This is a genomic window from Gemmobacter megaterium (assembly GCF_900156815.1).
GTDB lineage: Bacteria > Pseudomonadota > Alphaproteobacteria > Rhodobacterales > Rhodobacteraceae > Wagnerdoeblera > Wagnerdoeblera megaterium.
This window is the reverse complement of sequence record NZ_FTOT01000010.1, coordinates 1-56068: the sequence shown is the minus strand read 5'-3', so window position 1 is coordinate 56068 and position 56068 is coordinate 1. Positions and strand designations below refer to the sequence as shown.

At 67.6% G+C, this 56068-nt stretch carries 52 protein-coding genes (1 of these 52 cut by a window edge); 29 read left to right on the top strand and 23 right to left on the bottom strand.

The features are described from left to right. On the top strand, positions 1–63 hold the 3' portion of the coding sequence (locus tag BW970_RS17485; protein WP_076533853.1) for an SDR family NAD(P)-dependent oxidoreductase. The gene continues 738 nt to the left of window position 1, outside the view; 63 of the gene's 801 nt are visible here — the last part of the coding sequence; its start codon lies off the left edge, out of view; its stop codon occupies positions 61–63. Beyond that, positions 57–1007: a Gfo/Idh/MocA family protein gene (locus BW970_RS20620; RefSeq protein WP_076533851.1), complete on the top strand. Its 951-nt coding sequence runs from the start codon at positions 57–59 to the stop codon at positions 1005–1007. Before BW970_RS17485 ends, BW970_RS20620 begins: the two co-directional genes overlap by 7 nt. Here BW970_RS20620 and BW970_RS17475 read toward each other — a convergent pair. The 6 genes from BW970_RS17475 to BW970_RS17450 are packed head-to-tail and all read right to left on the bottom strand — an operon-like array spanning position 976 to position 7573. After that, the gene (locus BW970_RS17475; protein ID WP_076533849.1) at positions 976–2316 is read right to left on the bottom strand and encodes a 3-deoxy-D-manno-octulosonic acid transferase; all 1341 of its coding nucleotides are present in this window, start codon (positions 2314–2316) and stop codon (positions 976–978) included. The genes BW970_RS20620 and BW970_RS17475 overlap by 32 nt on opposite strands. Next, positions 2313–3572, bottom strand: coding sequence for a 3-deoxy-D-manno-octulosonic acid transferase (locus tag BW970_RS21260; RefSeq protein WP_268235107.1), 1260 nt, complete (start codon positions 3570–3572; stop codon positions 2313–2315). Before BW970_RS21260 ends, BW970_RS17475 begins: the two co-directional genes overlap by 4 nt. After that, positions 3565–4686 (bottom strand): UDP-N-acetylglucosamine 2-epimerase, encoded by a 1122-nt coding sequence (gene neuC / locus BW970_RS17465; RefSeq protein WP_076533846.1) that lies wholly within the window; start codon positions 4684–4686, stop codon positions 3565–3567. Before neuC ends, BW970_RS21260 begins: the two co-directional genes overlap by 8 nt. Next, positions 4683–5399: a class I SAM-dependent methyltransferase gene (locus BW970_RS17460; RefSeq protein WP_076533844.1), complete on the bottom strand. Its 717-nt coding sequence runs from the start codon at positions 5397–5399 to the stop codon at positions 4683–4685. Before BW970_RS17460 ends, neuC begins: the two co-directional genes overlap by 4 nt. A gap of 57 nt (positions 5400–5456) precedes the next feature. Further along, positions 5457–6536 carry a hypothetical protein gene (locus BW970_RS17455; RefSeq protein WP_144039007.1) on the bottom strand — a complete coding sequence of 360 codons (1080 nt, stop codon included), beginning with the start codon at positions 6534–6536 and terminating at the stop codon, positions 5457–5459. Beyond that, entirely contained in the window at positions 6533–7573 is a 1041-nt protein-coding gene (locus tag BW970_RS17450) for an N-acetylneuraminate synthase family protein (RefSeq protein WP_308469331.1), read from the bottom strand. Before BW970_RS17450 ends, BW970_RS17455 begins: the two co-directional genes overlap by 4 nt. A 408-nt stretch (positions 7574–7981) precedes the next feature. Here BW970_RS17450 and BW970_RS17445 point away from each other — a divergent pair, with 408 nt between their 5' ends. Then, positions 7982–8647, top strand: coding sequence for a VPLPA-CTERM sorting domain-containing protein (locus BW970_RS17445; RefSeq protein ID WP_083701352.1), 666 nt, complete (start codon positions 7982–7984; stop codon positions 8645–8647). A 249-nt stretch (positions 8648–8896) separates the two neighbouring features. Here BW970_RS17445 and BW970_RS17440 read toward each other — a convergent pair whose 3' ends face one another. Together BW970_RS17440 and BW970_RS17435 are read right to left on the bottom strand one after the other, a co-directional pair. Beyond that, positions 8897–9136 carry a hypothetical protein gene (locus tag BW970_RS17440; protein WP_076533837.1) on the bottom strand — a complete coding sequence of 80 codons (240 nt, stop codon included), beginning with the start codon at positions 9134–9136 and terminating at the stop codon, positions 8897–8899. A gap of 642 nt (positions 9137–9778) precedes the next feature. Continuing rightward, a complete protein-coding gene (locus BW970_RS17435) occupies positions 9779–10753 on the bottom strand; it encodes a LysR family transcriptional regulator (protein WP_076533835.1) in 975 nt (324 codons plus the stop codon). 105 nt (positions 10754–10858) lie between these two features. Between BW970_RS17435 and BW970_RS17430 the strand changes: the two genes are divergently transcribed. Genes BW970_RS17430 through BW970_RS17415 form a run of 4 tightly spaced genes read left to right on the top strand, consistent with a single transcriptional unit; the run spans position 10859 to position 14555 of the window. Continuing rightward, on the top strand, positions 10859–11869 hold the full coding sequence (locus tag BW970_RS17430; RefSeq protein WP_144039006.1) for a dipeptidase: 1011 nt from the start codon (positions 10859–10861) through the stop codon (positions 11867–11869). Beyond that, positions 11866–12834, top strand: coding sequence for an ABC transporter substrate-binding protein (locus BW970_RS17425; protein ID WP_076533831.1), 969 nt, complete (start codon positions 11866–11868; stop codon positions 12832–12834). Before BW970_RS17430 ends, BW970_RS17425 begins: the two co-directional genes overlap by 4 nt. Continuing rightward, complete coding sequence (locus BW970_RS17420; protein ID WP_200799312.1) at positions 12819–13646, top strand: ABC transporter ATP-binding protein; 828 nt, start codon at positions 12819–12821, stop codon at positions 13644–13646. Before BW970_RS17425 ends, BW970_RS17420 begins: the two co-directional genes overlap by 16 nt. Positions 13647–13649: 3 nt before the next feature. Next, positions 13650–14555 carry an ABC transporter permease gene (locus BW970_RS17415; RefSeq protein ID WP_076533830.1) on the top strand — a complete coding sequence of 302 codons (906 nt, stop codon included), beginning with the start codon at positions 13650–13652 and terminating at the stop codon, positions 14553–14555. A gap of 308 nt (positions 14556–14863) precedes the next feature. On the opposite strand, the gene BW970_RS17410 is transcribed toward BW970_RS17415, so the two are convergent. Further along, a complete protein-coding gene (locus tag BW970_RS17410) occupies positions 14864–15943 on the bottom strand; it encodes an NAD/NADP octopine/nopaline dehydrogenase family protein (protein WP_076533827.1) in 1080 nt (359 codons plus the stop codon). 234 nt (positions 15944–16177) lie between these two features. Between BW970_RS17410 and BW970_RS17405 the strand changes: the two genes are divergently transcribed. After that, complete coding sequence (locus tag BW970_RS17405) at positions 16178–17740, top strand: ABC transporter substrate-binding protein (protein ID WP_076533825.1); 1563 nt, start codon at positions 16178–16180, stop codon at positions 17738–17740. Here the strand turns inward: BW970_RS17405 and BW970_RS17400 are convergent. Beyond that, positions 17709–18659 (bottom strand): LysR substrate-binding domain-containing protein, encoded by a 951-nt coding sequence (locus BW970_RS17400; protein WP_076533824.1) that lies wholly within the window; start codon positions 18657–18659, stop codon positions 17709–17711. The genes BW970_RS17405 and BW970_RS17400 overlap by 32 nt on opposite strands. A 108-nt stretch (positions 18660–18767) precedes the next feature. Between BW970_RS17400 and BW970_RS17395 the strand changes: the two genes are divergently transcribed. The 10 genes from BW970_RS17395 to BW970_RS17350 all read left to right on the top strand — a co-directional run bounded on the left by BW970_RS17395 (position 18768) and on the right by BW970_RS17350 (position 29793). Next, a complete protein-coding gene (locus tag BW970_RS17395; protein ID WP_200799311.1) occupies positions 18768–19907 on the top strand; it encodes an NAD(P)/FAD-dependent oxidoreductase in 1140 nt (379 codons plus the stop codon). Next, positions 19888–20184, top strand: coding sequence for a (2Fe-2S)-binding protein (locus BW970_RS17390; RefSeq protein WP_076533820.1), 297 nt, complete (start codon positions 19888–19890; stop codon positions 20182–20184). Before BW970_RS17395 ends, BW970_RS17390 begins: the two co-directional genes overlap by 20 nt. After that, positions 20181–21566, top strand: a complete 1386-nt coding sequence (locus BW970_RS17385; protein ID WP_076533818.1) for an FAD/NAD(P)-dependent oxidoreductase — start codon at positions 20181–20183, stop codon at positions 21564–21566. Before BW970_RS17390 ends, BW970_RS17385 begins: the two co-directional genes overlap by 4 nt. Further along, positions 21563–22687 (top strand): NAD(P)/FAD-dependent oxidoreductase, encoded by a 1125-nt coding sequence (locus BW970_RS17380; RefSeq protein ID WP_076533816.1) that lies wholly within the window; start codon positions 21563–21565, stop codon positions 22685–22687. Before BW970_RS17385 ends, BW970_RS17380 begins: the two co-directional genes overlap by 4 nt. Next, the gene (locus BW970_RS17375; protein ID WP_076533814.1) at positions 22684–23622 is read left to right on the top strand and encodes an ABC transporter permease; all 939 of its coding nucleotides are present in this window, start codon (positions 22684–22686) and stop codon (positions 23620–23622) included. Before BW970_RS17380 ends, BW970_RS17375 begins: the two co-directional genes overlap by 4 nt. Next, positions 23622–24485: an ABC transporter permease gene (locus tag BW970_RS17370; RefSeq protein ID WP_076533812.1), complete on the top strand. Its 864-nt coding sequence runs from the start codon at positions 23622–23624 to the stop codon at positions 24483–24485. The genes BW970_RS17375 and BW970_RS17370 overlap by 1 nt, the downstream gene beginning before the upstream one ends. Before the next feature lie 11 nt (positions 24486–24496). Then, the gene (locus tag BW970_RS17365; RefSeq protein ID WP_076533810.1) at positions 24497–26335 is read left to right on the top strand and encodes an ABC transporter ATP-binding protein; all 1839 of its coding nucleotides are present in this window, start codon (positions 24497–24499) and stop codon (positions 26333–26335) included. Positions 26336–26555: 220 nt separating this feature from the next. Next, entirely contained in the window at positions 26556–28118 is a 1563-nt protein-coding gene (locus BW970_RS17360; RefSeq protein WP_076533807.1) for a coiled-coil domain-containing protein, read from the top strand. A gap of 204 nt (positions 28119–28322) precedes the next feature. Beyond that, on the top strand, positions 28323–28979 hold the full coding sequence (locus BW970_RS17355; protein ID WP_159441462.1) for a rhomboid family intramembrane serine protease: 657 nt from the start codon (positions 28323–28325) through the stop codon (positions 28977–28979). A gap of 253 nt (positions 28980–29232) precedes the next feature. After that, on the top strand, positions 29233–29793 hold the full coding sequence (locus BW970_RS17350) for a VPLPA-CTERM sorting domain-containing protein (protein WP_076533805.1): 561 nt from the start codon (positions 29233–29235) through the stop codon (positions 29791–29793). A 79-nt stretch (positions 29794–29872) separates the two neighbouring features. Here BW970_RS17350 and BW970_RS17345 read toward each other — a convergent pair whose 3' ends face one another. After that, a complete protein-coding gene (locus BW970_RS17345) occupies positions 29873–31078 on the bottom strand; it encodes a glycosyltransferase family 4 protein (RefSeq protein WP_076533803.1) in 1206 nt (401 codons plus the stop codon). Between the two features lie 399 nt (positions 31079–31477). Here BW970_RS17345 and BW970_RS17340 point away from each other — a divergent pair, with 399 nt between their 5' ends. Then, a complete protein-coding gene (locus tag BW970_RS17340; RefSeq protein ID WP_076533800.1) occupies positions 31478–32242 on the top strand; it encodes a VPLPA-CTERM sorting domain-containing protein in 765 nt (254 codons plus the stop codon). A gap of 282 nt (positions 32243–32524) precedes the next feature. Beyond that, positions 32525–33193 (top strand): VPLPA-CTERM sorting domain-containing protein, encoded by a 669-nt coding sequence (locus BW970_RS21150; protein WP_229740547.1) that lies wholly within the window; start codon positions 32525–32527, stop codon positions 33191–33193. Between the two features lie 136 nt (positions 33194–33329). Here BW970_RS21150 and BW970_RS21145 read toward each other — a convergent pair whose 3' ends face one another. Then, the gene (locus tag BW970_RS21145; RefSeq protein WP_083701350.1) at positions 33330–33968 is read right to left on the bottom strand and encodes a VPLPA-CTERM sorting domain-containing protein; all 639 of its coding nucleotides are present in this window, start codon (positions 33966–33968) and stop codon (positions 33330–33332) included. 174 nt (positions 33969–34142) lie between these two features. Further along, complete coding sequence (xrtD, locus tag BW970_RS17325; RefSeq protein WP_076533883.1) at positions 34143–35744, bottom strand: VPLPA-CTERM-specific exosortase XrtD; 1602 nt, start codon at positions 35742–35744, stop codon at positions 34143–34145. 219 nt (positions 35745–35963) lie between these two features. On the opposite strand from xrtD, the gene BW970_RS17320 reads away from it, so the two are divergent. Continuing rightward, entirely contained in the window at positions 35964–36362 is a 399-nt protein-coding gene (locus tag BW970_RS17320; RefSeq protein WP_076533795.1) for a hypothetical protein, read from the top strand. 24 nt (positions 36363–36386) lie between these two features. On the opposite strand, the gene BW970_RS17315 is transcribed toward BW970_RS17320, so the two are convergent. The 4 genes from BW970_RS17315 to BW970_RS17300 form a co-directional block, all read right to left on the bottom strand. After that, complete coding sequence (locus BW970_RS17315) at positions 36387–37658, bottom strand: porin family protein (RefSeq protein WP_076533792.1); 1272 nt, start codon at positions 37656–37658, stop codon at positions 36387–36389. Positions 37659–37757: 99 nt separating this feature from the next. Further along, positions 37758–38375 (bottom strand): polysaccharide biosynthesis/export family protein, encoded by a 618-nt coding sequence (locus BW970_RS17310; RefSeq protein WP_076533789.1) that lies wholly within the window; start codon positions 38373–38375, stop codon positions 37758–37760. 172 nt (positions 38376–38547) lie between these two features. After that, positions 38548–41013, bottom strand: a complete 2466-nt coding sequence (locus tag BW970_RS17305) for a tetratricopeptide repeat protein (RefSeq protein ID WP_083701349.1) — start codon at positions 41011–41013, stop codon at positions 38548–38550. Between the two features lie 107 nt (positions 41014–41120). Continuing rightward, entirely contained in the window at positions 41121–41822 is a 702-nt protein-coding gene (locus BW970_RS17300) for a sugar transferase (RefSeq protein ID WP_076533787.1), read from the bottom strand. Between the two features lie 445 nt (positions 41823–42267). On the opposite strand from BW970_RS17300, the gene BW970_RS17295 reads away from it, so the two are divergent. From BW970_RS17295 to BW970_RS17270, 6 genes are all read left to right on the top strand, one after another. After that, a complete protein-coding gene (locus tag BW970_RS17295; RefSeq protein ID WP_083701348.1) occupies positions 42268–43176 on the top strand; it encodes an ExeA family protein in 909 nt (302 codons plus the stop codon). Beyond that, the gene (locus BW970_RS17290) at positions 43173–44717 is read left to right on the top strand and encodes a GumC family protein (protein WP_076533785.1); all 1545 of its coding nucleotides are present in this window, start codon (positions 43173–43175) and stop codon (positions 44715–44717) included. The genes BW970_RS17295 and BW970_RS17290 overlap by 4 nt, the downstream gene beginning before the upstream one ends. Before the next feature lie 21 nt (positions 44718–44738). Continuing rightward, entirely contained in the window at positions 44739–45614 is an 876-nt protein-coding gene (locus tag BW970_RS17285) for a CpsD/CapB family tyrosine-protein kinase (protein ID WP_076533783.1), read from the top strand. 129 nt (positions 45615–45743) lie between these two features. Further along, complete coding sequence (locus tag BW970_RS17280; protein WP_076533781.1) at positions 45744–46004, top strand: spike base protein, RCAP_Rcc01079 family; 261 nt, start codon at positions 45744–45746, stop codon at positions 46002–46004. Positions 46005–46100: 96 nt separating this feature from the next. Then, the gene (locus BW970_RS17275) at positions 46101–47030 is read left to right on the top strand and encodes a glycosyltransferase family 2 protein (RefSeq protein WP_200799310.1); all 930 of its coding nucleotides are present in this window, start codon (positions 46101–46103) and stop codon (positions 47028–47030) included. Positions 47031–47058: 28 nt separating this feature from the next. Beyond that, the gene (locus tag BW970_RS17270) at positions 47059–48075 is read left to right on the top strand and encodes a polysaccharide pyruvyl transferase family protein (RefSeq protein WP_076533779.1); all 1017 of its coding nucleotides are present in this window, start codon (positions 47059–47061) and stop codon (positions 48073–48075) included. 3 nt (positions 48076–48078) lie between these two features. Here BW970_RS17270 and BW970_RS17265 read toward each other — a convergent pair whose 3' ends face one another. From BW970_RS17265 to BW970_RS17255, 3 genes are read right to left on the bottom strand one after another with little or no spacing between them, the layout of a single operon-like run. After that, the gene (locus tag BW970_RS17265) at positions 48079–48813 is read right to left on the bottom strand and encodes a PHP domain-containing protein (protein ID WP_144039005.1); all 735 of its coding nucleotides are present in this window, start codon (positions 48811–48813) and stop codon (positions 48079–48081) included. Continuing rightward, complete coding sequence (locus tag BW970_RS17260) at positions 48810–49988, bottom strand: hypothetical protein (RefSeq protein WP_076533775.1); 1179 nt, start codon at positions 49986–49988, stop codon at positions 48810–48812. Before BW970_RS17260 ends, BW970_RS17265 begins: the two co-directional genes overlap by 4 nt. A gap of 3 nt (positions 49989–49991) precedes the next feature. After that, positions 49992–50660 (bottom strand): polysaccharide deacetylase family protein, encoded by a 669-nt coding sequence (locus BW970_RS17255; protein ID WP_076533773.1) that lies wholly within the window; start codon positions 50658–50660, stop codon positions 49992–49994. Positions 50661–50812: 152 nt separating this feature from the next. Here BW970_RS17255 and BW970_RS17250 point away from each other — a divergent pair, with 152 nt between their 5' ends. Then, on the top strand, positions 50813–51862 hold the full coding sequence (locus BW970_RS17250) for a glycosyltransferase family 2 protein (RefSeq protein ID WP_159441461.1): 1050 nt from the start codon (positions 50813–50815) through the stop codon (positions 51860–51862). Here the strand turns inward: BW970_RS17250 and BW970_RS17245 are convergent. Further along, positions 51859–53046 carry a polysaccharide pyruvyl transferase family protein gene (locus BW970_RS17245; protein ID WP_076533770.1) on the bottom strand — a complete coding sequence of 396 codons (1188 nt, stop codon included), beginning with the start codon at positions 53044–53046 and terminating at the stop codon, positions 51859–51861. The two genes, BW970_RS17250 and BW970_RS17245, sit on opposite strands and share 4 nt — an antisense overlap. A gap of 15 nt (positions 53047–53061) precedes the next feature. Beyond that, complete coding sequence (locus tag BW970_RS17240) at positions 53062–54318, bottom strand: Coenzyme F420 hydrogenase/dehydrogenase, beta subunit C-terminal domain (protein ID WP_229740548.1); 1257 nt, start codon at positions 54316–54318, stop codon at positions 53062–53064. Between the two features lie 156 nt (positions 54319–54474). Here BW970_RS17240 and BW970_RS17235 point away from each other — a divergent pair, with 156 nt between their 5' ends. Next, positions 54475–55890, top strand: a complete 1416-nt coding sequence (locus BW970_RS17235; RefSeq protein ID WP_076533768.1) for an oligosaccharide flippase family protein — start codon at positions 54475–54477, stop codon at positions 55888–55890. On the opposite strand, the gene BW970_RS20795 is transcribed toward BW970_RS17235, so the two are convergent. Then, a partial coding sequence (locus tag BW970_RS20795) for a hypothetical protein (RefSeq protein WP_159441460.1) occupies positions 55875–56068 on the bottom strand: 194 nt, incomplete at its 5' end. The genes BW970_RS17235 and BW970_RS20795 overlap by 16 nt on opposite strands.

Genomic DNA, 56068 nt, shown 5'->3' with positions numbered 1-56068 from the left:
CCGGCCGCGGGCTACATGACCGGCCAGATGATCAATGTGGATGGCGGGTTCTCGGCATGGTGATCCCTGCGGGGGTGATCGCCGTTATCGGCGCCGGATCCATCGGGCGGCGCCATGCGGCGAACCTGGCCACCCTGGGCGCGCGGGTGGAACTGCTGCCCTGGCGCGGCCTGGACACGGCGGCGCTGGCCGCGCGGGACGATATTGCCGGCGTGGTCATTGCCACCGAAACCCCGATCCGGCTGGAGCTGATACGGCTCTGTTCGGCCAGAAACTGGCCCTTCTATGCCGAAAAGCCGCTGGCCTGGCAGGAGGATCAGGCCCGCGCGATCCACGCGGCGGCGGCCCCGGTGGCCGCGCGGTCGATGGTGGGGTTCATGATGCGCTGGCATCCGGTGGTGCGGGCGCTGGCGGCGATGGATCTGTCCGACACTTTCCGCATCCATGCCGAGATCGGCCATGACGTGCGGCAATGGCGCCCCGACTGGAGCTTTGCCGCCAGCTATGCCGCCCGGCCCGCAGGGGGCGGTGTGCTGCTGGATCTGTGCCACGAGGTCGATCTGGTGCTGGCGCTGTTCCCAGGAGTGCAGGTGCAGGATGTGCAAAGCCTGGGCCATGCCGAGTTTCCGGCGGTGGATTTCGCCACCAGCCTGCATCTGACCACGCCGGGCGGGGCGGCGGTGCGGATTGCGATGGATTACCTCTCGCCGGTCTTTGTGCGCCGTCTGGTGATCTCGGGCCTGTCCCGGCGGATCGAGGCCGATCTGCTGGCATCGCGGCTGACGATCCTGACCGATGCGGGCGCCGAGACGCGCGATTTCCCGTTCGAGCGCAACGACATGTTCCTGGCCGCCATGACCGAGTTTCTGGCGCTGGCGGCAGGCGGTGCGCTGCCCGACGATCCCTTGCGCCCGCGTTTTGATGTGATGGAACCCTCGTCGATGCTGATCGCCCGCGCCTGGGAGGCGCGGCAGTTCAGCGGTGCGCTGACCCTGCCGATGGGCTGATGGTGGCCATCAGCCCCGGCAGCGCGTCCAGCGTGCGCGCGGCCCCGCCGGAATGGGCGGTGAAAAAGCCGGTGATGGCGGCTGGATCAGGCTCAAAACCGCCGATCAGAGCCTGTTCCAGCCCTTTTGCATCGGGGACCGACCGGGCGACGCCCGCCGCCTCGGCCTCGACAAAGGGGTATTCGATCGTGCCGGTGGCGGGGCCGGTCAGTACGGGTTTGCCCAAGGCCAGCGGCTCGATGATGTTATGCGCGCCATGCGGGGTGAAGCCGCCGCCCACCACCACCAGATCGGCCATGGCCAGATAGCCGTACATCTCGCCCAGGGTATCGCCCAGCAGCACATCCGGCAGGGCGGGCGCCGCGCCCCAGCCCACCGGATCGAACCCCGCCCCCAGGCTTGAGCGGCGCAGCACCGACAGCCCGGCCCCGCGCAGGGTGGCCGCCACCGCATCGAACCGTTCGGGGCGGCGCGGGACATAGACCACCAGCGGCAAGGGCAGCCCCCGCGCCGCATGATGGGCGCGCAGGGCATGGATGGCCTGCAGATAGGTGTCATCCTCGCCTTCGACCGCGCTGGCGATGGTGATCACCCGTGCGGGGGCCCCGATCCAGCGCCGCGCCGCCACCCCGCCCGCCACCAGCGCCTGCGGCACCGGCTGGTCAAAGCGCAATTCGCCCGTCACCGCGATGTTGCCCACCCCGACGCCGGCAAAGCGTGCCGCCTGCAGGTCGGATTTCACCAGCGCCCCGGCAAAGCCGCGCATCACCTGATGGCGCAGCCGCAGCCCGCGTGCATCCCGCGCCATCGAGGCCCGCGGATATTGTGCATTGCACATGAACAGCGGCACCCCCGCCGCACGGGCGGCAAAGATCATGCGGGGCCAGATCTCGATTTCCATCACCAGCCCGTAGACAGGGCGAAAGGCGCGAAAGAACCCGGCATAGGCCCAGCCGGTTTCCAGCGGCACCCAGACCGCCTGCAGCCGCCCGGCGGCGATCTCGGGGGCAAAGACCCGCTCGGCCTCGCCGCGTCCGGCAGGGGTGAAATGGGTGACGACCACCCGGTCCCCGCGCGCCAGCAGCGCCCGGATCAGCGGCACGGCCGAGCGCAGTTCCCCCAGGCTGACCGCATGGATCCAGACCGCGCCGGGCATGGGCCGGGGATAGCGGCCGAACCGTTCGGCCAGATGCGCGCCATAGGCCGGATCCTTGCGGGCACGGCGGTAGAGATAGATCAGGATCAGCGGCAGGCCCAGCGTCCAGAGCGCCGACCACAGCCCCAGAAACAGGCGCAGCGTCACGCTCATGGCAGATCCGCCAGTGCCAGAAGATCGCGGGCCAGCGGATGCAGGCTGCCTCGGGCGGCCTCGACCAGCGCGCGCGCCCGCGTCGCCATGGCACAAAGGCCGGGGTCGCGCAGGGCCGTGGCCAGTTCGCCGGGCGCCAGCGCGCGGGCCGCCTCTGCCTGTGACAGCCGCGCATAATCGGTGGCGAAATTGCGCACATCCGGGCCATGCAGGATGGCCGCCCCCAGCGCTGCGGGTTCCCAGGGGTTGTGCCCGCCGATGGCATCGAACCCGCCGCCCACCAGCGCCGCCGTTGCCAGCCGGTACCATAGCCCCAGCTCGCCATAGCTGTCGGCCAGCCAGACGCGGGTGTCGGGCCCCGGCAGCGCGCCTTTGCTGCGCCGGACATGGGGCAGGCCCCGCGCGGCCAGATCGGCGGCCAGGGCATCGGCCCGGCCAATGTCCCGCGGGATCAGGATCAGCAGCCGGTCCGGCAAGGCGGCGGCGGCTGCCAGCGCCTCGGCCTCGTCGCCCGGATGGGTCGAGGCGGCGGCCCAGACCGCGCGCCCGGCCAGCGCGGCCTGCACCATGGCCAGATCCGCCGCCTCTACCGCCAGCGGGGGGGCGGCGGGTTTCAGCGACCCGCCCACCACCACCTGGCGCGCGCCCAGATCGCCCAGCCGCTCTGCCGTGCCCGGATCCTGCGCTGACACCAGCGCGAACCGCGCCAGCAGATCGGCATAGACCCGGCGCACGCGGGCGCGGCGGGCATGGCTTTCGGCGGTGATGCGCGCATTGATCAGCGCCAGAGGAATGCCCCGCGCATGGGCCGCGACCACCGCCGCTGGCCAGATCTCCTGTTCGGCCCAGACCGACAGGCAGGGGCGCCAATGGTCGAGGAACCGCGCGACATATTGCGGCGCATCCAGCGGCAGGAACTGGTGCCGGGTGCGCGGCGGCAGGTTCGCGGCCATCACCCTGGCCGAGGAGCGCGCGGTCGAGGTGACAAGGAAGGCCGCCTCTGGCGCCTGGGCGGCCATTTCGCCGATCAACCCGCGCAGGGCCAGCACCTCGCCCAGGCCCACGGCATGAAGCCAGATCAGCGGACCATCGGGGCGCGGGGCCGTGGCCGCGCCCAGCTTTTCGCGCCAGCGGGCGGGGTCTTCCTTGCCGCGCGCCAGACGGCGGCGCATCAGGGCGGGCGCCAGCAGCGGCAGGGCCTGCGCCGCCGCCAGATAGCCACGCAGCGCCACCCCCATGGGTGCGGCGCTAGCCAATGTCCTGAAAGGCCTTTTGCAGCCCCCGCCCCCAGAATTCCGGATCGGCCAGAACGGCGGCAAAGCGGTCGGCGGCCCGCCCTTCGCCAAAGCCCTTGTGCGGCGGGTGGCGGTGGCCCCATTCGGTGGCCAGAAACCGCGCGATCGCCGCAGCATCCCCGGCCGCGCAGGCGCTGACCGATGCGGCCTGCGCCCGGTTGGTCTGCCGCGTGCCGATGTCCAGCGAGGCCAGCCCCAGGAACGGCGCCTCGCGCACCCCGGCGCTGGAATTGCCCACAAGACAGGCCGCATGTTTCATCAGTTCGGAAAAATGCGCGAACCGCATCGAGGGCAGCACGCGGAACCTGTCCTTGGGCAGGGCGTCGATCACGGCAAAGATCCCCTCGGACCCCGGATCGTTGTTCGGCGCGATCACCACGAAGCTGCGCCCCGACGCCTCCAGCGCGCCGAACAGCGCCGCAGCCTGGGCGCCCATGCTGGCCTGTTCCGAGGTGACCGGGTGAAAGGTGACGATGCCGTAATCGGCAAAGGGAATGCCATAGCGCGCGCGCACCTGATCCAGTGTCACGCCTGACGGGCCGGCGTGGAAATCCAGTTCCGGCGAGCCGATGACATGGATCGAGCTTTCGGGTTCCCCCAAGGCCATCACCCGCCGTTTCGCCTTGTCCGACGACACGAAATGATGCGTGCACAGCTTGGTGTTGCAGTGGCGGAACACCTCGTCGATGGTGCCCGAGACCTCGCCGCCCTCGATATGGGCCGAGCGGATGTAATTCGTCGCCGCCACCAGCGACCCGGCCAGCGCCTCGATCCGGTCGCCATGGATGACCAGCAGGTCGGGGCGATTCTCGGCCAGGTAATCCGACAGGCCGGTCACGGTTTTCGCCAGCACGATGTCCTGGCTGTCGCCCATGCGCTGGTTGAGAAATTCATGCGTCTGCGTGCCCGGCATCCGGCGCACCTCGTTCACGGTCAGGCCATAGCGGGCCATCATGTGCATCCCGGTGACAAAAAAGGTCACGCCATGCCCGGCCTCGCGGGCCGCCGCTGCCAGCGGCTCCAGCTTGCCGAAATCGGCACGGGTGCCTGTAAGAAACAGCAATTGTCGGGTCATGACGCATCGACCCGTTCAAAGGCGACCACGGTTTCAAAGGACTGCTCCACCACCGGCACCAGCCCGGCCCCCAGAAAGGCGCCGAAGATCCGCGCCATTCCGGCCCGGCTGACGATATGGGGGTGCAGTTCGATCACGGCGGCGCGCAGCCCCGCCAGGGGCAGCACCGGGATCAGTTCTTCCTCTGCGCCTTCGATGTCGCAGACCAGCAGGTCGGGGCGCACCTCGGCAAAGACGGCGGCGGGGTCATGGACCGGCACCTCCACCGCCTCCAGATCGGCGGCGCCCGCCACCAGCGAGCTTTCGGTGAAATGCCGGTGCAGGCGAAAGCTGCGCGTGGCGCCCTGGTCCAGCGGAGCGACCACCGCCGAGCGCACCTCGACATTGGTGATCCCGTTGGTGCGGTGCAGCCGGGCGATTGCTTCGGGCAAGGCCGGGTTGGCCTCGTAGCTGGTAAAGCGGGCACCAGGATGGCGCCTGGCCATCACGCCCGAGACCAGCCCCATGCCCAGCCCCAGTTCCAGCACCCGGTCTTCGGGGCGCATCAGGGCCGACAGGGCGCGCAGTTCGGGCCATTCGTAATCGCCGCGCCAGATGTGTTTCCACACCGGCTTGCTGACATGGGCCCCCTGCACCGGCACCTGCAGACCGTGAAAGTGCAGCGTCTTCCAGAACCGCCGGAAGGGAAAGCTCAGGCTGGCGGTCTGCTTCATGCCTGGCACCGATGGCCGGGTGCCCGGTGGGCGGCGTCTTGTGTCATGTCCGGCATCTCAGGCCTCTGTTGCAACCCGCGCGTCCAGTTCGGCCAGGATGACAGGATCGGGGGCCGGGATCTGCCCGGCCCGTACGGCGGCCAGAAAGGCCTGTCGCCAGATCCTTGCCACCCGGTCGCCGGATCGCTTCAGGAAAGGATAGCCCGACAGCCCGCAGGAGGCGACGGGGAAAAGGCTGTAGAACTGTCCCTGGGCCAGTGCGCGGTCGACCAGCGCCAGCGCGTCCGCGCGCCAGCCGGGCGTTTCGCACCGCGCCAGCAGATCCCGCGCCGCCGCCCCCCCCTCGGGGCCGGGCCAGGCGGCAAAGCGCAACACCTGCGCCAGCCGGTCGTCCCCGGCGCGGTCCAGATCGGCGCGAAACCCTGCCGTGTCAAAGGCGGGCACCAGCCGCAAGCCGCCCGCGATCAGCGCGGCGCTGTGGCCACGTTCGCCCCGGCGGATCACCTTGTATTTGTTCGAGGTCAGCCGCAGCCCTTGCCAGAAGGACCGGAAGGCCGGATGCCGCACCGCGCTGGCCTGCATCAGATAGCAGTAGGATTCCAGAAACCGCTCGCCCCCGCGGTCGCGCAGGATGCTGCCCGCCACATCGCCCCCCGCCGCCTGCAACCGCGCCACCAGCGCCCCGGCGTCATTGTCCAGCAGCCAGACACTGTCGTTCAGGATCAGCAGCCGGTCCGGGGTGACGCCCCGGTGCCACAGCAGGCGGATGCCGTCGCGGTAGCCGCCGAAATCATGGCCCAGATTGGGGCGCTGCACCAGCAGCCAGACATGGGGCGCCAGCCGGGCGACCATCGCGGCATCCAGCGGCGCGTTCGACACCACCAGCGGGGCAAAGCCTGCCGCAACCAGGCTGTGGCACAGGGCCACCGTGCTCTCGGGCAGCCGGGGTTGCGGATAGATCAGCACCAGCGCGATATCGCCTGTCAGCGCCGCCTGCCCGGCATGGATCGTCAGCTGGTCGGGGAACCGGCGGTCGTAGCGGGCATTGGCCAGGGGTTCCCAGACCGCCTCGGGGATCGCGCGCATCTGCTGGCCCAGCCGGGCCAGTTCGCGCCGGACCTTCCAGCCGGGGATCACGCCAGATCGCTCCATTTCAACTGGGTGTTGCGGGTGACGGCGCGGGTCAGGCGTTTGCCCAGCAGCTTGTCGAAGTCATAGGCCGGGATTTCCCCCGATCCGGGGCGGCGGGCCCAGATGTCCTGTTCGCGGATCACATGGCCTGCGGGCAGATCGGCATCGGCCACCACCGAGCCGCGGGCGAAACGGTAGACATCTTCTTCGGGGGCGGTCCGTTGCTTGGGGTTGTTGGCGGCAATCCAGATCTCGCGGCTGCGGTCGATCAGGTGGCGCAACTCGGCCGGGTCCATCGAATTGATGATGTCGGGCCCCTTGCGATAGCGGGTGTCGGTATAATGCCGCTCCAGGATACATGCCCCCAGCGCGACCGAGGCCAGTGCCATTTCCGGCCCGATGGAATGGTCGGAAAAGCCGACGACGGCGTTCGGGAAGGCCGCCTTCAGATCGGTCACGCCGCGCAGGGACACAATCTCCGGCGGGCTGGGATAGAGGTTGGTGCATTCCAGCAGCGCATAGGGCACGCCTGCCGCGTCCAGAATGTGCACAGAGGCGCGGATCGTTTCGATGGTCTGCATGCCCGTGGACAGGATCACGGGTTTTCCCTTGCGCGCGATATGGCGGATCAGCGGCAGGTTGTCGGCCTCTCCCGACCCGATTTTGTAGGCGGGCACGTCGAGGGTTTCCAGATAATCGGCGGCCGCGCGGGAAAACGGGGTGGAGATCCAGATCATCCCCAGGCTTTCGGTATAGCGCTTCAGCTCGGCTTCCTCGTCCAGGCTCAGCGCGCAGGCGGCCATCACATCCCAGATCGAGACATCGGCATTGGGCGGAAAGATCGCCTTAGCCTCGTCGGTCATCTCGTCGTCCAGGATATGGGTCTGGTGCTTGACCATTTCGCAGCCCGACAGGGCGGCAAGCCGCACCATGTCCTTGGCGACAGCCAGATCGCCGCCATGGTTGATGCCGATTTCGGCAATGACCAGCGGGGGGTGATCAGGCCCGATCTTGCGACCGGCAATCGTGATGGAAGTCTGCACGGAGGTCTCGCTTTGGCCAGGGGTCGGTTTCCCTGACCTACACGCATCGCCTGTGTCCGGGCAATGTGAAAGCGGGGGCCGGGGCGATGCGCCGGCGCCCCTGTGCGCGGCCCTCCGCTCGGGGATCGACCCGATACCAGCCGGCCCTTGCCCTCAAAGGTTGCGGCAGGCCACCAGAACGGGAATCACCCGGCACGAGGCTGGCACATGCCCAGGCGCCCCGGATTTCCGGGGCTCGCATGATTGTTGAGGAGGTATCGACAATCTTTGCCCCGGTCCCGGATCGCGGAGGATCTGCATCGCAATGCCGGTCGCAGGCACGGAAATTTGATCTTTTCGGGGGTTTTTCTTGGACCATGGCGAAAATGTGGCCTAAAAAAGGCGCGTCGCGCCAAGTGGCGTCCGGCCATGATGTTCACGACAGGAGCCTTGAACCTTCCCATGATCCAGCAATATCTTTCCCTCCCCGCCATTGCCCTTTCCGCTGTCATCGGCCTTGGAGCTGCGGCCGATGCCGCCACGGTGACATTCACCCAGAACTACGGCACGGATTTCGGCGCAGCCGGTACCGCAACCCAAGGGGCGGCCCCGCGCGTCACCTATGGCAGCAACTATGCCCGCCTGAACGACGGATCCGGCACGCCGTTTTACCAGCAGTTCTCGCTGGCCAGCATCGGCAACCAGATCAACGCCATCAGCGTGACGGTGAACTACGCCAATGCAGGCAACGGTTTCTTCCTGTCCGAGCAGTGGCAGACCTTTACCGCAGGCGCGCTGACCGGCGGCGGCAATCTCGATACCTCGTCGGCCACGCGCATCTCGCTGGGAACGCTGGTCGGCAGCGGTTCGGTGACCTATCAGCTGACCGGCACGGCGCTGACCACGGCGCTGGCCGCGGATGCCGTCGGCGTCTGGTTCGGTGAATTCGCGCCCTGGTCGAACAACTTCGACCTGTCCTCGATCTCGGTGCAGGTGTCGGCGGTTCCGCTGCCAGCCGGCGGCGTGCTGCTGCTGGGCGCCCTGGGCGGCCTGGCCGTCCTGCGCCGCCGCAAGGCAAGCCAGCCCGCGGCCTGATCCGGCCCATCGCATCGCCGGAACACGCGACGGGCCCCGGAAATGGGGCCCGTCGTTTTCGTGATGCGCCCGCTGTCTCTGGCTGGCATGTCGAAGGCGAGTGCTGCGAGATCGCGGATCTCGCAATGGCTGTCGGTCGTGTAGGGTAGCCTCTCTCTTGAGCTTTGCCCCCGTTCAGGCGTTGCGCAACCTGGGTGGCCTTGTTCCCGACCCGGTTCAATGCGGCGCTCAAGCTCTGCAGTTCTTTTGTCATGTCCTCATCTGGACGCAGAATGTCGTCGCAGACAGGATCGAGCGGCGCAGGGCGTCCGGGCGGTGCGCGATACCGCAATGCGAAAATGCAGCCTCGAAGCCGCGAAGGTCACGCTCGGTGACCTTCACCGGCAGTTCCCTGGTCTGGCTGTCACTGGCCGAAACGGCGAACCGGCCATGGCCCAGCAGGTTGAAGACCGTGTTGGAGGAGACCTTCGGGCGATGCCCAGACCGCACACAGCGGCGCCTTTCGCCCGTTCCCGGACGATCTGCTGGTGTCCCTGATCGGTCGGTCTGCGACTGCCGCCCATGTGAAGTATACGTTCCTATTTCTTGCCAGCTTCGTACAAGACCGCCTTCTCCCAGCACAAGCGGAGAAGGCACCAAGGGCTTGTACTCAATGTGGAAAATCTGCCCCGAGGGCCGATTTGACGTCTTTTGTCAGATGCAGTGCGCATCGCGCGCAATGCCATGCGCCCCGCGTTTCCTGTCCCGAGCATCGCGCTCTTTGGACCGCGTTTTGTGCGTCCCGCAGCACGTCTTCTGGCGGATGTGGGGTGTCAGGTGCAGCCCGCACCGCGCATCCCGCACGATGTGTCCCGCCCTGCGCCTTGTGCATCCTGCGCCGCGCCGCGCGCGCCGTGGCAAATGTCGAATGCAGCCCGCCTTCTGGGCTTTGCATCGCGCATTCTGGACGCCGCCATCTGTCCTCTGCACGACGTTTTCCGCCCCAGGCGCGATGCGCCGTGCCGTGTTCAGTTCGCAGATTCGCGTCTGCCCGTGCTGGCCGCACTGCGCGCTGTCGTGGCCGCGTTTCAGCCTGACACCCTTGCCCGAAGGGGCATGACCTGTGGGTGGCGGCCACGGCTGGCCGTCTGCCTAGAGCAGCCCGTTGCGCTGGGGGCCGCCGGTCATCAGGCTGTAGGCCGCGATCAAGGCCGGATCCGCAGGGCGTCCGGGGCGGAGGTGGTGCAGCAGGGCATCCAGGAACACCCTGGTCTTTTGCGGCATCAGCCGACGGCTTGGAAACACCGCCCGCACCGTCACCGGCTTCAGCGCCCAGTGCGGCAACAGCCGCACCAGCGCGCCCTGGTGTTCCGGCTCCTGGGCAAACAACACCGGCAATACGGCAATGCCTGCGCCCATCAGCGCCAGGCGGCGCAGCATGTCATAGGAATTGGCCCCCACCCGCCGGCCGGCCATGTCGATGGTGATCCCCTGTCCCTGCCGGTCCAGGGCCCAGGGCTGCGCGGCCCCGGCGCTTGTCAGCGCCAGCAGATGAAACTCTGCCAGATCCTGCGCGCGCGAGGGCTGGCCGCAGCGGTCCAGATAGCCGGGCGCGGCATAGATCCCCAGATCGAGGTTCGTCAGATGCCGTGCCGTCAGCTGTTGCGATGTGTCGCCCTCGCCCACCCGGATTGCCAGATCGAAACTCTCTGCGATCACATCGACATAGCGCGGGGACAGATCCAGATCGAGCTGCACCTCGGGCCAGGCGGTGGCAAAGGCGGCCAGCATCGGGCCCAGAACGATGCCTGCAAGATCGGCGGGGGCCGACACGCGCAGGCGGCCCGACGGCGTCAACTGGCGGTGTTCGGCCACTTCGGCCACCCGCTCTGCCTCATGTGCGATCTGTTCGGCGGCGCCCAGGATCCGCTGGCCCATCTCGGTCAGCACGATGCGGCGGGTGGTGCGTTGCAGCACCTTTTCGCCCAGCCGCGCCTCCAGCGCGCCGATCCGGCGGGACAGCGTGGATTTGGGGATGCCAGAGTGCTTTGTCGCCTCGGAAAAGCCGCCGGCAGTCACCACCAGCGCAAACAGCATCAGATCCGTCGGGTCGGGAGGCGCGGGCACGGCGGGTCCTTTGTTCCGATCATGGAACAGTGATACCCGAAACACCCCCTAGGGCAAGCCAGGGATACAAGGCATCCTGTGTCAAATACCAAAGGGAGTCGCGGCTTGGCACCTCAGCTTGTTTCACTATTGGAACGCGCCCTCGTGTGGGAAAGCGCCGTCGGCTGGACGCCGGAATGTCTGGACGAAGGGCCCTCGATGCTGCCCCGCTACCACAATGCGGGGTTCAGTTGCCTGTCGATGACCATCGGTGCCGACTGGGACCGGCCCGAACCCACGCTGCGCCATTTCGCGCAGCAGCGCCGCTATTTCGAGAACCGCAGCGACCTGTGCCGCATCGTGGACTCGGTCGAGGATATCCGCGCCGCCAAACGCGATGGCAAGCTGGGCATCGGCTTTCACCTGCAAGGCGCCAGCCCCCTGGGCTATGATCCGGCGCTGATCGATACCTGGTACCGGCTGGGCATCCGCTGGATGATCCTGTGCTACAACACCCGCAATCCGCTGGGGGACGGCTGCCACGAACCGGAAAACGCCGGGCTGTCGCTGCTGGGCCGCGCCTTTGTCGCCGAGGCGAACCGCGTGGGGATGTTGCTGGATGTCAGCCATGCCGGTATCCGCACCTCGCTCGATATCGTGGAACTGTCGGACAAGCCGGTGATCGCCAGCCATTCCAGCGCCCGCGCGATCAAGAACCACGAACGCAATGTGACCGATGAGCAGATCCGCGCCATTGCCGCCAAGGGCGGCGTGGTCGGCATCAACTCCATCGGGGCGTTCCTGACCGATGACAACAGCTCGGGCGTCGGCGCGGTGATGCGCCACATCGACCATATCGCGCAACTGGTCGGGCCGCAGCATGTGGGCCTTGGGTTGGATACGGTGTTCTACCAGCCCTTCATGACCAAGCTTTATGACTCCGGCCCCCTGATGGCGCAGCGCGGCTATCCGCGTCCGCCCTGGGCCGATGTCAAACCCGAAGCCCTGCCAGACCTGGTCGAGGCGCTGGACCGCCACGGCTATGACGAAACGGCCATCCTCGGGATTCTTGGCGAGAACTTCCTGCGTGTCGCCGCGCAGACCTGGCGCCCCACCCAACAAAGGACAGACGCATGAGCCTCAAGACCCTGCGGCTTGCCGCCGCCCTCGCCTTGACCGCCGCGACCGCGCAGGCCGAGACGAAACATATTGCCATTGCCAGCTTTGGCGAACACCCGGCCCTGAACCAGGTGGCCGAAGGGTTCAAGGACCGCATGGGCGCCCTGGGCCATGCCGAGGGTACGGCCGTGACCTACAGTTTCAGCCATGCGAACTTCGACCGCACGCTGATCCCGCAGGTTCTGGCCAAGGTCGAGGCGGAAAAGCCCGCGCTGGTGCTGGCCATCACCACGGGCCTCAACCAGGCGGCGGTGCGGGGCATCACCGACAAGACGATCCCCATCGTCTTTGCCTCGGTCGTCGATCCGGTGGTGGCGGGCATCGTGCCCGACTGGCAGCACGGCTCGGCCACCAGCACCGGCGCGTCGATGATGCCCGATTTCGATGCGACGCTGGCGTTTCTGAAACAGGTGATCCCTGGCATCCAGGCGGTGGGCACCCTGTTCAACCCCGGCGAGGATAACGACGCCACCAATATGGAACTGCTGACCGAGGCCGGTAAAAAGGCGGGCATCAGGATTGTCGGCGTTCCGGTCGAGGCCTCGGCCGACCTGCCCCAGCGGATGCAAAGCCTGGCCGGGCAGGTCGATGCGGTGTTCCTGATCCAGTCGAATGTCGTGCAGACAGCCGTGCCGATCGTTGCGCAGGTGGCGCAGCGTATCAGGATGCCGCTGTTCAATTCGGTGTTCAACCCGGCCCTTCAGGATCAGCTGGCAGGGTTCCATGCGATTTCCTACCGCAAGAACGGCGAACATGCGGCCGATATTGCCGACCGGATCCTCAAGGGCGCCAAGCCTGCCGATATCGCGCCCTATGTGCCGGTGGCCGGGGATTTCGACAGCTATGTCAGCGTCAAGGGCATGGAGGCTGTCGGCCTGCCGATCCCCGACGCCCTGAAGGACAGCCCGTGGCTGCTGAAGTGATCCCGGAACGCCCGCAGGGGGGCGGCCCCCCCCTTCTGGCCGTGCAGGGCCTGCGCAAGACCTTTGGCGGCGGCCTTCCGGGGGCGCGGCCTGCGCTGGACGGGGTGGATCTGGCGCTGATGCCCGGCGATTTTGCGGTGGTCATCGGCTCGAACGGGGCGGGCAAATCGACGCTGCTGAACAGCATCGCCGGGGCCTTTGCGCCGGATGCCGGAACGATCACCCTGGCAGGGCGCAATATCACCCGCGTTCCAGGGCACCGGCGGGCCGGTTGGATCACCCGCGTCTTTCAGGATCCGATGATCGGCACCGCCGCCGCCATGACCATCGAGGAAAACCTGGCCCTGGCCGAACGGCGCGGGCAGCCCCGCCGCCTGCGGCTGGCGCTGGACCGCGCGCGGCGCGACACCTACCGCGACCGCCTGCGCCCGCTGGCGCTGGGGCTGGAGGACCGGCTGACCACGCCGGTTGCGCTGCTGTCCGGTGGCCAGCGGCAGGCGCTGTCGCTGATCATGGCGGTCATGTCGCGGCCCGCGCTGTTGTTGCTGGACGAACATACCGCCGCGCTGGATCCGCGCACCGCCGAAATCGTCATGCAGGCCACGTTGCGTGTGGTGCAGGATCATGGCCTGACCGCGCTGATGGTCACGCATAACATGCGCCAGGCGATCGAGACCGGCAACCGGCTGGTGATGATGGATGCCGGCCGCATCCGGCTGGACATCGGCGGGTCGGAAAAATCGGCGCTGACCGCCGCCGATCTGGTCGAGAAATTCCGCATCGACACTGACCGAATGCTGCTGGGACACTGAGCCATGCCTGTGATCGACGCCTTCCTGAACCTGATCCCCGTCACCTTCGCGCAAAGCCTGATGTATGCCTTTGTCGTGATGGGGATCATGATCCCGTTCCGGCTGCTCAGCTTTCCCGACCTGACCAGCGAGGGGGCGTTCCCGCTGGGCGGCTGCGTCTGTGCCGCGCTGATCCTGGCGGGGTGGAACCCCTTTCTGGCCACGGCGGTGGCCTTTGGCGCCGGGATCGCGGCAGGCATGGCCACCGCGCTGATCCACCTGCAATTCCGGCTGAATTCGCTGCTGGCCGGGATTCTGGTGTTTACCGCGCTTTACAGCGTCAACATGCGGGTGATGGGGCGGTCCAACGTGGCGCTGTTTTCGGCCGACAGCGTGTTTCTTCAGATCAGCCCGGCCATTCTGGGATCGGTGGCGCTGCAAATTCTGGTCTTTGGCGTGCTGGTGGTCGTCATGCTGCTGGCGCTGCGCTGGTTTCTGGCGACCGAGGCCGGGGCGGCCCTGCGGGTGGTCGGCATCAACCCCGATCTGGCGCCGTCGCTGGGCATCAACCTGTGGACCTGGACGCTGGTGGGGCTGGGTCTGGCCAACGGGTTGTCGGCCTTTGGCGGGGCGCTGGTCGTGCAGTTGCAGGGCTTTGCCGATATCGGCATGGGGATGGGGCTGCTGATCAACGGCCTTGCGTCGCTGGTGATCGGGGAAACGGTGGTGGGACGCCAGACCATCACCCGCCAGTTGCTGGCGCCGGTGATCGGCGCGGCGATCTATTACCAGTTTGTCTCGCTGGGCCTGTCGCTGGGCCTGCATCCCAGCGATCTGAAGCTGGTGACGGCGGTGTTCGTGCTGCTGACGCTGGGCCTGCCCGCCCTGCGCCGGGGCGGTGGCACCGGGCGCGAAAAGCTGCACGCCTGAACCATCGCATGGCCTGAGGCTGCCGGACCCGCCGCGGATCCGGCAGCACCCCGCAGTTGCAAAAGGCCGTCATCCGCGCCGATTGGCCCGATCAGTCGGGCTTGCGGATTTGCTTAAAAACATGACGCTAGAAATCCTGATGCGCATCAGGGGATCATAACGCGCGCCATAGAGAGGTTTGTTTCAATATCCGATAATCTTGCCTTATCGGACATGCCGGGATGGCCAAGCAAGACCCCCCTTCAGGGGGGCATCCTCCCTGCCCTGTCAGCCAGGGTCCGAACCCGACGCCGCCGGTTCCGGGGGTGTCAGCCCGCGGCCCAGCCTTGCGCTGCCATGCGGCGCAGCCCGTCCAGTGACCCGAAGGCCGGGGCAATATCTGGCAGGAGGTCGTTTTCCAGTGCCAGATCACGGCCATAGAGCGAGGAGAACATCAGAATGGCCGCCTGATGCAACGGCACCGCGACCCCCGCCATATCGGCCAGCCGCACCAGGGGCACCAGACCAAAGGGCACATCCTCGGTCACATAGCGGGTGTCCAGCGATTTCGGCCCGTTGACCGGACGGCGAATCCGGACCACCTCGGTCATCATCATGGCCAGGGGGGCGATCTCGACCTTGCCGGGCACGGCATAGCTTTGATGGATCGACCGTGCACTGACCCCCAGCGCCGATGCGACGGCCCGTCGTTCCAGATCCAGATCCTCGAGAAACCGGCAGACGGCGGGCGTCATGTGATCCTGTTGCACCCAGGTTTCGCCCCGTTCCATCCGGGTCAGGTTGAACAGCGCCAGCCCGCAATGCACCGTCGGGTTCAGGTTGCCCAGATCGACGGCCAGCAGGCTGTCGACCGGCCGGAACCGCACGCCGAACAGCTCGGTGCACAGCGCCAGCGCCGCCGCCATGCCCTCTGTGGGGATCACCGTCATCTCGACCTCGCGCCGCACCAACGAGACCGATACCGCGGCCGCCCCGGTCTGGCGCCCGGTCGAGGCGGTGGTGTTCCACACGATGATCGGGCAGCGCAGCCCTCGCGCCGCCAGCCCCCGCGACAGATAAAGCGCGGCAAAGGACAGATGCGCGCTGAGAATGACGCTTTGCCCCGTTGCCAGATGCGGCAGGATGCGGTCGATCACCGCGCGATGGCCATAGGCGGGCAGCGCCAGGATCACCGCATCGGCCCCGGCCAGCAGTGCTGCCGGATCCTGCGCCACGGCCACGGAAAACTGCCCCTCGATCGCGCCGGTGGCGGTCAGCGGCACGCCCTGGGCCAGATCCTGCGCCCGGCTGTTCGAGGGCGACCACAGCACCGGGCTGTGCCCGCCCTGCGCCAGAAAGGCGGCGTAGGAATATCCGATGCCCCCGGCACCGGCGATGGCAACGCGCATGGTTTTCCCCTTGTGATCCATGGCGCAGCAGCGCGCCCCCAGGGGGGGATAGGGGGCCCGTGCCCGTTCCGTCAAAGTCCGAAAACTCTGGCAGATATGCGCATGGGTTATAGCGAGGTCCCGCGGCTTTGGTATTGCCCAAAGGAATACCGAACGCGAAATGCGCTATTTGACTCTATTTACCGGACCTTGGTTCTGTGGCTGGGCAACATCAGACAAGATGGCGAGGGAAAAATGACCACAACAGGGAAACGGCTGATATTGGGCGGCACGCTGCTGGCAGGGATGGCCCTGGCGGCCCCGGCCCTGGCGCAGGATCAGGTGCTGCGTGTCGGGATCAACGCGCCCGACATCACCACGCTTGACCCGCACCGGGCCAGCGCCACCGGCGACAAGGGCGCGGTGGGCTGGATCTACAACGGGCTGCTGCGCTTTCCGCCCGGCAATGCCGATCCGGGCGCGCTGGAACCCGATCTGGCCGAAAGCTGGACAACCTCGGATGACGGGCTGGAATGGGTTTTCACCCTGCGCGAGGGCGTGGCCTTTCACGGCGACTGGGGCGTGCTGACGGCCGAGGATGTGGTCTATTCGCTGGAACGCGCCAAGGATCCGGAGCGGTCCTCCTTTGCCGCCGCCTATGCCGGGTTCCAGACCATCGAGGCGCTGGACCCACGCACCGTGCGCATCGTTCTGGCCCATCCGGTGCCGGGCTTTCTGGGACTGTTGTCGAATTACCATGGCGGCCATATCGTCAGCAAGGCGGCGGCCGAGGCGGCAGGCGCCGATTTCGGCAAGCAGCCGGTGGGCACCGGGCCCTTTGCCTTCGTCTCGCACCAGACGCAGCAAAGCGTCACCTTTGCCCGCCATGACGGCTATTTCCGGGGCACCCCCAAGATTACGGGCATCGACTACCGCCTGATCCAGGCCGATGCCAGCCGCGAGCTGGCCTTTACCTCGGGCGAGCTGGACCTGATCTATGGCAAACGCGAACAGCGCTGGATCGATCGCTGGGCACGCGAGGCGAACGTGGTCGTCGATGTGTTCTGGCCGGCCGAATTCCGCACCCTGCACCTGAACACCCGCCAGGCGCCGCTGGATGACCGCCGCGTGCGCGAGGCGGTGGCCCGCGCCATCAACATCGACGAGATCGTGGCCTTTGTCGGGGCCGATGTGGCGCCCAAGGGCTGTTCGGTCATCCCGTCGGGCTATCTGGGCGAGGAATGCAGCGCTTGGGTTTACGGCTATGACCCGGCGGCGGTGAAAAAGCTGCTGGCCGAGGCGGGGCACCCCGATGGCATCACCATCAAGCAGGTGGTGTCCAGCAACAATGCGCAACTGCCCATCATGGAGGTGATCCAGGCCCAGCTTGCCGCCTCGGGGATCAAGCTGGATCTGCAGGTGGTGGACCATCCGACCTATCACGACCTGATCCGCAAGGATCTGAGCGGGATGGTGTTCTATGGCTCGGCCCGGTTTCCCATCGCCGACAGCTATCTGACGGAATATTACCATTCCGACGCCATCGTCGGCAAACCCACCGCGATCACCAATTTTTCCCATTGTGACGTGGCGGATGCCGCGATCGAGGCGGCACGGGTCAACACCGATCCGCAAGGCCAGCTGGCCGACTGGGCCGAGGCGCAACGCCTGATCCACGAGGAGATCTGCGCGGTGCCGCTGTTCAACCTGCGCCAGGTCTGGCTGCGCAGCGACCGGCTGGACTACGGCTATGATCTGGTGGGGGCGATGAACCTGGCGCCGCCGATCACGGAACTGACGGAGTTGACGGCCAGGTGACGATGCCGCGGGCGAAATCCTCGGAGGTTTCGTGCACGCAATCGACAAAGGCCGAGACCAGACGCCGGTTGCGCCCATGGCGCAGCCGGCACAGCTGATAATCGACGATGTTTTCCGGGGCAAAGGGCCGGATCGCGATGCGGTTTTCCATGCCCACGGCATGAAAGGGATGCGACAGCGCGATGCCCAGCCCCAGGGCCACCATTTCGCACACATTGGGCGAGGTGGTGGCCTCGACCACGACATGCGGCTGCACGCGGTGGCTTTCGAACAGCTTGTCCTGCAACAGCCGGGTATAGCTGCCTTGCATGAAGGAAATGATCGGCTGATCGGCAATGTCCGCCATGGTCAACACCGTCCGGGCCGCCAGCGGATGATCGCGCGGCAGAAAGCAGGTCAGCGGCTGGCGCAGGATCGAGGTGGATTCGATATGCGTGTCCTCGGCCCGCCCGGTGATGACACCGACATCGACATGGCCGGCCCGCATCCATTCCACGATGAACTGCGAACTGCGTGCCTGGAGCGAGATGAACACATCCGGGTGCCGCGCCTTGAACGCCGCGATCACCGAACAGATGAAATGCCCCGACAGGCCCGGCAGGCAGCCGATCACCAGTTGCCCCTGTTCCTCGCGCCGCAGGCTGTCCACGGCGCGGTTGATCTGGTTCAGCCCCGAAAAGATGCGGTCGATTTCCTGATAGAACCGCACCCCGCGCTCGTTGGGCACCAAAAGCCCGCGCCGCCGTTCGAACAGCGTCAGCCCGATATCGGCCTCGAGGTTGGTCAGCAGCTTGCTGGCCGCCGGTTGCGACATGTTCAGCACTTCGGCCGCGCGGCTGACAGTGCCGGTTTCGATCACGGCCTTGAACGCCTCGATCTGGCGCATGGTCGGTTGCCGGTAGGTTTTCGTCCGCGCCATGAGTCTGCCCTGAGATATAACTCTATTGAATACTGATCTGAATAACTGATCTTTGAAAATATACCAAGCCCGCGCGTATCACTGCAAGACAAGAGGGAGTCCAAGCCAGTGCGAGAGCCAGATACGATCGTGATCGGCGCCGGGACCGTGGGGGCGGCAATCGCCTGGGGTCTGGCGCGGGGGGGGCAGCAGGTGCTGGTCCTGGATGGCGGCGATACCGATTTCCGTGCCGCACGCGCCAATTTCGGGCTGGTCTGGGTGCAGGGCAAGGGGCCGGGGATGCCGGCCTATCAGCGCCTGACCCGCCAGAGCGCGGATCTGTGGCCCGCCTTTCTGCGCGATCTGGCCGAGGTGTCGGGTGGGGTCCAGGTGGATTACGAACGCCGCGGCGGCATTGCGCTGACCTTTGGCGATACCGGCCATGACCAGCGCCGCGCGCTGATCGCCCGGCTCGAGGCCGAGCGGCTGGCCGACGACCCGGCCAGCGGCGCAACGGATATCGAGATGATCGACCGCCGCGCCCTGCAGGGGCTGTTGCCCGACCTGCCCCTGGGGGCGACGGTGTCAGGGGCCAGTTTCTGCTGGAGGGATGGTCATGTGAATCCGCTGCACCTGCTGGCGTCGCTGCACGCAGGGTTCCAGAGGCTGGGGGGGGATCTGCGCGGCAATACCCGCGTGAGTGCGATCCGGCCCGAGGCAGGCGGCTTTGCCGTAACCTCCGACCGGGGCACATGGCGTGCGGCGCGGGTGGTGATCGCCGCCGGCATCGCCAGCCCGGCGCTGGCGCGTCAACTGGGCCTGGAGGTGCCGATCCGTGCCGAGCGCGGGCAGGTTCTGGTGACCCAGCGCATCGCCCCGGTGCTGCCCTATCCGTGCAGCGGGCTGCGGCAGACGGCGGATGGCACCATCATGATCGGCGCCACCAAGGAAAACGTCGGCGAGGATGTATCGACCTCGGTCCGGGCCTCGGGCTGGCTGGCCCGCAAGACCGTGGACATCTCGCCCGATTTTGCCCGGCTGCAACTGGTACGGCACTGGTCGGGGCTGCGCTCGCTCAGCCCCGATGGCTGCCCGGTCTATGTGCAGTCGGCCGACCATCCCGGCGCCTTTGTCGCCGGGTGCCATTCGGGGGTGACGCTGGCGGCGGTACATGCGGCACGGCTGGCCCCTGCCATCGCGTCGGGCACGCTGTCACCGGCCTTCGATCCCTTTCACAACAGGCGTTTCCATGTTCAAGCCGCTAGCTGATCCCGCGCGCCGGGCTGTCCCGGTCTTTGTCGACGGTGTCGAAACCCCCGCACAGGAGGGCGAGACGGTGGCCGCCCTGTTGCTGCGGGTACCACCGCATATCGCCCGGCATACCCCGGTGCAGGAAACCCCCCGCGCACCCTATTGCCTGATGGGCGTGTGCTTTGACTGTCTGGCGACGGTGGACGGGGAAACCTCTGTCCAGACCTGTCTGGTCGAGGTCCGTCCGGGCATGAGGATCGAACGCCCCAGGGGCAAGCTGAGGATCACCGCATGAACAGTGGCCATGATATCCTGATCGTCGGGGCCGGGCCTGCGGGCATGGCGGCGGCCATCGAGTTGCGCCGGCTGGGGCTGATGCCGCTGGTCGTCGATGAACAGCCCCGTCCGGGCGGGCAGATCTGGCGCGATGTCGAACGCCAGCGCCCCGATGTGCTGCGCCGCGCGCTGGGGCCGGATTATGCCGCCGGGGCCGATATGGTGGCGCGGTTCCGTGCCAGCGGTGCCGAATACCGCCCCGGCACCCGGATGTGGCATATCGAGCGCGGCCTGCGCGTGTTCCTGTCGCAGGACGGGCAGGCCTTTCTGGCCGAGCCCAGGGCGCTGGTGCTGGCCACCGGCGCGCAGGAACGCCCGGCCCCGCTTCCGGGCTGGACCCTGCCAGGGGTGATGACGGTGGGGGCCGCGCAAATCCTGATGAAGGGATCGGGCCAGATCCCCGACCGTCCGGTCTGGATTGCCGGGTCGGGGCCGCTGCCCATCCTGTACATGCGCCAGTTGCTGGCGGCCGGGGGGCAGATCGCGGGCTATCTGGACACCACGCCGGCCGGGGCGGCCCGCCGCGCCTTGCCGCAGATCGGCGGCGCGCTGCGCGGCTGGGGTGATCTGCGCAAGGGGCTGGGCTGGCTGCGCGACCTGCGCGCGGCCGGTCTGCGCCTCCAGCGCGGCATCCGCGATCTGGCGGCCGAGGGGGAAACACGGCTGGAGGCCATCTGCTACCGCACCGCCGATGGCCGCAGCCACCGCGTCGCGGCGGATCTGCTGTTGGTGCACGAAGGTGTCGTGCCCTCGGTCCATGCCACCTTGTCGGTCGAGGCGCCGCATGTCTGGGACGCGGGCCAGGGCGCGCTGCGCCCGGTGCTGGACGATTGGGGCATGACGGGCATCGACGGGCTGTTCGTCGCGGGGGATGGGGCCGGGATCGCCGGGGCGCGGGCCGCCGTTGCACGCGGGCGGCTGGCAGCCCAGGGCATTGCGGCCCGGCTGGGCCGTCCGGCCACCGCCGATGCCATCGCTGCCACCCGTGCCGAATTGCGCGCCGCCACCGCAGCGCGCGGATTTCTGGACGCGGTCTATCCGCCGCCCGACACCCCGATTGCCGATGACACCATCGTCTGCCGCTGCGAGGAACTGACGGCAGGCGAGATCCGTGCCGCGGCCCGGATCCACCGGGGCGGGCCGAACCAGGTCAAGGCGGTGACCCGCTGTGGCATGGGGCCATGCCAGGGGCGGCAATGCGGCTATACGGTCAACCGCCTGCTGGCCGAAACCTATGGCCAGACCCCTGCCGAAACCGGGTTTTTCCGCATCCGCCCGCCGCTGCGGCCTGTTACGCTGCGCGAACTGGCCGCATTGGAAGAGGGGCGCGAGGCGCCATGACGCACCCGGATGTCCTGATCGTCGGGGGGGGGCTGCACGGGCTGTCGGCCGCGCTGCATCTGGCGCGGGCCGGGGCCCGGGTGCAGGTGCTGGAACGCCGCTTTGTCGGGCGCCATGCGTCGGGCGCCTCGGCGGCGGGCGTGCGCACGCTGGGGCGCAACCCGCTGGAACTGCCGCTGTCGGTGATCGCCATGCAGATGTGGCACGAGATTGCCGCGCTGGTCGGCGACGACTGCGGCTTTGCCGCGCATGGGCAGTTGCGGGTGTTTTCCACCGATGCCCAGGCAGCGCGGGAACGGGCCCGGCTGGCCGCGTTGCAGGCCGCGGGCCATGATACCGAGACGCTGATCGACCAGCAGCAGTTGCGCGCGCTGGTCCCCGGCATCAACCCGCGCTTCATCGGGGCCTGTCATGCGCCCCGCGACGGCGCCGCCGACCCCCATCGCACACTGATCGCGTTTCGTGCCGCAGCCGAGGCCGCCGGGGTGCATCTGCGCGAAGGTGCCGGGGTGCAGTCCCTGACGCGCGAGGGCGGGCACTGGCGGGCCGAGACCGGGGCCGGCACGGTGCGCGCCGCCACCATCATCAATGCCGCCGGCGCCTGGGGGGCGCGGGTCGCGGATCTGGTGGGCGAGACGATCCCGCTGTCGGCCAAGGCCTCGATGATGATGGTCACCGAACGGATCGAGGCGGTGATCCGCCCCGTGGTGTCCATCGTCGGGCGGTCGCTGTCGTTCAAGCAATCGTCGCAAGGCACGCTGGTGCTGGGCGGGGGCATCCAGGGCCGCTATGACCTGGACCGCGAGGAAACGCTGCTGGATTTCCGCGCGCTGGCCGCCGGGGCCGCCGCGGCCTGCGAATTGATGCCGGCGGTTGGCGGGGCGCGGATCACCCGCTGCTGGTCGGGGCTCGAAGGCAAGACGGCCGATCTTCTGCCGGTCATCGGCCCCTCGACCCTGGCCGAAGGGATGTACCATGTGTTCGGCTTTTCCGGCCACGGGTTTCAACTGGTCCCTGCCGCCGGGGCCGCCGTGGCGGAGATGGTCGGCACCGGCCGGGTGCCCGCCACGCTGACACCGTTTTCCGCCGCGCGTTTCAACAGCAGGGATGTTGCCGCATGATCCAATATGTTTTCCGCCGGTTGCTGCTGGCGATCCCGACCCTGTTCCTGATGCTGGTCGTGATCTTTGTGCTGGTGCGGCTGGTGCCGGGGGATCCGGCCATCACCATCCTGGGCGATCAGGCCAGCGAGGACGCCCTGCAACGGCTGCGCGCGCAGCTGGGACTGGACCAGCCGATCCATGTGCAGTTCTTCGATTTCGTGCTGCGCACCCTTCAGGGTGATTTCGGCCGGTCGATGTCGACGGGCCGCACGGTCTTGCAAGAGGTGGCCGTCGTGCTGCCCTACACGATCGAGCTGACCGTGGCCGCGCTGGTGATCGGGGCGGTGTTCGGGGTGCCGCTGGGCACCACGGCGGCGATCTATCGCAACCTCTGGCCCGATTATGTCAGCCGGCTCGTGTCGCTGATCGGGCTGTCGTTTCCGGCCTTTGTTTCGGGCATTCTGATGCTGCTGGCCTTTGCGGTGCATCTGCGCTGGTTTCCGGTGATGGGCAGCGGGGGCGCCGGGCTCGAGGCGCATCTGCGGGCGCTGGCGCTGCCGGCGCTGAACCTGGGGCTGATCATGACGGCCTATATCACCCGCGTCACCCGCGCCTCGATGCTGAACGTGCTGAACGAGGATTACATCCGCACCGCACGGGCCAAGGGCGTCGGCCCTGGGCGCCTGATCCGCCGCCATGCGCTGCGCAATGCGCTGATCCCGGTCATCACGGTGGTGGGCCTGTATTTCGGGACGCTGATCGGCAATTCGGTCCTGACCGAGATGGTGTTCTCGCGCCCCGGTCTGGGCAAGCTGATCCTGGGGGCGCTGAACGCGCGGGACTATACCCTGTTGCAGGGGCTCATGGTGATCTTCGCCACGTTCGTGGTGCTGGTGAACACATTGACAGACATTGCCTACGGGCTGGTCGATCCGAGGGTGAAATACAACTGATGTCGATTGCATCCCATTCCCCCCGCCGCGGCAATGCGCTGTGGGCCGCGCTGCGCCGCAACCGCCTGTCCTGGCTGGGTCTTGCGCTGTTTGCCATCATTGTCTTTGCAGCCGTGTTCGCGCCGTGGATCGCCCCCTATGACCCGCTGCAACAGAACATCCTGCACCGGCTGCAACCGCCTTCGGCCGACTACCTGCTGGGCACCGACACCTATGGCCGCGATGTGCTGTCGCGGCTGATCCACGGGGCCCGCGTGTCGCTGGTGGTGGGGTTTGTCGCCATCCTGATCGCCATGATCGTCGGCTCGGCCATCGGCATCCTGTCGGGGTTCATCGGCGGCGCCTTCGACCGCATCGTGATGAGCGTGCTGGACGTGATGCTGTCCTTTCCCACCCTGCTGCTGGGCCTGATGATCGCGGCCATGCTGGGGGCCAGTTTCCAGAACCTGATCATCGCCATTGCCATCACCGAGATGGCGCCCTTTGCCCGCGTGGCCCGCGCCCCGACCATCAGTCTGAAACAGCGCGATTTCATCGAGGCGGGCCGCGCGATGGGGTTTTCCGACAGCCGGCTGATGGGGCGGCACATCCTGCCCAACATGGCCTCCGAAGTGGTGGTCGTCGGCTCGATGTGGATGGCCAGCGCCATCCGCACCGAGGCCGCGCTCAGCTTTATCGGGCTGGGGGTGCCGCCGCCGACCGCCACCTGGGGCGGGATGATCCGCGAAGGGTTCGACAATATCCTCGATTCCTGGTGGCTGGCGGTGTTTCCCAGCCTGGCGATCCTGCTGACCGTGCTGGCGCTGAACATCCTGGGCGATGCGCTGCGCGACGCCATCGACCCGAAAACCCGCGTGGAATGAAGGATCCGGCCATGATAACCATGCAAACCGCCGATCCGCACAGCGCCCCCGTGCTGGAGGTGCAGGGCCTGCGGACCGAATTCCTGATGGGCAGGCGCTGGAACGCCGCCGTGCAGGATCTGTCCATGACCATCCACCGCAATGAAACCGTGGCGGTGGTGGGCGAATCCGGGTCGGGCAAATCGGTCACGGCGCTGTCGGTGATGGGGTTGCTGCCCGCCCAGGGCGCCCGGATCGCCGCCGGGCGCATCCTGTTCGAAGGCCAGGATCTGGCCCGCCTGCCCGAACCCCAGATGGCCCGCATCCGCGGCCAGCGGATGGCAATGATCTTTCAGGAGCCGATGACCTCGCTCAATCCCACGATGACCGTGGGCGAACAGATCGGCGAGTCGCTGGTGATCCATCATGGCGCCTCGATGCAGGAGGCGCGGCGCCAGGCGCTGCGCCTGCTGGAGCGGGTCCGGATCCCGGCGGCGGCGCGGCGGGTGGACGAATTCCCGCACCAGTTTTCCGGCGGGATGCGGCAACGCGCGATGATCGCCATGGCGCTGGCCTGCCGGCCGCAACTGCTGATCGCGGACGAGCCGACAACGGCGCTGGATGTGACCATTCAGGCGCAGATCCTGCAACTGATCAAGGAATTGCAGCAAGAAGAGGGGATGGGCGTGCTGTTCATCACCCATGACATGGGCGTGGTGGCGGAAATCGCCGATCGTGCGCTGGTCATGCGCCATGGCCATATCGTCGAGGATGGCCGCTGCACCGACATCTTTGCCCGGCCCCGCCATCCCTATACCCGCACCCTGCTGTCGGCGGTGCCGCAACTGGGCGCGATGGGCGACAGCAGCCAGCCGATGCCCTTTCCCGACCTGGACGAGGACGGGCGCGAACGGCCCGCCCCTCCTGTCGCCAGCCGCCTGCCGGATCAGGGCGCACCATTGTTGCAGGTGCGCGGGCTGACCACGCGCTTCGACATCCGCGGCGGTTTTCTGCGCCGGGTGCAGGGCCGGGTCCATGCGGTCGAGGATGTGTCCTTCGATCTGCGCGCCGGCGAGACGCTGGCCCTGGTCGGCGAAAGCGGCTGCGGCAAGTCGACGACGGGGCGGTCGGTGCTGCGGTTGCTGGAGCCGGTGGCAGGCGAGGTGGTGTTCGACGGGCGCAAGCTGTCGGATCTGTCGAAGGCCGAGCTGAAAACCGGGCGGCGCCAGATGCAGATGATCTTTCAGGATCCCTTTGCCAGCCTGGACCCGCGCCAGAGGGTGGGTGATGCCATTGCCGAACCGCTGCAGGTGCACCGGCTGGTGTCGCGCGCGGATCTGCCGGGCCGGGTGGCGGCGCTGCTGGGGCGCGTCGGGCTGGATCCGGGCATGGCCGAACGCTATCCCCACGAATTTTCCGGTGGCCAACGCCAGCGCATCTGCATTGCCCGCGCGCTGGCGATGGAACCCAAGCTGATCGTGGCGGATGAATCCGTCTCGGCGCTGGACGTGTCGATCAAGGCGCAGATCGTCAACCTGATGCTGGAACTGCAGGCGGGGCTTGGGCTGAGCTATCTGTTCATCAGCCATGACATGGCGGTGGTCGAACGCATCAGCCACCGCGTTGCCGTGATGTATCTGGGCGAGATCGTGGAAATCGGCCCGCGCGCGCGCATCTTCGGCAACCCGCAGCACCCCTATACGCGCAAGCTGCTGTCGGCGGTGCTGTTGCCCGACCCGTCGCGCCGCCGGATGCGCCGGACCCTGTCGAATGACGAGATCCCCAGCCCGATCCGCCCGGCCGACCATATCCCCGCCCGGCGCAGCTACCGCGAGGCCGGCGAGGATCACTGGGTGATGCAGGACGCCTAGCAACGGTCCTTGTCTGTCCGGCCGGGGGTCCATCGGGCGCCCTGGCAGGGCCGTTTGGCATCAGGCGGGCAGCGCACCGGGGCCGGGACTGCCGACCGGCCCCGTTGCGCCAAAGAGGGCGCCTCTGCTAAGGCTCTGCCAGGGGGCTCCGCCCGTCCTTGCGGGTCTGGCGGGGAAAGGGGCCGGCCCGCCGGTCCATGACGATGACAGGAAGGCCACCATGATTGCACAGGACTTGCCCCCTGCCCACGGCTCCGCATCTGGTGCGCTGGTGGTGATCGGCATGGCCTCGCCCGAGGTTCATGCGGCAAGGGTTGCTGCGCTGCGCACACGTCCTGCGCATGTGGTGATCCTGGATCCGCTGATCGATCCGTCCGCGCCTGGGGACGAGGGCCTGTCCGGGACAGAGACCACCATCCGCCTGGCCTGTCTGCCTGGTCCCCGGTCCGGCACGGCCGAAATCACCGTCTGGTCGGCCAACGGGCTGACCAGCCTGCATCCCCCCACCACCGCCCTGCGCGCCTTGTTCCCCGGATTACGGTGCCGCGCGCGCCATGACGCGCGGCTGGAAACGGCCGCCACCCTGGCCGGGGCGCTGGCCAATCTGCCCGGCCCGGTGACGCTCTGGATCGACGCCCCAGGCTCGGAGGCCGCAATTCTGACAATGCTCGGAGATGCCGGGCTTCTGGCACAGGCAGACAGGGTGCTGCTGCGCTGCGGGGTCGAAACCTTTTTCGAAGGCGCCGCAGATGCTGCCACCCTGACGGCGCGGCTTGAAGACCTGGGGTTCCGGCTCGAGGCGCGTGAAGAGGCGGATCCCGATTTTCCCGAACTTTCATTCGGAATAGACCAGCAGGCCCAGGCCTTGCAGGATCTGACCGGACAGTTGACCCGGTGCGAGGCCGAACTGGCACAGATCCGGCAAGAGCGCGACACGGCACAGGCTGAAAGAACCGAGATGGCCGCATCCCTTGCCCGCGCCCAGGCACAGGCCGCGGCAGCCCTGGCCAAGATCGAGCAGGATCTGACCGAGGCCAGGGACACTCGCCACAAGATGTGGAAGGACCGCGACCGCGCCCAAGCCGAGGCCTCTGGCTTGGCCAGCCAGATCGTGGCCCTGCAAGACGAAATCGCCCGTCTGTCGCAAGAAGCCGCCACCGCCCGGCACGAGGCAACCGAGGCCCGCACCGCGCTGGTTGCGGCCGAAGCCGCCGCCAAGACCATGGCCCACAGCCTTGCCAGCCTCGAGCCCCGTGCTGCCCGCTGTGACATGCTGGAGGCCACACTGGCCCAGACACGGCAGGATCTGGCCGCCAGCCGGACGCAGAACGAGGAACTGGCCGGACAGGTTCTGGCCATGCAGGGCCGGATCACCCTACTTGTGTCCGAAACCGCCTTGCTTGACGCTCAGGTAAAGGGTCAGCAAGAGGAGATCGATACCCTGCTGGCCAGCCCTCCTCCGGCCCCCGATCCCGAACCGCGGCTGCGCGAACACGCGGCCGCGCAGGCCGAAGCCGCCGAACAGGCCCGGCAGATCGCCCGGTTGCAGACGGAACTTGCGCGCCACGCCACCGATCTGGCTACGGACCAGGACAGGCCCGCCCCACCTGCCGCCCCAGAGGGACAAGACCGGCTGCAAGAGCGGATCCGTATGCTGGAACACCGCAATGCCCTGGCCAACGATGCGCTGCGGCGGGCCGAAGGCCAGGTCGCACTAATCCGGGATCTGCTGTTGCACGACACCGGGGCACACGGCCCGCCCGCCGAGGATCACAGCGGCTGAGACTGGCGGGACCGTCTGGCACGGGCGCAAGGCGACCAAGGCTCCCGGCCAGAACGCCCGGCCGGGGCCTGGCGTGACCGCAGCGCCCCGGCCACGGGCCTTGCCGCCCGCCCCCCCCTTGCAGGCATGGCGCGGGCGGCAGGCTTGTGTATTCTGCCCGGCGCCGGGCCGTGCTGTTGCGGAGCGGCCAGAAAGGGCAGGCAGGTGGCATCGCGGTTTCCGGCAGATATGACCCCGCGCTATGTGACCGGGCTGGCGGTGGCGGTGGCGCTGCCCGAACTGGTGGTTCTGGGCGCGGATCTGGGTCTTTGGGGCACGGTGCTGTGGCGGCCGCTGAGCTATCAGTACGGGGCCTTCTGGGCCGGGTTGCTGCATGGCTGGACCCCGAACTATGCCGTCCAGCCGGTGACGATGTTCCTGACCCATGCCGTCCTGCACAGCGGGCCGGGTCATCTGATCGGCAACCTGCTGGGCATCCTGCCGCTGGGGCGGCTGGCGGCCGAGCGGCTGGACCGTGCGGGGTTCCTGCTGGCCTGCCTGCTGATCGTGCTGGGGGGCGGGCTGGCCTTTGGCCTGCTGTCGCGCAGCCCGCAGCCGATGGTCGGCGCCTCGGGGCTGGTGTTCGGACTGGCCGGGATCTGGGCCTGGGGGCTGGTCCAGGACCGCCGGGCCGAGGGCCGGGGGGTCTGGGGCGCGCTCTGGCCCTTTGCGGCCATCACCCTGGGGCTGGCGCTGTTCAACCTGGTCAGCTTTGTGCTGTTGCGCGGACTGCTGGCCTGGGAGACCCATCTGGGCGGCTATCTGGCCGGGGTTCTCTGTGCGCTTTGGGCCGGGCGGCACCAGAAGGGGCGAATCACCTGAGCCGACCGGCCGGGCAAACTCGTTTCGATTTCGGAAACAACACCCGAGAATAGCGCGCATTCCGCCAGGTCCCCAACCCGGCGCGACCGCACAGGTTGCAAATTCGCCCGATCCCGGAGGATTTGTTGCAAACAAGGCAGAAAAGGGGCAAAATAAAGGCGATCGGTTGACGCCCTGCCCATACCAGACGGGCAGACCGCCATGCCGGGAAAGGGAAATCTGCTGTCCATTCTCTGCGTAGGAGGCATTGAACATGACAATTCTGAAGTCCCTGGCCCTTGTGACCGCTCTTGCCCTTTCGGCAGGCACGGCCAGTGCTGCGACCTGTTCGATCGGATCGGGTATGCAGCAAGTCACCTATACGCTGACCCAAGGCATGCCGGACAAGGTGACGGCCCATGGCTGCTTTGGTGGCAATGACAAGAACGACATCACCGCGCTGTCGTCGATCTTTGGCGAAACCGGCTGGACGCTGGGCGGCGCCACCGATGGCGGCGGCAGCGGCAATGCCTCGATCTCGCTGGTGGGCCAGACCTGGGCGCTGGCCGGTACGGCCTATGAACATATGATGGTAGCCCTGAAACAGGCCAGTTCCTATGCGCTGTTCAAGCTCGACACCGCCGAAGGGCTGAACGGGCTGTGGGGCACGCTGGGGCCGGGGAACTCGATGAACGGGCTGTCCCATGCCTCGGTCTGGTATTCGGGGGATCCGCTCGATGGCGGCCCGGCGCCGATCCCGCTGCCGGCGGGTGCCGTGCTGCTGCTCAGCGCACTGGGCGGGCTGGTCGTGCTGCGCCGTCGCAAGACGGTCTGATCCGCCGTACCAAAGGCAAGACCGGGCGCGCGGCCGCACAGGCCGCGCCCTTTGTCGTCTCGGCGGGGCTGCTCCCGTCTTAGCGCCCCATCCTGGCAAAGGCCCGGTCATAGGCCGCCAGCAGATGCGGCACCGAATGATCCCAGCCCAGACGATCCAGCACCCTTTGCCGCCCCATCCGGCCCATCCGGGCACGCAGATCCGGGTCGGCGATCAACTGGGCGATCTTTTCCGCGAAATCCACCGGATCATTGGGCCGGGCATAAAGCGCGGCCTCGCCTGCCGAGGCGCGACCTTCGGCCAGATCGAACTGCACCAGCGGCTTTTCCAGCGCCATGTATTCCATGATCTTGTTCATGGTCGAGATGTCGTTCATCTCGTTCTTGGGATCGGGCACCACGCCGATATCGCAGGAATTCAGCGCCGCCAGCAGATCGGCCCCATAGCGCGCGCCGGTAAAGGTGAAATGCGCCTCCAGCCCACGGGCGGCGACATCGCGCTTGACCTCGTCCAGATGGGATCCAAAGCCGACGATCAGGAAATGCACATCCTGATGCCCCAGCCTGCGCACCAGCCGGTCGGCGGCCTCGACCAGCAGATCCATGCCTTCCTGCTGCCCGATCACCCCGACATAGCCGATGACGGTTCCCGCCCCCTGGCGCAGGGCCGGATCGGCCGGGCCGGGCAGAAAGCTTTCGGTGCGCGGGGCCGAGCGGACGACGAACACATCCTCTGGCGCCATGCCGCCCCGCGCGATGGCGATCTGGCGAAAGCTCTCGTTGGTGGCCATCGACACGGTGGCGCTGGCAAAGGTCAGCCGCTCCAGCAGCTTCATCACGGTATACAGCAAGCCGCGCTTGCCGAACTTGGCCTCGAACAGCTCGGGGCAGACATCGTGATGGTCAAAGATGTAGCGCACGCCGCGCAGCCGGTACCACCAGGCCAGCAGGAACACCAGATCGGGCGGGTTGCAGCCCTGGATCACGTCAAAGCCACGGCCGCGGCGGATGTCGCGCGCCAGGCGGAACCAGTGCCGGATCGCATTGCCATATTCGCGGGCATAGGCCACCGCGCCGGAATGTGCCTCCAGCGGCATGGGATGACGATGGATATGGACGCCGTCGATCATCTCGTAAGGGGCATTCCAGCCGCGCGCCATCGGACAGATCACCGAGACCTCATAGCCATGGGCCACAAGGGTCGTCGCTTCCAGCCAGACGCGGCGGTCCAGCGGGACGGGCAGGTTTTCCACCACGATCAGGACGCGGCGTCTGTCTGAATGCATCGTATCCGAAATCCTGCCGTATGGTTCAACGCTAACGGCTTAAGCAAGAACGCCTAACAAGCCAAGAGACATGTCGGAAGATCGGCCGAATCCCCCCGCAGGGTGGCCGCGCGGCACCGGCCCCGCAGGCCAGGGCCGACGACCGGCACCCGGCCACAGTTTCCGCCCTGTATTGCCGACCGACCACAGCCTCGTGATTGTTTCTGCCACAGAAATGAATTTTCTGCCACCCTGCCGGAATCGCCCAAAAATCGCCGTATTTCCTTGCAGTTTCGGTTTTCCTTTTTTGATTCGTCTCGATTCCGTGATAGCTTGCCGCTGTGGGTGAGGGGGTGTGGATGGCGTTGTCTGCGCCTTTGCTCATTTGAATTTGTCGATCACCTTTCGAGAGGAAATATCATGTTCAGCGTGAAAAATGCCTTGGTGGCCGCGGCGGTCACCCTGGGGGCAGCGACAGCGGCCCAGGCGACCATCGTGACGGTCTTTGACGGGATCACTGCGGGCGTCAGCTCGTTCGATTCCACGGTCACGGGCGCTGGCGGCACCGTCAATGTCGATGTGTGGAACAGCAACTTTTCGGGCACGTCGGTGGACCGGGGCGATTATGTGATCACCCGCAACAACGGCGGGTCGTTGTCCACCACCTCCTATGGCACGATGTCGGGCCGGGTGGTCGGCATCAACCCGGCAGGCGGCGGCTTCAACCCGCGGACCGACCCGATGGATTATTTCGGCAGCGGCCTGACCTTCACCTTCGCATCGGCCATCAACTCGATCGGCTTCGAAGTCGGCGACTGGGCCACCTGCTGCTTCCAGCCCAGCACCGATCTTTACATCTCGTTCGATGGCGGCGCGCCGATCCTGGTGGCCTCGGCCACGACCACGGCCGAGGGGCGTTTCCCCAGCCAGAGCAACCCGGCCTCCAGCGTCTACGAGATTTTCGTCGCCGCCTTTGACGATTCCGACGAATTCACCAGCGTTTCGTTCTGGGGCAACGGGATCGGCGAATACCTCGTGATGGGGGGCCAGGTGCGCTATGCGCTGCTCGACGAAGGCTCGCTGCCGCCCGATCCGTCGGCGATCCCGCTGCCGGCGGCAGGCTGGATGCTGATCGCGGGCCTGGGCGGTCTGGCCGCGCTGCGCCGTCGCCGCAAGGCAGCCTGAGATCCGGTCACGCAGACTGGCGGCCATCCCCTGGGGTGGCCGCCTTTTGCATGGAATGTCGGCTTGTTCCGCGCAGTGTTTCCGAAAGCCGCACAAAAATCGCCGCGCCAAGGGATCGTTTCCGTATAAACGATTGGAATCGAAAGAAAGTCTCATTCTTTTGATAGACATTCCCGAAATTGTGGTAAGAATAAGGCACCAACGGATGAGTCGCATCTGCTTGGCCGCCATTTCCGCTCCGGGTCACGACGCTGGGGCAGCTTCTCGATTGTGGAGATTATGATGTCCCTGAAACTCCGGCTGAGCGCCCTTGCTGCTGCTGCCGCCCTTGCTGTCGGCCTTGTGACCGCTGCGCCGGTGGCGGCTGTCACCATTTCGAACAGCCCGACAGGTGGCAGCATCGGGTCGTTCGGTATCCCCGATACGATGACCTATGGCCAGGTCTTCACCGCCCCGGTGACCGGCACGCTCGACAGCTTCACCCTGTTCCTCAACGGGGATGTGGGCAATGTCGTCGGCGCCGTCGGGTCGTGGAACGGCAGCGCGTCGCATGGCTACAACTTCGGCTCGCCGCTCACCCATTATGCCAGCGCCCCGGTCTCGTCGGAGTTCAGCCCGCTGACCTTCGTGACCGGCGGAACCTCGGTGGTGGCCGGCAACCTCTATGTCGCCTTCCTGACCGTGTTCGGCCTGGGCAATGCCCCCGCGATCACCACCATGCCCTCGGGCACCGATGCCCCCGGCCTGAACTATTTCGTCTGGAACAACACCAGCGATCCGTTCGGCAATTCGAGCTGGAACTACTTCAGCAACCTCGGCAATGCCCTGTTCGAAGCGAACTTCACCGCCGCCTCCAACCCGGCACCGATCCCGCTGCCTGCGGCGGGCTGGATGCTGATCGCCGGTCTGGGTGGCCTTGCCGCCCTGCGTCGTCGCCGCAAATCGGCCTGAACGACCCCGATACATCCGATGAAAGGCCAGCCTCCGGGCTGGCCTTTTTTCTTGCGCCGTCTTTTCTTGTGCCGTCCGGCTGGACCATGCCGGATGAAACCGGCCGGGGGGCGACCCCCGGCCAGCCTGTCATGGCTCAGGCGGCGGTCTTGCGCCGCCGCAAGGCGACCAACCCGCCCAGACCAGCGATCAGCATCCAGCCCGCCGCAGGCAGCGGGATCGGTGCCGGGCCAGGCCCACCCGTCCGGGCATAGCTGTAGGTGATGTCGTTGATCCCGGCATTATATCCATCGGGGCCAAACAGGATGCGGAACCCGGTGTCCGAGGTTGCGCCGATCGCATTGGCCAGCCCGGTGGCACCGCTGACCAATGCGCTGACGGCGCTGGCGACGATGCTGCTGTCGGCCAGATCCATCACGCTCCAGGTCACATTGCGGTTGCTATCGGGCCAGCCGCCCAGCCAGAAGCTGTCCAGCGTGACGCTATGGCCCGCCGCCACTGTCAGATCGAGCGCGCAGTTGGTGCCGCTGGCGCAATAGGCGGCATCCCGGCCGGAATAGCTGCCGTTCCAGTGAATCAATCTGCGCCCACTCTCACCGGTGGGGTTCCAGTTCAGCGTCACCGGCCCCTCGCTGCCATATCCGGGCGAAACATCCTCGATCACATCGCCGGTGAGAAAGGGCGCCAGGTCGAGGTTGACGGTTGCGGCCTGCGCGGCTGGTGCCGCCAGGACAATGGCCATAAGAGCGGCCGAAACATTCCGGTAAGTGTTCATGCTACGATCTCCAATAAAAATTCACTGTCCGAAAAGGGTGGGGATCGCAGGTGATTCGCGTCAAGACGTTTGACGTAGGGGAACCCACCCTACGCCATAATCTTGCCACATTTTGGCCTTGTTCATGATTTGACCCGGCAGGGTTCCCAATCGGAAACCTGCCAGGATGTCATCTCATTCCGGCACGAAGCGCGGCAGCCTGGGCAACAGATCCGCCATGAAGCGTTGCAGCCGGGCATCGGCCTGGGCCTCGTCCTCGCCGCGCTCCAGCGGGGTGGTAAAGCGCACGATGGCACCGTCGCCACGGCCCATGGTCAGGTTGTCATAGACCACGCTGGCCTTGACCGCGAAATCATTGGTCATGCGCTTGCCGCGCTGTTCGAACCAGTAATAGACGATCTGCTTGTCCAGCCCCTTCTGGATGACCGCGCGCAACAGCGTGAAGTCGCCATAGACCGTGCCGGGGATCGAGACGGTATAGGGGTCGATCGAGAACACTTCCCAGCCGCCGACCGGCAGGCAGACCTCGGGCGAATGGATCGCCTGGCCTTCGGTCTGTTTGGCATACCAGGCCGAGAAAAAGTTGACATAGCCCCGCTCGCCCGCCGAGGCGTAATTGGCGGTGATATAGTCGCTGGCCCCCAGCACCCGTTCCGTGGCCGGATCGAACCGGGTGGGCGTGCCCGACCAGCTGCCGATATTGCGCGGGAACAGCAGGAAATCGTCGCGCTCGGGCTGGATCGGCGGCGGCGGCGGCACCGCGACAAAAGCCGCGGCCACCGCCAGCGACAGCACCGCCGCCGCCACCAGCCCGCGCGAGGCGGCAATGCCGAAGAACCGCGCACCCTGGGCGGCAAAGCCCGAGAAGTCGAGGTCGATCACCTCGGCCAGCGGCTTGGGGTTGCGGGTCAGGCGTTGCAGCACGATCGCCATCAGGAACAGGATCGCCACGCAGGAGCCAAAGATCACCCAGCCTTCGAAGAAGTGCAGAAAGCCTTCGGCATGTTCGATGCCGCGCCAGTTCACCATCACCCCGATCACCCCGATGCGGAACGAGTTCATGAACACGGTCAGCGGCGCGGCAGCCAGCAAAAGCACGGCCTTGTGCCACATCGGCCCGCGATAGAGGATGGCGACAAGATAGGAAAACGACAGGATCGGGAACAGATAGCGCAGGCCCGAACAGGCCTCGGCCACCTGAAGCTTGTAGACGCCCAGGTCGATGATATTGCCGTCCAGAAACACCGGCACCCCGGCCAGGCTGACGAACCACACCCCCAGTTGCGACGAGATGCCTTGCAGGAAGATCGACATCTTCCAGTACAGGAATTGCGGCAGCGGCAGCATGAAGACCAGATGCAGCACCGGCGCCCAATGCCGCCGCCCCTGCGCCCAGCCGAACCCCACCAGCATCACCCCGCCGACCCACAGGATCAGCGCATAGGCGACCAGATCGGGAATGCGCACCAGATTGCCGGCAATCCCGAACAGCAGGGCAAAGGCCACCAGCGCCAGGCCGGGCCAGCGATTGGCCGGGGTTCCCGCCGGGGCCGGCGGGGTATGGCGCAGTTCGCGCAGGAACAGATACAGCGAAATCGCCGGGATCAGCGGCCCGTGGCTGTATTCCGGCGTGGACCACGCCTTGCCCAGCGAGACCAGCCCGATCCAGTAGATCGGCACCGACGCCGCGACCAGAACCGCAAACCAGAACAGCCCCGCAGGGTTCAGGCCAAAGGGCAGGGTCCGGGCAGTTTCCGGAGTACTGGAAATCGACATCAATCGGGCCTTTGCAAAATCGTCTGGAACCGGGGCGGGGCGGATGCCATGCCCCGCACTATAACCGCCATGCCCGGTCTTGGCGACAGAAACGCAAGCCGGAAACGGCATGTTTACAAAGCGGCAGCAGTGGTTTTGCCCTGGCCGCGGGTCAGGCTTGATCGCGGGCCGCATCGCGGCCAGTCTGGGGGCCCGGATCCTGCCCCAAGGAGAGACCCCATGCGCCCGTTGCTTGCCTGCCTGCTGACAGCGCCCCTGCTGGGTCTGATGGCCCCCGAGGCACGGGCCCAGGATCAGATCGGCTATTACCATGCCACCCTGGGGCCGCAGGATATGGTGAATTCCTCGGGCCAGCGGCTGGCCGATTTCTGTGCCATCGTCCAGCAGGACCGCGCGAATTATCACCGCTTTCACCGGCGCGATCCCGAAGACGGGGGCGATCCGTTCTTTGCCACCCCCGAGGCCCGCGCGCAGATCCCCTATTCATGCCGGGTGATGCCGGGGTTCGACTATATCCCGCAGCATGTGCTGAGCGGTCGGCCAAGGTTCATCCTTGTGCGGATCATCGGGGTCGGCAACCGCATCACCGCCCTCGAAATCCAGGAAGGGGCCGGATAGCGCCGGCCCGCCCCGGATGGCAGGTCAGAACCGGGTTGCGAAATCGCGCCTGACGCTCAGGAACACGGTGTTCGACCGGGCCTGCGTGCCGGAACTGTCGCGCTGGCGGTGGCGGTAGCCGGTGTTCAGCGCCCAATCCTCGGTGATCTGGTGGCTGTAGCCCAGCCCAAGGCTGACATTGCGCACCGAGGTGCCGGTGGTCAGGTTGCGGCTGTCATGCAACCCCATGTCCAGCGACAGCGCCGACAGTTCGGTCACGCGATGCTGCCAGCCAAAGGTCGCGCTGGTGACTTGCCGGGTGCTGTCATTGCTGCCGGTTGCCAGCCCATGGTTGACCGCCAGACGGATCTGGCCATCGGGCAGCTCATGGGTCCAGGCGATATTGCCGTTCAGCCGCCGCCCGGCGGCATCGCCCCAGGTGACGCCCAACCCATAGGACAGCCCGCCGCGCAGCAGATCATGCGACCGGCCCAGGCTGATCCCATAGCGGGTGCGGCTTGCATCGCGCTTTTCCGCCGAGAGCCGGGCCGTCAGCCGGCCATCGGGCCGGTCATGCGACAGGCCAAGCGACAGCGACAGCGTATCACGGTCGGGTTGCAGCGCGGATTGGTTGGAAAACCGCGACCATCCCATGTCCAGCACCGCCTCGGTGACATTGGACAGGCTGAAGCGCAGGCCCAGCCCGGCCGACACCCGGCGGCTGTCCACCAGCGCGGGGTTGGTCACGCCCTGATAGCGGGTGCCGCGGATCCCGGCGCGCAGGGTGGTTCCAACGCGCGCCTGGTCGCCCAGGCGCAGCCGGGCATCGGCCCCATAGCTGGTCCGCCGCCCCGAGCCGGTCAGATCCTCCAGATCCTCGGGGGGCACGAATTCGCCGGTTTCGGGATCGAGAAAATCCTCGAACGGGCGCAGAAAGGCGATTTCATTGCTGGTCAGCCGGGCCGAGAGGCCGAATTCCCCGCTGGCCGCAGTCCGGGTATAGGACATCCGCAGCGAGGGATCCTGGAAACCGCCCTGCCCCTTGACCGCCCCCGACACCCCGCGCAGAACGCCGCTGCCACCGAACTGGAACGTCGCGGCCGGGGTTTCGCTGGTATAGCCGAACGACAGGCGGCTGGTCGATGTCAGGCTGGAGCCCTGGCTGGGCGCGCGCAGCGCCTGGTTGTCGCTGGCCTCGAACCGCTGGTCGAAGCCAAAGCGCAGATCCTGCCCAAGGGCCTGCGCCGACAGCGCAATCCCCCCGATCAGGACGACGCCGATGGCCAGTCCACGCCGGTTGCCCTGTCGCTGCCTCATTCTGCCGCCCCCGACGCTGTCTGCGGCACGGTCCGGCGCAAGGCCCCCGCGAAACCGCCTGTGCCAGAAGCTGCCCGCCGCGCCCCCTGCCCACATGTGTTATTCGAACAGGCGCCGTTGCGGGACCAGGATGACATCGCCATCCATCAGCGTCGTCAGACCGCTGCGGGTCTCACCCTTCACCATGGCATCGTAGTTGAAGGTATGGATCTGCTCGGCCCCGGTCGCGCGGTCCACCCGGCGCAGCTGGATGCGCTTGGTGGCGGCGAATTTGCTGAACCCGCCCATCTGCGCAAAGGCCTGCAACAGGGTGGTGTTGGGCGCCAGGTCGATCCGGCCGCTCTTGGCGCCTTCGCCCATCACGAAGACCCCGATGCTGGCCGCCTTGCCGGGGGCGCCGCCGGTCGCCCGCGCCTCGCCCAGCCGTTCCAGCGAGACAAAGACATTGGGCGCCACCGCGAAATTGCCGGCCAGCCGCTGGGCCAGTTCGCTTTGCACCGCCTCCAAGGGGCGCCCCGAGGCGCTGAACACCCCGGCCAGCGGCATCGAGATCCGCCCGTCGGGGGCCACGATGACCGAACGGTTCAGGCCCGGATCCTCAAGAACCTCGATGCGCAGCACATCGCCGGGACGCACCATGTATTGCTGGGCCTGGGCAGGGGCCCCGGCCAGCAGCGCAGAGCCCAGCAGGGCCAGCACGGCAAGGAGGATTCTCATCTTTCGTTCTCCCTCTCGGCAGGTCGGACCAGCGCGGGCGCCGGGCCGATGCCTTTGTGTTGATCTGTCCTAACGCACTTTGGCCTGCGGCAGAAGCCATGCGCGGCGACCGGGCCCGTTCTGTGCTGCATATCCTGCGGATCTGTGCTGGTCACGCCACAGAGCCCCCCGGTCAGGGCGCCTTTGCCGTCAGTTCGTCCAGCTTTTGCCGGGCGGTTTCCATCTGGGGCAGGCCGCTGTCCTCGCCCAGTTCCAGCGCCCGCGTCAGGGCGGCAATGGCATCGGCCTCGCGTCCGGGGGTGGCGGCATAGGCCATGCCAAGGTGGAACTGCGCCAGGGCATTCTCGGGCAGGCCGGCCGCTGCCGGTTCCAGATAGCGCAGCGCCTCCTCGATATTGCCGCGCCGGAACTCGATCCAGCCATAGGTGTCCTGGAAGGCCGGCGCCTCCAGCCCGCGCAGCCGCCGTGCGATGGCAAAGGCGCGTTCCAGATCCTCGGGGCTCTGGCGGTAGGTGGTGATCAGGCTGGCCAGGTTGTTGGCGATGACCGTGTTGCTGGTATCGAGCGCATAAAGCTCTTCGTAGATGCCGATGGCCGCGTCGGTATCGCCTGCCCGCTCGACATGGCCGGCCAGCAGCCAGCCCAGCATCAGCGACTTGGGCTTGCTGGCCCGCGCCGTGCGCAGCAATTCCCCGGCCTCGTCATCGCGTCCGGCCGAAATCAGCAGGCTGTAATACAGCCGGACGGTGTTTTCCGCGGCCGGCACCAGATCCAGCACCTGGCGATAGGCGGTTTCGGCCGCCTCGACATTGCCCAGCAACCCTTCGAGGATGGCGAGCATCTGCAACAGTTCGGGGTTCTGCGGATCCTGGGTCAGGCGCCCTTGCAGGAAGCTGCGGGCCTCCTGGGGTTTGCCCGCCCGCAACTGGGCATCCATCATCACCGCCAGGGTGCGCAGGTCGGTATCGCCCTGTTCGATCATGCCTTGCAGGAAGGCGAGGCTTTCCTCGTTGCGCCCACGGGCCAGCACCATGGCGGTTTCCAGCCTGCGCGCGGCTTCGGCGGCGGCGGGATCGGTCTGGGCCGACAGCGTGGCGATGATCTCTTGCGCGCGTTCCTCGTTGCGGTTGGCGATCTGGATCTCGCCCAGCAGTTCCAGCACGCCGACATGGCCGGGACTGGCGCGGCGGGCATCGTTCAGCACGGTCTCGGCCACATAGGTCCGGCCATCGCCCTGGCCCTCGCGCAGCAGGAACCGGGCATAGCGCAGCGATTCCTCGGGGGCATTCCCCGAAACCTCGACCGCCAGCGCCAGCCGTTCCCCGGCCAGGTCGCGGGCGCCCTCGCGTTCATGGGCCTGCGCCATCAGCGTCAGCACCTGGGCATCGCGGGGCGCCTGGTTCAACGCGGCCCGCAGATCCACGATCGCCTCGCCGGGCTTGTCCTCGGCGATCCGCCAGGCCGCGCGCATCTTGAGCGCATCGACATGGCCGGGATCGGCGGTCAGCACCTCCTCGATCCGGGCGCGGGCCCCGACCGGATTGCCCTCGGACAACAGGATCTGCGCCATCATCACCTTGATGCGATGCGTCTGTTCGTTTTCCGGCGCGTCCTTGAGCACGGTTTCCAGTTCGGCCACCGCCTCCTGGCGCCGGCCTTCGGAATAATCCTGCACCGCCCCCAGCGCGCGCCAGAATGCCCCCGTCGGGGTGTCGCGGGTCGCCTCTGCCAGACGGGTCAGTTCGGCACGCGCCGCGGCGGCCCCGCGGGTGGCCTGCAACATCTGCACCACGGCCACATGCCCCTCGATCGGGCCATCGTCCGGCCCGGCCAGCGACCGCAGAAAGGCCTCGGCCCCGTCCAGATCGTTGCGCCCCAGATACCAGGACAGCAGCCACTGGCGCACGGCCTCGTTCTGGGGGAAACGCCGGTGCATCTCGCGCAGCTGCTCCCCGACGGCCTCGGTCTCCTCCTGCTGGACCAGCAGGCGGAACTTCAGCATGTGGAATTCCTCGTTGTCGGGCTCTTCGGCCAGCAGGCGGTCGATCTCGGGCAGCGCCTGGGCCACGCTGTCGCCCGCCATCAGCGCGTCGATCACGATGCGCTGCGCGATCGGGTTGTCGGGCGCCTCGGCCAGCACCGCGCGCGCCAGATCGGCGGCCTCGGCCCGGCCTTCGGGGGACCGTCCGCTGAGCGCCGCGCGATAGGCCAGCGCGGCCGCGATGGCCCGGCTGGCAACCGGGGCGGGATCCAGTTCGACGGCGGCATGTCCGTGACGGTCGAATTCCAGCCAGTCGCCCCGCATCAGCGCCAGTTCGGCCAGCTTCTGGCGGGCCTCCAGCGTGTCGGGATATTGCTCGACCAGGCGCAGCAACTGCCCCGTGGCCTCGCGCATGTTGCCGCGCTCGAGCTGGATGGCGATATAGGTTTCCCTGGCTTCGCGGTGAAACCCGTTGAGCTGGAAGACATTGCGCAATTCGACCAGCGCGCGGTCCTGATCGCCTGCCTCCAGCAGGGTCAGGGCCGACTGGAAATGCCGTTCGGCCTTTTCCTCGGAGCTTTCACAACCGGACAGCATCAGCGTGCTGGCCAGCAGACCGGCAGCAAGCAAGGGAGAGAGAGCAAGGCGTCTGATCATGATCCGTTCGCAACACAGGGACTGTCGCGGCCCAGTTTCCCGCAAAGCGAGGCCAAAACAAGTCAAATCAAGGGCATTCCTGCCCGAAGGGGGCGGACCCGGACCGGCTAGTAGCCCGTGCCGCGGATCACCACCCGAACCGTGGCCAGCAGCAGCCGCAGATCGGTGCCCAGCGACAGGCGGTCTTCGTAATCGGTGTCGAATCCGGCGCGGGCGGCAAAGGTGGTCGCATTGCGCTCCGACACCTGCCAGGGGCCGGTGATGCCGGGCAGCAGGCGGTAATAGGCCTCGCCGGGATAGAGCGGGCGCTGGTCGGGCATCATGGGGCGGGGGCCGACCAGGCTCATGTCGCCCTTGAGCACGTTCCACAGCTGCGGCAGTTCATCCAGCGAGCTTTTGCGCAGCAGCCGCCCGACGCGGGTGATCCGGGGGTCGTGCTTCAGCTTCTGGGTTTCGTGCCATTCCTGGCGGGCGGCCGGGTCGGCCGCCAGATGCGCGGCCAGCAGCCGGTCGGCATCGACCACCATGGTGCGCAGCTTCCACAGCCGGTAGATGCGGCCGCCCTTGCCCAGACGGTCCTGGCTGTAGAACGGCGCCTTGCCGTCGCGCAGGAAGATGGCCAGGGCCAGAACCCCGACCAGCGGCAGCACGAAGGGCAGGCTCAGCAGCACCAGAACGACATCCAGCGCCCATTTCCCGGTGCGCCGGTATGACAGCCGGCGGGCGCGGAAAACCCCGCCGATCCCCACCGGCGCTGCAAGCGATTTTTCGTCAATCGACGCTTGCAGGTCACGATAATGAGTGGTCATGACATCCTCTTGAAAAAATCACCTTGTCCCACACCGGATGCCATTTGCCGCAAGCCGGCCACCCCCGGAGGAGGCAGGAAACCGACAGGTGAGGCTATGGCAGCACAAGGGGACGTTAACACTCTGGCAAGGATTCTCGCAAAGAGTTTCGAACCGGCTGCCACAAAATAGCCTTGATGGATCAATATTTTCGCCTGCCCCGGAAACAAAGCCGCGCCCGGCCGGGCACTGTTGCGCAGATGTGGCCGCCACTTCGGGCCGGGCGTGCGAATCTGCCGGAATTTCCCCTGTCGGCGCTGCAAATCTCCGCTTCGGCTTGCGCCAGGGGCGGGGCAACTGTATCCAGAAAAAGTGTTTTCTGCTGCGGGGGCCATGCCTGTTCGTTGCGACAAATTGATGCCAGAATTTGCCTCTAGGTCATCCACGTAATCATGTCGGGAGTATCATGGGGCGCTTTACGCTGGATATTTACAACGCGCATTTCGGATTGACCGAACGGCCGTTCTCCCTGGTTCCCGACCCGGATTTCCTGTTCTGGTCGCCCGCGCATCAGCGCGCTTACGGAATGCTGGAATTCGGCCTGGTGACGCGCGCCCCCATCACCCTGATCACCGGCGAGGTCGGGGCCGGCAAGACGACGCTGCTGCACCATCTGCTGCAATCGGTCTCTGAAGAGGTGCGGATCGGGCTGATCGCCAATGCCCATGGCGACCGGGGCGAGCTGTTGCGCTGGGTGCTGATGGCGCTGGATCAGCCTGCGGCCCCCGACAAGGGCTATGTCGATCTGTTCGCCCAGTTCCAGCACTTCCTGATCAGCGAATATGCCGCTGGCCGCCGGGTGATCCTGATCTTCGACGAGGCGCAGAACCTCAGCCGGGAATCGCTGGAAGAGCTGCGCATGTTCACCAACATCAATTCCAACAAGGACGAGCTGTTGCAGCTGGTGCTGGTCGGCCAGCCCGAATTGCGCGACATCGTGCACCGCCCGGATCTGACCCAGTTCGCACAGCGCGTCACGGCCAGTTTCCATCTGCCCGCGATGGATGCCCCCACCGTGCGCGGCTATATCGACCATCGCCTGCGCAAGGCCGGGGCCCAGACCGAAATCTTCACCCCCCAGGCCTGTGCGCTGGTGGCCGAGGCCGCCCGCGGCGTGCCGCGGCTGGTCAACCAGCTGTGCGATCTGGCGCTGGTCTATGCCTTTACCAAGAACGCCGCCCGCGTGACCCGAACCACCATCGAACAGGTGCTTGACGATGGGGTGTTCTTTGCCGCCGGCGCCCGCCCCCCTGCAACCGACGAGGCCAGCCCCATGTTCCAGCGCACCGACAGCAGCAGGGGATCCCCGGCATGAATTTCCGGTTCTATCTGTCGCTGTTCATGCGGCGGCTGCCCTATTTCCTGATCGCCCTCGCCCTGGGCACGGCGACCGGGGTCACGGTCTCGACCCTGCTGCCGCCGGTCTATGTCACCCAGGCCAGGCTGCTGGTCGAAAGCGAGCAGATCCCCGGCAATCTGGCCGCCTCGACGGTGCAGGTCGAATCCAGCGAGCGGTTGCAGATCATCCAGCAGCGCATCCTGACCCGCGCCAACCTGATCGAGATGGCGAACCGGCTGGGCATCTATGCGAACCTTCCGCCCGACCAGCGGATGAACCCCGATGAAATCGTCGCCGACATGCGCAACCGGATCGAGATCGCGGTCACCGGCGGCCCGGCCCGCCGGGGCGCCAGCGGCCAGGCCACCCTGGTCAGCGTGGCCTTCCGCGCCTCGACCGGGCAGATGGCCGCCACGGTGGCCAATGATGTGGTGACGATGATCCTGCGCGAGGATGTGGTCATGCGCACCGGCACCGCCGGGCAGACGCTGGATTTCTTTGCCCAGGAGGTGCAGCGCCTTGACCAGGAACTGGCCCGGATCGGCGCCCGGATCCTGACCTTCAAGACCGAAAACCAGGAGGCGCTGCCGGAAAACCTGGAATTTCGCCGCCGCCAGCAGGCAATGGAACAGGACCGGCTGGTCCAGTTGCAGCGCGACCGCGCCTTGCTGGAGGAACGCCGGTCCCGGCTGGTCACCCTGTATGAAACCACGGGCCAGGTGGAAATCACCAACAGCCGCAACATGACCCCCGAGGAACGCCAGCTCAAAAGCCTGCAGGACCAGATGAACGGGCTGCTGGCGGTGCTGTCGCCGACCAATCCACGCATCCTGATGCTGCAAGGCCAGATCGCCACGCTGGAACGCACCGTTGCGGCCCAGGGCGGGGCGGATACGGCCGGGCTGTCGGCCTATGAAATCCAGCTGGCCGATCTCGACGGCCAGATCGCCGCGCTGACCGAAGAGACCACCCGCATCGAGGCGCGTCTGGCCGAGCTGAAGGCCGCCATCGACGCCACGCCGCGCAATGCCATCGCCCTCGACACGCTGGAACGCGACTATGCCAACATCCGCGTGCAGTACAACCAGGCCGTGGCCAACAAGGCACGGGCCGAAACCGGCGACCTGATCGAAACCCTGTCGAAGGGGGGCCGGATCTCGGTGATCGAACAGGCCGTGGTGCCCCGCGCACCCACCAGCCCCAACCGCCCGATGATCGCCGCTGCCGGGGTCGGGGGCGGGCTGGCGCTGGGTCTGGCGCTGGTGGTGCTGCTGGAATTCCTCAACAGCGCGATCCGCCGTCCGGTGGATCTGACGAGCAAGCTGGGCATCACCCCCTTTGCCACGCTGCCCTATCTGCGGACCCGTCAGGAAATCCGCCGCCGCCGGGCCGTGATCGGGCTGGCCTTCCTGGCGGTTCTGGTGCTGATCCCCGTGGGCCTCTGGGCGGTGCAGACCTATGTCATGCCGCTTGACATGCTGTTCAACCGGCTTCTCAGCAAGCTGTCTCTGGCCTGAGGCGGGAAGGGAACGACCACCATGGAACGCATCCAGTCTGCCATTGCCAAGGCCCGCGCGGCCCGCAGCGGCCTTGACCCGGCCGATCCGGCCCCCGCCACGGGCCCGGCGCCCAATCCGGCGACCGCTGCGGGGCCCGCCCCCGCGCCCATGCTGCTGGGCCCCGCGCTGCGCCCGGCAGAGGCGACCGCCGCCTGGGAGGCGCTGCCCCTGTCGCCGCCCGACCGCGCCCTGCTGGAACGCCAGCGCATCATCGGCGGGACCGGCCATTCCGAAACCGGCGCCTTCGACATGCTGCGCACCCGCGTCCTGCACCAGATGCGCAGCAAGGGCTGGAAGCGGCTGGGCATCACCTCGCCCACACCGGGCTGCGGCAAGACGACCATGGTGATGAACCTGGGCTTCGGGGTCGCGCGCAACGCCGAACAGCGCTGCATCCTGCTGGAAACCGACCTGCGCCGCCCGTCCTTTGGCAAGAAGCTGGGCCTGCGGGGCGGCGGCGATTTCGCCAAGGTGCTGCGCGGCGAGGCGGAGTTCGCCCAGGCCGGGCTGCGCTGTGCGCAGAACCTGGCGATCGGGGCCTGTGCCGGGCCTGTCCGGGCCCCCGCCGAATTGCTGCAAAGTTCGAGCGCCCTGACCGCCCTGGCCGGGATCGAGGAGATCTATGCCCCGGATGTGATGATCTTCGACCTGCCGCCGATGCTGGCCGGGGATGATGTCATGGCCTTTGCCGGGCAACTGGATTGCGTGCTGCTGCTGGCGGCGGCCGAAACCACCACCGTCAAGGAAATCGACGTCTGCGAACGCGATCTGGCCACCCAGACCAATGTCCTGGGCGTGGTGCTGAACAAATGCCGCTACATGGACCGGACCGAGGGCTATGGCGCCTATGACTGACCGGGCGGCCGATGTTGCGCGCCGCGGCACAGCGGCGCGCGCAGGGCTGCGCGGTTGTTAATCTCGATCGGCGATGCTCTGCCCTGCCGGCCCCGGACCGACGGGGCCCTTGTTCCAGGGAAAAGCCACATGGATCCGTTCACCACCCACCATACCACCCTGACCGCCCCGGCCCAGGAGGGCGAATCCGTCACCCCGTCGGATAGCCAGCCGCTCGCACGGGTCAGCCGGGCGATCTATGTCGGAACCGGCGGCGATCTGCGCCTGCGTCTGGTCTCGGGCAGCGAGATCACCCTGGCCAATGCCCAGCCCGGCGCGCTGTATCCGGTGCGGGCCGCCCAGATCCTCGCCACGGGAACCACTGCGGGGGGGCTTGTCGCGCTGAGCTGATCGCGCGACACTGCGGCGTTGGAAAACACCGTATTCGCCTTTGATTTTTCACAATCCGGGTGCAGACAGAAGACGCCTCGCCCAAAGGATCGCCCGATGGCCCGCAGCCGCACCGTGCCAATGATCTCTGTCATCATCCCGCATCTCAACCAGCCGCAGATGCTGGCGCGGTGTCTGGCATCGCTGGCCTCGGGGCGCCGCCCGCCGGACGAGATCCTCGTGGTCGACAATGGCTCGGCCGAACTGCCGCAGGCGATCTGCCAGGCGCATCCCGCCGTCACCCTGCTCTACGAGCCGGTGCCCGGCCCCGGTCCGGCGCGCAACCGTGGCGTGGCCGCGGCGCGGGGCGATGTGCTGGCCTTCATCGACGCCGATTGCATCGCCGATCCGGGCTGGCTGGCGCTGGCCGAAACGGCGCTGGCCGATCCTGGCGCGGCCATCCTGGGCGGCGATGTGCGCATCGCCCTGGCCGATCCGGGGCGGCTGACCATGCTGGAGGCGTATGAATCCATCTATGCCTACCGGATGGATCTTTATATCGCGCAGCAGGGCTTCACCGGCACCGGCAATCTGGTGATGCGCCGCGCGGTGTTCGAGGATGTCGGCCCCTTTGGCGGGCTGGATGTGGCCGAGGACCGCGACTGGGGCCAGCGTGCCACCGCCCGCGGCCATGCCATCCGCTATGTCGCGGGAATGCGGGTCTATCACCCGGCGCGGGACGATTTCTCGGGGCTTTATGCCAAATGGGACCGCCACAGCGCGCATGATTACCAGGCGGCCTGTGCCCGGCGCGGCGGCAAGGCGCGGTTCCTGGCCAAGACGCTGGCCATGGGCCTGTCGCCCTTGGCCGAACTGCCACGGGTGGCCACCTGCGACCGCATCTCGGGGCTGCGGTCGCGGGCGCTGGCCTTTGCCGCGCTGGCCCGCATCCGCGCCTATCGCGCGCGGGTCATGTTCTGGCTGCTGGCCGGGGGCGATCCGGCCCAGTTGTCGGGGCGCTGGAACCGCCCGCGCCCTGCCGAATGACCCCGCCCCAGACAGGATCCTGCCTGCCATGACCGCCCTTCCCGATCCGCAGACCCTGTGCCGGAGCATTGCGGCCACCCTGCACGCGGCGCTGGCGCCGCTGGCCGCCGGGCGGCCCCGCTATGGGCTGCTGGATTACCCCAGCCACTGGAACATCGGCGACAGCGCGATCTGGGCCGGAGAGGCGGTGCTGCTGCGGCGCCTGCATGGCCGCGGGCCCGACCATGTCTCGCATGTGCGCTATGCCCCCGACCGGCCCGGCCGCCACCTGCCAGAGGACCGGCTGATCTATCTGCATGGCGGCGGCAATTTCGGCGATGTCTGGCCCGCCTATCAGACCTACCGCGAGGCGGTGCTGGCCCATCACCCGCGCCACCGGATCGTGCAACTGCCCCAGTCGATCCATTACCGCGATCCGGCCGCGATCGAGCGCAGCAAGCGCGCCATCGGGGCACATCGCGATTTTCATCTGATGGTGCGCGACCATGAAAGCCATGCCTTTGCCACCCGGCATTTCGACTGTCCGGTGATCCTGGCCCCCGACAGCGCCTTTTGCCTTGTGGCGGATCACCGCCCTGCCCCTGCGACCACGCCACGGGGTGTGGTGGCGCTTCTGCGCGACGACCATGAACAGCGGCCCGATGCGGCCGCCGGCCGGGCCGCCCTGCTGGCCGCCGGGGCGGTGGCCGAAGACTGGAACCGCCATTCCGCCCTGCGCCGCAAGGCCGAAAAGCTGGTGCTGGGCGGGGCGATGGTCGCTCCCGGCGCCCCGCTGGCCCGCCTTTGGGCGCAGATGTTCGACCGCATGGCGATGGCGCGGGTGACGCTTGGCCTGACCCAGATCGACCGGGCCGAAATCGTGGTCACCGACCGGCTGCACGGGCATATCCTGTCCAGCCTGCTGGGCAAGCCGCATGTGGTGATCGACAATTTCTATGGCAAGACCAGCCGCTTCATTGCCGCCTGGGGCCAAGACGACCGCACCCATGTCGCCCGCGACTATGCCGAGGCGCGCGCCCTGCTGGACCAGATGCCGCGCGGCTGAGCCTCAGCCCTTGCGGCGGATCAGGTCGCGCAGGCCCCGGCGCAGGCGTTCGGCACGGGCATGATGCAGGCTGCGCGGGGCGCCGTCCGGGTCAAGGACCGGGCGGCCAAAGGCCATCGCCGTGCTGCGCCCCCCGGCAATGGCCGCCACCAGCGCGGCTTCGGGATCGGCGCCGGGCGGGGGCGGATCGACCCCTTGCCAGATCGGCCAGATCTGGCGCAGGCGGTGAAAATCATGCCCGGCAAAGGCGGGCAGCCCGGTCTGGCGGATCAGCGCCAGCGCCTCTGGCCCATGGGCGATGCCATCGGCCTTGCGGTTCCACAACTCGATGCCATGCAACAGGCCGAACCAGGCCGGATCGACCTTGGCCCAGGCGCGGCGCCGGGCCGGATGGGCCAGCACCGCCACCCCGCCTGCCGCCTGCACATCGCGCAGCGTGTCCAGAACGGGGCGGTGTTCCCCCAGAAACCGCCCTACCCCCCAGGTCAGGATATGGATGTCATTGTCGGGCGAGGAATATTCGATCCCCGGCACCAGATGGCAGCGCGGGGTCGAGGCGGCGGCACAGGCCGCGCGATAGGCCGCAAACCGCTCCGGGGCAAAGCCGGTGTCATGCTCGGTCATCATCACGGCATCGGCGCCCAGCCGCCCATAGATCCGCGCGATCCGGTCCAGACTGTAGCGCCCGTCATAGGACCACAGCGAATGGGCATGGATCACCACGCGCATCCGCCTCATCGTTTGAACGCCTGCCGCAGGGTCCAGACCGTATCGCGCAGCACATAGCCCCGATGCGCCGGATCATGGTTGTAGAACTGCCGCAGCCGGGCCGGGGCCAGCACCCCGCGCAAGCTGTGCCAGAACCGGGGCCAGCCCTGGCGGTGAAAGGCGGTCCTGGGTCCGCGCAGCACGAACAGCAGATGCAGCAGATCGCGCCCTAGATTGCGCACCGGGCCCCGCAGTGGCGGCAGGCCCGACAGCGGCACCGGCCGGAACCCCGGATCCGCCTGCGCCGCCACCGCCCAGGCCGGATATTCCAGCCCCTGCCGCCGGGCCAGCGCCAGCGACCCCCACATCCGGCCATTCAGCTCCATGAACCACAATCTGCCATCGGCATCGCGCAGGAATTCCATCATGAACGGTCCCCGCCAGCCACAGGCGGCCATGAACCGCGCGATCCCCGCACAGGCCCCCGGATCGGGCCGTTCTGCCGCGCAGGCCGAAGACCCCGACCCATGCGGGTTCATCATCCGCACCCGCCGGTGGGCCGACCAGGCCAGCACCCCTTCGGCTGTGGCAAATCCGAAAATCCCCTCGCCGGTCCCGGCGATCAGCGGCTGCATCAGAAAGGGCTGGCCGCTGCGCGTGGCCAGATCGTCCAGCCCGGCCCGGTCCGCATCGGCCAGCAGATAGCGCGTCGGGCCTTTCTCCAGGCCCTGCGGCCCCACCTTCACCGCCAGCGCAGGCTTGACGATGGCCGGCAGGGGAAACCCGGCAGGGGCCGGGGATCCGGCCTCCAGGATCACGGTTTCGGGCACGTTCAGCCCGGAGAGCCGGGCCAGTTCGCATTGGCGCCGCTTGTCCAGCGCGATGCGGGCCTGATCGCCGGTGGCCCCGGCCACCCGCGGATCGGCCCCCAGGGCGGCATCCACCAGCCACAGCCCGGCATCGTCCAGCGGCAACACCACATCGGGCGCCTCTGGCCCGGCCATCAGCGCCTGCACCGCGGCCACCGCCGCATCGGGATGATGGCGCAGATCGTGCAGAACATGCAGGCCCCGCAGCGGCAGCCGGGCCAGCGGCAGCGCCGCCGTGCGGCCAAAGGCCGATACCTCATGCCCTGCCGCGCGCAGGGAGAACACCACCTCGGGGGCGGGCAAAGCCTCGGCAAAGCCGATCAGGACATGGGCCATGGTCTACTCCCAGCGTTTCTTCAGGCGCGCGGCGGCGCGGCGCAGGCGCCGGGCCAGCGGTTCGGGCTGCGCCAGCAGGCGGTCGATGCGGGCCGGGGTCATGTCGGCCCGCACCGAGGTGCGCGGCAGCGGCAGCCGCCCCGAATGCACCGGCCCGCCATCCGAGCTGTAGACGGCACCGAACGGGCGGCGGGCCAGTTCGGCCAGCACCCGCCGGTTGTAGCGGCCAAAGGGGATCGCCGCTTCGGTGACAGGGCGGCCGATGGCCTGGGTCAGAACGGCGGTGGACTGGTCCAGCTCGCGCCGGAATCCGGCCGCGTCCAGCCCGGTCCAGTCGAGATGCGCCGCCCCATGCGTGCCGATCCGGTGCCCCATCCCCAGCAGGCGGCGCAGATCCGCCGCCGACAGGCTGGCGCTGTCCTCCAGCCGGTCGGACAGGGCAAAGAAGGTGGCCGACAGCCCGTGCCGGGCCAGCCCCTCGGCACCGATGGCCAGATCCGACAGGTTGCCATCGTCAAAGGTGATCCCGATCGGGCGGTGCTGCTGGTGATGGCGCACAAGGGCCAGCACCTCGTCGAACATGGCCGGGCTGATCCAATAGTCCGCCTCGCCCGGCTCGCGGGTCAGCGGCTGGTCGCCGATGCCGTGAAAATTCAGTATGATCAATCGCATCGGTCCGGCCCACCCGCCAATCCGGACCAAGGCTATTGCAAAGCCACCCCCCTGTCGAGGCGCTGCCGCGGGGCCGGGGCCGGAACTTCGGCGCTTGACCGGGGCCAGCCCATGCAGGACAACCGCAGGGGCCTGCCAGAGGACGGATGCCCGTGACCGCGACCCTCCATACGACCGTGATCGTCACCCGCAACCGGCCCGAGGCGCTGGCCCTGGCGCTGCCGCTGCATCTGCGCGCCAGCCGCCTGCCCGCAGAGCTGCTGGTCATCGACAGTTCGGACGATCCCTCCGCCAATCAGGCGCTGATGGCCCGGCTGGCCCCGACGACCCCGGTGCCGCTGATCCATGTTCCCAGCCCGCCGGGCATGACGGTGCAGCGCAACATCGGCCTGGCCAGGGTGCGCACCGAGGTGGTGTTCTTTCCCGACGATGACAGCCTGCTGTTGCCCGGCGCCATCGAGGCGATGCTGCGCATCTACGATCTGGACACCGGGGGCCGGATCGGTGGCGTCTGTTCGGCCGAATCCCATGCGCCGCCGCCCGATGTGCTGGACACCGCTGCCAGCGCCTATCGCATGACGCTGGCCGACCGGCTGCGCGCCCGGATCAGCCAGCCGCGCCGCCGGTTCGAGGAACGCTATGTCCCCGATCCCTTTCATCTGGCCGCCGAACGGCTTTATGCCCGCCTGCCCCCCGCCCCGGACTGGCTGGCCGGGGAAGAGGCGATCACCGTGCCCTGGATGACGGGGTTCCGCATGTCGTTCCGCACCGATGTGATCCGGCAGTCCGGCTTCAACGAGGCGCTGGGGCGCTATGCGCTGTTCGAGGATGTCGATGCCGGGTTCCAGGTGCTGCGCAGCCATCTGCTGGTGGGCGCGCGCAAGGCCCGGATCTATCACCACAAGGCGCCGCAGCGCCGCGCCAATGGCCGCGCGCTGGGGGCGATGCAACTGCTGAACCATGCCTATGTGATCGCCCGCTCGGGCCAGACCGACCGCGCGGTCCAGCGCGCGCTGCGCCGGTTCGAACGCTACAAGATCGCGCAATATCTGGCCGGGGCACGCGGAGAGTTCGGCCGCGACCGGCTGGCGGGGGCGCGGGCGGCGGCACGGGTGGGGATGGATCTGCTCATGGCCCCGCCCGACCAGGTGGATGCGCTGTATCTGGAGCTGCGCGCGGCCTGTTTCGCCTCGGAGGATTAGGCGCCGGCCCGGATCCCGCGCTGCGCCATCCGGGCCTGCATCAGCCCGACCAGCGCCTCCTCGTAGCGGTCCAGCCGCGCCAGGCCCAGGGCCAGGGCCGACCGGATTTCGGCTTCCAGCACCACGCGGGTTTCCAGCGCCGCGATCAGGCTGCGGCGGATGCTGTCGGCATCGTCGCGGGTGCAATCCACCGTGCGATCATAACCCAGGCTGCCGAACAGACCCGCAAATTTGCGGCTATAGGCCATGGGCACCACCGGCACGCCCGAGGAAAACGCCGCGATACAGGCATGCATCCGCGCCCCGGCAAAGAAATCCAGCCCGGCGATATGGCTTTTCGCATCCGAGGGCGAGGCAAAGGCCGGGGCCACCGTGACTGCCGGAAATTCGGCCGCCAGCGCCTGCGACACCGCCATGTCATCCTCGACCCCGCCGCGGCCCGTGATCACATGGGGCACCAGATGCACCTGGCAGCCCAGCGGATGGGCCAGCAGATCGGCGATCACGCCGCGCATCAGGGCCGGATAATCGACCGACAGGCCGAACATGTTGTTGCGGGTATAGCCGCCGTTCATCAGCAGGCCCGAGACATTCAGCCCCACCTGCAACGGGCGGCCAGGATCGCGCGGCGGCGGCGCGGCATAGGGCAGCCGCAGCGCGACATCCGAGGCCTCGACCAGATCGGCGCGCCCCATCTCGCGGGCGATGCGGGCCGACATGTCGTCGCGGGTGGCCACGATGCGGCTCAGCGCCATGGACCGCGCGGCGAACCAGCGTGCGGTGGCGCCCTTGAACGGCCCGACGGTCTGCGGCGCCATCACGAAGGGCCGCCCCAGCGCATGGGCGATGTATTTCATCGCCATCATCCGCCGCAGCCGCGCCCCGCCATAGATATCGGCAAAACTGTCGCCGCCGCCGATATCGACCACCATATCGGCATCGGCGATCATGCGGGCATAGACCCAGGGCTTGAGGATGTCGCGGGCGCGGATCGGGCGGATCTCGATATCCGGCCCGGTGACATAGGGCACGCGGCGGTCCTTCCAGTCGACCACCAGAAAGCGCACCGGGGTTCCGGCCCGTGCCGCCGCCTGACGCAGGATGTCGATATCGGCGACCGTCAGGGCGCCGACGCCCATGTTGTCGGAGCGGGTGGAATGGGCGATCAGCGCGATCTTGAGCATGGTGCTACCTTTGCGTCAGTCTTGGGGCCGGGGGGCAGCCGGGCGGCGGCGGCGCAGGGCCCGCCGCGCCATGCCAAGGAAATTGCGCCAGACCACCCGCAGCCCCCCCTGCCGCGCGGCCGCGCGCAGGCCCAGCCCGCGATAGCGCGGCACCGGGCGCCCCAGCAGCCATAAGGCCGCCAGCCGCCCCAACAGGCCCTGCCGCCGGCTGCGCTGTCCGGGCTGGATCGCGGCCAGTCCGGCCGGATCGAAGGGGCTGGCCACCAGGCGGCCCGCCGCCCTGGCACCGGCCAGCAGATCGGCCCCCAGCGCGGTGCGGGCCACGATCAGGCTTTCGCCCTCGGCCTCTTCGAACAGCGGATAGCCATCGGCATCGGCCTCCCAGGCATCGGCAAAGACCAGATCGGCCGCCGTGCCGGTGCCATCGGCACAGATGCGGCAGCGATGCTGGACATGGGCCGACAGCACCTTGCCCCAGCTTTCGGCATAGCTCATCTGCCGCACCGTGCCATCGGCCAGCGTGGCGCTGGCCAGACCGGGCCAGCCCATGCCGCGATAGCGAAAGGCGCGCACCGCCGCGGGATCGGCCCCCATCCGCTCGACCACGCGCCGCGCGCCGGTCAGCGACGGCGTGCCCGCGCAAAAGAACGACAGCACCACCGGCACCGCCTGGGCCAGCGCCGGATCCTGCGCGGCCAGCGCGCGGAACGCCGCCACATCGCAGGGCTTGCCCACCAGCGCATGGCGGGCGCCGGGGATCAGCCGCGCGCGCAGCCCCGCCAGCGGGCTGGCCGGCGCATAGCGCGACCCGGCCGCCGCCAGCACCCCGGCCCGGTCGCGCACCAGGGTGGTCCGGTTGCCCAGCGGATTGTCCGGATCGGCCTCGGTCACAAGAACCGCATCGACGGTGCCGCTGTCCAGCAGCCACAGCGCCATCGCGCTCAGCCCGCCGCCCGAGGCCCCGGCATGGCGCAGCGCGGGATCGGCGGCATGGCCCTTTGACATCGCCAGGAACGGTCCCCAGAGCGGATGGTCGGGCCGCCCGCCCGCCACGACGGTCTGGCCAAGGCCGGGGCAGATCTGCGTCAGGACGGCCTCCTGTGCCGGATCCAGCGCGGCACTCTGGACCGGGCGCAGGAACCCTGCGGCATCGGGGGCCATCGCAATGCGATCCGGCGCCAGCGCCGCGCATCCGCCGCAACCGGAACACAGATCGCCACGGGCAACACGGGCAAGGCCGGGGGAAAACGGATCGGGCATCAAGGTCTGCAATCTCGGTCTGCTCGCTGTCTTAAGACCCGGTTTCGCGCCGGATTGCCACCATTTAATGGCCAATCCATGGCAGGCACGGCACGGTCTTGCCGCTTGACAGGGGGGGCCAAAGCCCGGACAAGCAGGGCGGCACGCCCGGAAGACCCCCGATAGCCCATGTTCCGATCCTTTGCGCTGATCCTCTCGGGCAATCTGTCCAACACGCTTCTGGGCATGTTGCGCAGCCTGCTGGCCGCCGCGCTGATCAGCCTGGAGGATTTCGGCATCGCCGCCACCTTCATGGTGGCCATGGCCGTGATCGAGATGGTCTCGGCGCTGGGGCTGAAACAGCAGATCGTGCAGGCCCGCGAGGGCAATGACCCGGCCTTTCAGGCGGCGCTGCAAGGGTTCCAGGTGCTGCGCGGCCTGGTCAACGGGATGGCGCTGGTGGTTCTGGCCTGGCCGATGGCCTGGTTCTTTGGCCTGTCCGATCTGGTCTGGGCCTATCAGTTGGTCGCCCTGGCCCCGGTGCTGCGCGCCTTCGAACATTTCGATGCCCAGCGGCTGGCCCGGCAGATGAACTACTGGCCCACGCTGATCTCGGGCGCGCTGCCCGCGCTGGGATCGCTGCTGGCGGTCTGGCCGCTGTATCTGATGTTCGGCGATTTCCGGGTGCTGCTGTTTGCGGTGCTGTTGCAGGCCGCCCTGTCGGTGCTGGCCAGCCATCTGGTGGCCCGGCGGCCCTATCAGCTGCGCTTTGACCGGGCCATCATGGCCACCAGCCTGCGCTTTGGCTGGCCGATCATGCTCAATGGCATCCTGATGTTCGTCATCTTCAATGGCGACCGCATGATCGTGGGGCGCGAGCTGGGCATGGCCACGCTGGCGGTGTTTTCCATGGCGCTGTCGCTGACCATGGCGCCGGTCGGGCTGCTGGCCGGGGTGCTGAGCAAGTTCTTCCTGCCCCAGCTTTCGGCCAGCAAGGACGATCCGGCAGAATTCGCCGCCTTGTCAGTGGTGACGATCCAGGCCCATCTGGTGCTGGGCGCGCTGCTGGTGGCGGGGGTCGGCCTGCTGGGCGGGCCCCTCCTGCATCTGGCGCTTGGCGAGAAATATGCCGCCGCCATCCCGCTTCTGACCTGGCTGGCGCTGATGCAGGGCTGCCGGGTGGGCAAGGGGGCCAGTTCGGTCATCGCCCTGGCGGTGGCCCGGACCGGCAATGCCACCATCGCCAATATTCCCCGCGTGCTGCTGCTGTTGCCTGCCTGGTATGCCGCCGCCACCGGCCAGGGCCTGCTGGTGGTGATCTGGCTGGGCATCCTGGGCGAGATCCTGGGCCTGGTCATTGCGCTGTGGCTGGTGATGAGCCGCCTGTCCCTGCCCTGGCGGCCGCTGGTGCCGGTGCTGATCGTATCGGCGGTCCTGGCCGGGGTGGCCATCGCTCATGCCAGCCGTCTGGCCACGGGGGGCTGGATGCCCGACCCCTGGACGGGGGCCGGGCTGGCGATCCTGCTGGGGCTGTCCCTGGCGGCCTCGCGCCAGTTGCGCGGCTATGTGGCGCGGCGCCAGATCCGGCGCTACGACGAAAGCTGATCCCCGCGCTGCACCGCCCCGATCAGCGCGGTGCCGTTGTCGGGAATGGCCGTTCCGCGCAGGTCGGTGGCATAGGGGGCGCCTCCGGCCTCGATGGTCGGGAGGGGGCTGGCGGCCTTGGGCGTGGGCAGGCCGGCCACCGTCTCCCACAGATCGGCAGGGTCCAGCGCGGCGGGGG

What these genes read in the sequence shown, in the direction of transcription:
- BW970_RS20620 (WP_076533851.1), top strand. Translation starts at nt 57, where the DNA reads ATGGTGATCCCTGCGGGGGTGATCGCCGTTATCGGCGCCGGATCCATC.
- BW970_RS17475 (WP_076533849.1), bottom strand. Translation starts at nt 2,316, where the DNA reads ATGAGCGTGACGCTGCGCCTGTTTCTGGGGCTGTGGTCGGCGCTCTGG.
- neuC (WP_076533846.1), bottom strand. Translation starts at nt 4,686, where the DNA reads ATGACCCGACAATTGCTGTTTCTTACAGGCACCCGTGCCGATTTCGGC.
- BW970_RS17460 (WP_076533844.1), bottom strand. Translation starts at nt 5,399, where the DNA reads ATGAAGCAGACCGCCAGCCTGAGCTTTCCCTTCCGGCGGTTCTGGAAG.
- BW970_RS17445 (WP_083701352.1), top strand. Translation starts at nt 7,982, where the DNA reads ATGATGTTCACGACAGGAGCCTTGAACCTTCCCATGATCCAGCAATAT.
- BW970_RS17425 (WP_076533831.1), top strand. Translation starts at nt 11,866, where the DNA reads ATGAGCCTCAAGACCCTGCGGCTTGCCGCCGCCCTCGCCTTGACCGCC.
- BW970_RS17415 (WP_076533830.1), top strand. Translation starts at nt 13,650, where the DNA reads ATGCCTGTGATCGACGCCTTCCTGAACCTGATCCCCGTCACCTTCGCG.
- BW970_RS17410 (WP_076533827.1), bottom strand. Translation starts at nt 15,943, where the DNA reads ATGCGCGTTGCCATCGCCGGTGCCGGGGGCATCGGATATTCCTACGCC.
- BW970_RS17405 (WP_076533825.1), top strand. Translation starts at nt 16,178, where the DNA reads ATGACCACAACAGGGAAACGGCTGATATTGGGCGGCACGCTGCTGGCA.
- BW970_RS17400 (WP_076533824.1), bottom strand. Translation starts at nt 18,659, where the DNA reads ATGGCGCGGACGAAAACCTACCGGCAACCGACCATGCGCCAGATCGAG.
- BW970_RS17390 (WP_076533820.1), top strand. Translation starts at nt 19,888, where the DNA reads ATGTTCAAGCCGCTAGCTGATCCCGCGCGCCGGGCTGTCCCGGTCTTT.
- BW970_RS17385 (WP_076533818.1), top strand. Translation starts at nt 20,181, where the DNA reads ATGAACAGTGGCCATGATATCCTGATCGTCGGGGCCGGGCCTGCGGGC.
- BW970_RS17380 (WP_076533816.1), top strand. Translation starts at nt 21,563, where the DNA reads ATGACGCACCCGGATGTCCTGATCGTCGGGGGGGGGCTGCACGGGCTG.
- BW970_RS17375 (WP_076533814.1), top strand. Translation starts at nt 22,684, where the DNA reads ATGATCCAATATGTTTTCCGCCGGTTGCTGCTGGCGATCCCGACCCTG.
- BW970_RS17370 (WP_076533812.1), top strand. Translation starts at nt 23,622, where the DNA reads ATGTCGATTGCATCCCATTCCCCCCGCCGCGGCAATGCGCTGTGGGCC.
- BW970_RS17365 (WP_076533810.1), top strand. Translation starts at nt 24,497, where the DNA reads ATGATAACCATGCAAACCGCCGATCCGCACAGCGCCCCCGTGCTGGAG.
- BW970_RS17360 (WP_076533807.1), top strand. Translation starts at nt 26,556, where the DNA reads ATGATTGCACAGGACTTGCCCCCTGCCCACGGCTCCGCATCTGGTGCG.
- BW970_RS17350 (WP_076533805.1), top strand. Translation starts at nt 29,233, where the DNA reads ATGACAATTCTGAAGTCCCTGGCCCTTGTGACCGCTCTTGCCCTTTCG.
- BW970_RS17345 (WP_076533803.1), bottom strand. Translation starts at nt 31,078, where the DNA reads ATGCATTCAGACAGACGCCGCGTCCTGATCGTGGTGGAAAACCTGCCC.
- BW970_RS17340 (WP_076533800.1), top strand. Translation starts at nt 31,478, where the DNA reads ATGTTCAGCGTGAAAAATGCCTTGGTGGCCGCGGCGGTCACCCTGGGG.
- BW970_RS21150 (WP_229740547.1), top strand. Translation starts at nt 32,525, where the DNA reads ATGTCCCTGAAACTCCGGCTGAGCGCCCTTGCTGCTGCTGCCGCCCTT.
- BW970_RS21145 (WP_083701350.1), bottom strand. Translation starts at nt 33,968, where the DNA reads ATGAACACTTACCGGAATGTTTCGGCCGCTCTTATGGCCATTGTCCTG.
- xrtD (WP_076533883.1), bottom strand. Translation starts at nt 35,744, where the DNA reads ATGTCGATTTCCAGTACTCCGGAAACTGCCCGGACCCTGCCCTTTGGC.
- BW970_RS17320 (WP_076533795.1), top strand. Translation starts at nt 35,964, where the DNA reads ATGCGCCCGTTGCTTGCCTGCCTGCTGACAGCGCCCCTGCTGGGTCTG.
- BW970_RS17315 (WP_076533792.1), bottom strand. Translation starts at nt 37,658, where the DNA reads ATGAGGCAGCGACAGGGCAACCGGCGTGGACTGGCCATCGGCGTCGTC.
- BW970_RS17310 (WP_076533789.1), bottom strand. Translation starts at nt 38,375, where the DNA reads ATGAGAATCCTCCTTGCCGTGCTGGCCCTGCTGGGCTCTGCGCTGCTG.
- BW970_RS17305 (WP_083701349.1), bottom strand. Translation starts at nt 41,013, where the DNA reads ATGATCAGACGCCTTGCTCTCTCTCCCTTGCTTGCTGCCGGTCTGCTG.
- BW970_RS17300 (WP_076533787.1), bottom strand. Translation starts at nt 41,822, where the DNA reads ATGACCACTCATTATCGTGACCTGCAAGCGTCGATTGACGAAAAATCG.
- BW970_RS17295 (WP_083701348.1), top strand. Translation starts at nt 42,268, where the DNA reads ATGGGGCGCTTTACGCTGGATATTTACAACGCGCATTTCGGATTGACC.
- BW970_RS17290 (WP_076533785.1), top strand. Translation starts at nt 43,173, where the DNA reads ATGAATTTCCGGTTCTATCTGTCGCTGTTCATGCGGCGGCTGCCCTAT.
- BW970_RS17285 (WP_076533783.1), top strand. Translation starts at nt 44,739, where the DNA reads ATGGAACGCATCCAGTCTGCCATTGCCAAGGCCCGCGCGGCCCGCAGC.
- BW970_RS17280 (WP_076533781.1), top strand. Translation starts at nt 45,744, where the DNA reads ATGGATCCGTTCACCACCCACCATACCACCCTGACCGCCCCGGCCCAG.
- BW970_RS17275 (WP_200799310.1), top strand. Translation starts at nt 46,101, where the DNA reads ATGGCCCGCAGCCGCACCGTGCCAATGATCTCTGTCATCATCCCGCAT.
- BW970_RS17270 (WP_076533779.1), top strand. Translation starts at nt 47,059, where the DNA reads ATGACCGCCCTTCCCGATCCGCAGACCCTGTGCCGGAGCATTGCGGCC.
- BW970_RS17265 (WP_144039005.1), bottom strand. Translation starts at nt 48,813, where the DNA reads ATGAGGCGGATGCGCGTGGTGATCCATGCCCATTCGCTGTGGTCCTAT.
- BW970_RS17260 (WP_076533775.1), bottom strand. Translation starts at nt 49,988, where the DNA reads ATGGCCCATGTCCTGATCGGCTTTGCCGAGGCTTTGCCCGCCCCCGAG.
- BW970_RS17255 (WP_076533773.1), bottom strand. Translation starts at nt 50,660, where the DNA reads ATGCGATTGATCATACTGAATTTTCACGGCATCGGCGACCAGCCGCTG.
- BW970_RS17245 (WP_076533770.1), bottom strand. Translation starts at nt 53,046, where the DNA reads ATGCTCAAGATCGCGCTGATCGCCCATTCCACCCGCTCCGACAACATG.
- BW970_RS17235 (WP_076533768.1), top strand. Translation starts at nt 54,475, where the DNA reads ATGTTCCGATCCTTTGCGCTGATCCTCTCGGGCAATCTGTCCAACACG.